Here is a 55054-nt window from a genome sequence, read left to right as displayed (position 1 = left end):
CGACCACCACGCGGTAGGTCCCCTTCCTTTCACGCAGCGTGACGACGGGCAGGAGGTTTGCCTCAGTCCTGAGGGCGAGCGCCGCCGCGCCCGGCGCGAAGTTGAATTTGCCGTTCAAAAACGGCACCCGAAGAGGCTTGGCCCGGTTCCGGTGCATCGATCTTGCCGCGGTTATCCAGACATTGCCGCCGTTTTTGAGGGCACGGGTCAAATGCAGCGCGGCGAGGCCCGCATTTTTCGGGTCGATCACTTCACGCCGCAGCGTGAACGCCTCTTCCGGCTTGCGCATTACCCGGTTGAGCACCGCTTCTCCAAAGGCCGTCTCGGACAGCCCATGCGTCGCGCGCATGAGATGCACGAATTCGACACCGCATCGCTTGAGCGCCACCTTGGCGATGATGTCCATGTGAACGAACGGGCTGATCCAGAAAATCGCGCCCCGCCCGTTATCCAGCGCCTGCGCGACGCGCTCGCGCCCTTCGATCTCGATGATCGGGTCCCACCTGCCCGGACGGTGGTAGCGCAGCATCTCCATAAGCATCACGAGTTGCTCGCCGGCAAGCTCGGTGAGGATTGCGTCCGCGGCACCCGGTCCGTCGATATCGGGCAGAATTTCGGCCATCCGGGTCGGAATGCGGTCGGTTCGGTTGTTGCTTACGAACCGCCGCGCGGAGCCTTCCAGGGCGTGGGCAAGTCTTGGCCACGCCCGCCTCGGCCACGTCCATGCGGCCGGCAACAGCAAAGGCAGGCCGATCATCAACGCCGCATCGCGCGCGGAGAATATTCGCTTCATGAAGGATCAGAAATCAGAGTCGGGTCGTCAGTGCAATGAGGTCGATTGTCGATGCCTCGAAGCGTATTGCAACCTGTTCGTGTTTCAAGTATTCCGCGCATCAAATCAATATTGTTTCTTGCGCAACTAAATAAGATTACTTCTTATCTCGAGCATAATTTGATTTACCCATTCCTTCTTTATGCTAGATTTAAGAAAAAAATTCTGGAAAATTCACTTCGCTCACGCAAAGGAGGATTGGTTATGACACCATGGGAATTTAAGGCGGAGTCAGTTTCCAATTGCAACTGCGATTATGGATGCCCATGCCAATTCAACTCATATCCTTCCAAAGGACATTGCGACGCTGTCGTTTGCATGAAAATTTCGGAAGGACACTACGGTGATACAGACCTCGCCGGCGTTCGTTTTGGTGCAGTGGTTTCCTGGCCGGGCGCGATCCACGAGGGCAACGGACAATGCCAGCCGTTCATTGACGAAAGCTCAACCCCCGCCCAGCGGGAGGCAATTCTCAAGATCATGTCCGGCGAGGACACGGATCCCATGGCAACTGTTTTCGCAGTCTTTGCCACCACTTTTGCGAAAGTCCATGACCCGATATTCGCGCCGATCGAGCTGGAGATATCGGTAGACGATTGCAGCGGCCGCTTTCGCATTCCAAACCTCGCGGAGGGCAGCGCAAGGCCGATCCGCAATCCCGTGACGGGCAAGCCGCATCGCGCGCGGATAAACTTGCCGACCGGTTTCGAATACGACGTCGCCGAAGTCGGCAGCGGCTCGGCAAGCGCGGAAGGTGCGATAAAACTGGACCTCAACGACAGTCACGCGCATTTGGCCCACATGCACCTGAACAACCACGGCGTGATCCGCCATCGCGCCGCCTGAGCGGGCCAATGCGATGACGAGCGAAGGTGCTTCGCCTTCGGGCATCACCGCCGCCGAACGGATGATCCGGCGAGAGCGCTGGATCATTCTGGCAGGGCTCGTCCTCATCACGCTGCTTTCATGGATTTATGTGCTGAGCGGTGCCGGAACGGGCATGGGCACTCGGGCCATGAGCACATTCACCTTTCCGCCTCCAGAGCGGATGGGCATGGTTTTGGACTGGTCGTTTTCCTACGCACTCATCATGCTCATGATGTGGTGGGTCATGATGATCGCCATGATGACGCCAAGTGCGGCCCCCCTTATCCTGCTTTACGGAACGGCCTACCGTCACGAGCAGAGGAAAGGACGATTGGGGGCGGCTGCGGCTCCCACCTTTTCGTTCCTCGCGGGATACCTGCTCGCCTGGCTCGGCTTCAGCGCCGTCGCGACATTCCTGCAATGGACGCTGGAACAGCTCGGCCTCTTGCATTCCATGATGATGTGGAGCACGAACCGGCAGTTGAGCGCGGCGTTGCTGATCGCAGCGGGCCTTTATCAGCTTTCGCCGTTGAAACATGCCTGCCTCGCCCATTGCCGTTCCCCGGCGGCTTTCCTGGCGGAGCATTACCGCCCGGGCGCGTCTGGCGCCTTGCGAATGGGTCTTCTTCATGGCGCCTATTGCCTCGGCTGCTGCTGGGTAATCATGGCGCTTCTTTTTGCAGGCGGCATCATGAATGTCGTCTGGATCGCCGGCCTTGCCGTATTCGTCCTGCTGGAAAAGGTCTTGCCCTGGAGCATCGCCTTTACGCGGGTTAGCGCTGCGATTTTCCTCGCGCTCGGCCTCTGGCTCCTTTTCACGTCCTGACGGATACCGGCCCTGCCACCCGGGCGGACCGCGCAAGATGCCGCTCGCGGAAGTAGGTGAAAAGCCCCGCGCCGACGATGATGGTGCTGCCCGTCAGCGTAAGTGCATCCGGCACCTCGTCCCACACCAGGAAACCGAGCAAGATCGCCCAGACGACGATCGTGTAGCGGAAGGGCGACACAGCCGCGATATCGCCAAGGCGCAGCGAGACGATGATCAGCAGGTTTGCGACGGTAAAAAAGGCGGCAGCCGCCCCAAGCAACAAGACCTCCCGCCCCGTCGGCACGAGCCAGTTTTCCCTCACCGACAGCGACAGCCCGATCAGAATGATCGCGATGAGGCTTGCCATGTTCAGCGCGATGCTGGGTATTTCGGCTGGCGTCCGCTTGGAGATGAGATCGCGAAGAGCGCTCAGAAGAACGCCGGCGAAGGCGACGGCCGCCCAATAATCGAAGCCCTCCGCCCCCGGCCGCGCGACGATCAGAACGCCCGCAAAACCTGCGAGAATGGCCGTCCAACGCTGCCATCCGACCGTCTCGGAAAGAAAGATCGCTGCCCCCGCCGTGATGACAAGCGGCAAGGCCTGGAGAATGGCGATCGAATTGGCAAGCGGTAGGTGAAAAAGCGCTGCAAGAAAGAGAACCGTGCCAAGGCCGTTCGCTGCCGTTCGCGCAAGCACCGTCGGGTGTCGGAACATGCGAACTGTAACCCTCGTACGCATTGCAATGCCAAGCGTCGTGACTATGGCAAGCGCCATCAGGCCGCGCAGGAACATGATTTCGCCAAGCGGCAGGTTTTCTGCGGCCAATTTGGCGAACACGTCGTTGCCGATACCGGCCAGCATCGCGATCGAAATGGCACCGATGGCGCGCCGGTTGTCCTGAAGCATGCTCGAAACCCCGAAAATATGCCCAACGGCCATCTGGGATATTTTGTATTACTTATTATAAGAGCTAGTCCAGCGCGTGAGCTTCACTTTTCGCTTGAAGCGGCTTGGCGGCGTGCGAGGCAAGGTTGCGTTCGCGGAAGAACGAATAGATGCCGGTCGCCACGATGATCGTCGTGCCGGCCAGCGTCATGAAATCCGGCACATCGCCCCATACGAGATAGCCCAACGCAATTGCCCAAAGGATGATGGAATAGCGGAATGGAGCGACAACGGTGATATCTCCAGTACGCATGGCGATAATGATGAAGCTGAAGCCCAGATTGATGAAAAGCGCCGCGCCGACGAGCAGGGCGAACTCACCTCCTGTCGGCATCATCCATGTTTCGCGGGTGGAAAGCGCAAGTCCGACCGTTGAAACGCCGGCCAGCGTTGCCGCCGTCACACCCAGTGTTGGAACGTTCTTCGGCATTCGCTGTGTGGCGAGATCGCGCACCGCCATGCAGCAAACGCCCCCAAGCGCGACAATCGCCCATGAATCGAACCCCTCAAGCCCCGGCCGCACGATAAGCAGGACACCGAAAAACCCCACCCCGATCGCCGACCACCTCCGCCAGCCGACGGGCGCGGAGAAGAAAATCGCCGCTGCCGCCGTGACCGCCAGCGGCAACACCTGCAGGATCGCCGTGACATTGGCGATCGGCATGCGAAACAGGGCGGTAAGATAGAGGATCGTCGCGCAAATCTCGGCGAGAGCGCGCAGCGGTACCGTCTTGTGGGTAAGATGGCGGAATTGCGAAAGCGCGCCCGTCGCGGCACTCAAGCCAAGCACGAAAACGATCGCAATCACCCCGCGAACGAACATGATCTCGCCGAGCGGCAGCCGCTCTGACACCACTTTCACAAGCGTGTCGTTGACGATGAAGCCGAGCATGGCGAGCATCATCGCGACGATCGCCTTGCTGTTCTCGCGAAAATCCATGCCCGGTCTGATCCAGATAATAACGGGAAAAGGCGCTACCCGGTCCGGATCGCGGCCCAATTGTCTGCGTGTCAGTTTTCCTTCAGGAAATCGTCGAGGGAAAGCCCCTTATTTTCTGCATCCACATAGTCCTGCGTTGTGGTGATCCGGTTGCGCTCACCCATCTTGAACGGCGTGTCTTCCATGTTCCATTGCGCGGACACCCTGCAATCGTCGCACATGCCGATCAACGCAATCTGATCCGGGCGCTGGAACATCCAGTGCTTGCCGGAAAGCCGCTCGGAGATCCTCTTGATCGCCGCTTTGGTGCCGAAGGGCTTGCCGCAGCTTGTGCAGGTGGCAGGCTCCTCCTCATGCAGCACGGCCGGGTGCACCGCGCCGTCACCGGCATGGTAGCGCGCCTCCAGCGTGATCACGCTTTCGGGGCAGGTCGCCGCGCACAGCCCGCATTGCACGCAGGCCGCTTCCGTGAAACTCACCTGAGGGCGGTCCGGATTGTCGGAAAGCGCATTCACCGGGCATGAGCCGACGCAGGCGAGGCAAAGCGTGCAGCCTTCCGTGTCTATATGGATACGCCCATACGGCGCGTCTTTCGGCAGGGGGATGATTTCCGGCACATTTTCGCCGCGTTCGATCAGGCCCGTAATCGCGCTTCTTGCAACATCGCGCTTGCCGCCGACGGCGTCGAAACCCAGCGGATCGGCGATGACTGGTGCATTTGCTTCTTTCGACAGCCCCTCACTCACCCGATCAGGATCGTTTTCGACAAGAACCTCGAACAAGCCCTCGGTTTCAAAGCCCAATCCTGAGAGCAGTGCTTCCGCGATCGCGATCTCGGCGCGAAGGGCCGCAAGTTCCTCTGCTTTTTGCGGAGGGCACAGCAGCACCATCCGACTGGCGCCGGCAAGGATGGCCGATAGCAGGGCGTCATGGCCGTATGCGGCGACCGAATGCACGGCAAGCGGGATCGCGTTTTGCGGCAGTCCCTCACCGAAGCGCGCGATCGCGGTAATGATCTCCGTGCCGTGCGGGTCTTCATGGACGAACAGAACGGGTTTCCTGCCGCCTGCATCGCGATATGCCGAAAGGAGCGTCTGGACCCGGCGGATCTGGTCGCGGCGGAAGGGATATTGATAGAAAACGGCGCCCGTCGGACAGTGCGCGGCACAGGAACCGCAGCCCCCGCAGATGCCGGGGTCGATCGATATCGTCTCCCCTTCATCACTGATCGCGCCCGCCGGGCAGGCGTCCAGGCAGTTGGTGCAGCCTGTCTTGCCCGAGCGTCCATGTGCGCAGATATCGGCGTCATAGCCGACATAAACCGGCTTTTCGAATGTGCCGACCATGTCTGCGAGATCGAACAGCGCGCGCGCGATCGCCGCCGGATCCTTCGGGTCGACGCGGCAGTATCCGTCCCGTTTTTCCGGTGCGCTCACCAGCGGCGTCCCGCCGGAAAGGTCGAGGATCAGGCTGCAGGTCGCCTTTGCTCCGTCGCGCGGGAGGGCGAACTGCGGCCCGCTCCGCGAGGAAGGGACAAGCTGCGCATAGCCGTCGACCGTCACCTCGAACCCGCCGAAGGACCCTGAAACCGTACGAAGCGTTCCCGAATAAATCGGAAAATCCAGAATGGATGGCAGCAGCACGTCTTCGCCGCCCTTGAGAAGCAGCGTTACCGATAGCCTGCCTTCCAGTATGCGGGCGGCATCCAGCGCCTCCTGCCCGCTCCCGTATACAAGGCAGAGCCCGTCGCTTTCGACAGAGCGCAGCGGAGCGGCCTGCGGCTCCAGCGCGGCTTCGGCCAGAAGCGCTGCGATCTTCGGGTGCGGGTCGGCGTCCTTCGCGCACCATCCGGCGCGCTCGCGTATATTGACGTAGGCAACATCCGCACCCGGCGCCTGTTCTTCGGCGATTTCGGAAAAAAGCGGCGCTTCCTGCGTGCAGCCGACAAGCAGCGGCTCCCCGCCTTCCAGCGCCTTTTCGAAGGCTTCCGCCTGTGCCCGGCAAAGGTGGCTGTAAAGCGGAGCACCCTCCTGCAGCGGCAGGCGGTCGGGATTCAGCGCCATCGTCTTCTCGCAGTTGCACAGAAGCACGCGGCGGCTCGATACGGGCATCTATTTTCCTCCGGCGGGCGCAAGCCCTCGTTATAATGCTTTATAGAAGTTCTAGCAGAGTCCGGAGCCTTGCCAAGGGGAAGGTTCCCAATTGAAGCCCATTGTCAAAACGCGCGCATAGGCCCAGAATCCCTTTAACGAATTCATGGAGGAGAGTTTCATTGCTCAAGGAGGATACGAGGTCGTTCGGCGTGGTGCTGGAGCGCGGGCCGTCTGCGTCGCGATGGGCCGACTGGGCGTGGAAAGTCGTGGCGATCATTCCCGATGCGCCGGCCACGGGCGGCTGGCGTGAACTGGAGCGCGATGGCGAGTGCGTGCGTTACATGGCGGCACCATTTTCCGCGACGCTCCACCACAAGATGGTTGAGACCTACGACGCCAATCTTGAATCCAGCGCACCTTCCATCTGGGCAGCGCTGGTGGAAGATCCGTCTCAAGATCCACCATGGAAGGTCCAGGGCGTCACACTTGACCCCTACCAGGCGCAAAGCTGGCAGGAAGCCGCCGAAGGTCTTGTCGAAAAGCTTCCGATGCCGGAAGAAACGCTTGCCTGGTTCGCGGGCTTTCTCAAGCAGGCGCCGGAGGCTCCCGCCTTCAAGAAACGCCGGCGTGACAGCGTCAAGGTCGAGGAGCAGAAATTCGGCAAGGAGCCGATCTTCTCGCCGCTTGGAAGGCGGATCGATGAAAACGACGGGCATTTGTGATGGCTGAAAGCGAAGGGTTCCTGCAGCGCTGGTCTCGGCTCAAGCAAACGGGTGAAGCGGATGAGCCGTCGCCCGAAAAGGAAGATGCGGCCCTTGAACCCGGTCAGGAAGAGGCGGAAAGCGAGATCGAGGCGCAAAACCGCGCCGCTGCCGAGGCGGTCGATCTCGAAAGCCTGACTTATGAATCCGACTATTCGGTCTTCTTCAGGAAAGGCGTTCCCACCGCCCTCAAGAATGCCGCCATGCGCAAGCTCTGGACCTCGAACCCGGTGCTTGCCTGCGTTGACGGCCTTAACGATTACGATGAGGATTTCCGCATTGCCAGCCACGTCGGCGATCAGGTGAAATCCGCCTGGGAGGTCGGGCGCGGCTACGCCCGCAAACTGGAGGCGGAAGCAGAGCGAGCGGCGGCAGCGGCGAAAGCCGCCAAAGCGGAGACGGAGGCCCCTGCCGAAAGCTTCAAAGAAGAAGCTCCCGCCGAAGTATCGACCGTTTCAGAACCCCCACCCCTTGAGGCCAAAACACCGGCATCCGAGCCGGCCAGCGCCATTGCTCATTCGGGCGAGGAACCTGCCGAAGACCTTCCGCCCGAAGACCGCCCGCGCGTATCGCTGCGCCGGCGCATGTCCTTCGGCGAGGGCTGACCAATCAAAGCGGGAGGTTTCCGTCGACATCCATTCGCTTGTGCAGGATGCGAACGACGTTAATGGCTTCGTCTGTGACGGTGTAGAAAATAAGATGTGATCCGCACTGGCGCCGGAAATAACCATGCCTGATATGATTAATACTCTTTCCGATTAGCGCATTTCCACTCAGCAAATTCAGTGCATCAAAAATCTGACCGATATAATACTCCGCCTGGTCTACCGACCAATTTCGATAGGTATATAACCAAATATCTTCGAGATCGAATTGCGCGGAAGCGGATAGGCGGTACGCCCTATCGTTACTTGACATGCTTGCGGCGCATTTCCTTCAAAAAGGAATCTTTGTCCAGCCGCTTGAATTCACTGCTTTCTTCACCGGCGATCAAAGCATTTCTCAGAGCCTCCAACTGCGCTTCGCGTTCCTCAAGCAAACGCAAACCTGCTCTCACCACCTCGCTGGCAGACCGGTATCGTCCTTGCGAAACGTGGTCGCTGATAAAACGCTCGAAATGGTCACCGAGAGCGACTGACGTGTTCTTGGCCATGGCAAAATCTCCTGAGGAAGATTTCTACCAAATTTTGGTAATTTTACATAGCGCCCTTTTCAGAAGTAGATCTCAATTTCTTCGCCGGACGGGCAGGTTCGTGAGCAGGTTCTGCGGTTTCATGCGGACGATACGATCCTGCCCCATGGCGAGCGCCATCCATACGGGCTTGCCGCGAAGGTCCTCGCGCATGTCGCCGGAGCGCTCGAAGTCGAGCCGGAAAAGCGCGACGATCGACGCCATATCCTCTTCGCTCACCTGATCGCCATCGTAGAGCGCATTTAGAATTCGCGTCGCCTCCGCATCCAGCCCGACATGCCAGGACCAGCGCTCGTCGCGCACCGATTGTTGCGGCTGGATACGCACCTCCACCTTCAGGAAGTGTCGGATCCAGGCCTCCAGATCGCGCGCGAAGGCGTCGAGCGCCGGTTGCGTGAAGCGGAAGTCGATCGCGGTGTCGAAGCGGTCGGATCGCTCCCAGTAGATCTCGCCGTTCTCCTCGCCCAGAACGTCGAGCGAGATTTCACGCATGGGCGTGCCGGCTTCGGCCAGCAGCGCGCCGAGACCGCCCATACCGCCGGTTTCGGCGTACATCTCCACGATCTCCGCATCCGCCAGCATCAGTTGTCCTTCGTCCACCGTCACCGATTGCTCGCGGAAGAATATCTCGCCAGCGCGCGCCCTCAGCGGGTCATGCACGTTCCTCAGGATATTGCGCATGATGAGGTGCACCATCTGGTCGATGAAGATCGGCGGCACGTTGATCGCCGCCCCTTCCTCGAAAAAGGCCGCATAGGCGCCTTCCAGCGTGCCGTGCTTGACAAGGTGATCGCGAAAGGCGAGCACGAGGCGGTAATTATCCGCCGCGTCCCCATCCGCGATTGCCGAAAGCTCAGCCTCACCGACGCTGGCGAACGGGTCGGCCATCAGCTTGTCGAAAAGCGCGTGTTCGGCGTCGCAAGACTCTTCGATCGGGTGGATTTCGGGGCGCGTGTAATAGGCGCGCAGATAATCCGGCGTCACCGTCAACCAGCCGTTCTTGTCGCGCTCGACCAGGTGATAGCCCGCCGATTTCCAAAAATTCCGCATGTCGCTCCCGTTCACTCGTCTTCGCTCACGTCCCACACACGGGCATGGATTTCGCCTGCCGGCGGTGTCACGACGTGGAACTGCTCGCGGATCGAGCCGTTTTCGTCAAACTCCCGCTTCACGGCAAGCAGCGTGTTGATCGCAAGCCCGCCGGCCAGCTCGATCATGTCGTCGATCTCGGCTCTTGCAACGGGCCGCGCGGCGTCCATGTCAGGCGCGCCGTAACGCTCGACGAAATGCTCCGCCAACCGCTCTCGAAGCGCATCGATCTCCGCTTCGCCTGTATCCGCCGGCGTGGCAAGCGTCGTCCAGCCGAAGGTCTCGAGCGACAGGAACCCCGAGACGAAGGCCTGCCGCAGTTTTCCCGAAAGATCGCCCCCGCCGTATGCTTGAAAAGCGAAGCTGCCCGGCAGCACGACTTCGCCCGGCGCGGCCGCTTTCGCGAATACATGGGTATCGGAGCGGTCCAGCCGGATTGCCTTCAAGACGCGTGGCATTTCATGCCTCTTGCCCACCATCGGCAAGGCCCAACTCGCCGGCCAGCGACAGCGCGCGCGTTGAACCTGCCTCTTCCTTGAGCAACAGGTTGCCAGCCTCGTCGATACCCAGGAACACGCCGGTCACCTCCCCCTCCCTCGTTTCCAGGCTCACTGTTTCCTTGTGGCCGTCGGCCCGGAACAGCCAGTTTTCGTGAACCGGAGCGAAACCGTCGCCGTCCCAGCGGTGGATCCATGTGGTCCAGTGGCGTGCGATGGAGGAGATGAGCTCATGCGCCTCGATTTCGCCCGTTCCCTCATCGAAAAGCGTCGTGCGCTCGGGTGTCTGGCCGGGCTCGACATCGCGCGGTTTGGCGTCGAACAATATGATCTCGATACCGACGACGATCCATTCCGGCGCACCGTCCTCTGCCTCCGATTCCGCTTCGGCGTAGCGCACCTGGCCCACCCGCGCGCCATTCGCCCGCAAGGTCGTCGGCCACAGCCAGGTGAAGCCGATTTCGGGAGGAATGTTGGCGCCGACGGCGTCCGCGCAGGCCACCATCGCGACGAAGATCATCTCGCGGGATCTCTGCCGGTCGACATCCGGCTCCATCACCAGCGCCATGGCGATGCGATCCAGCGCGCGCGACCAAACGAGGTCGCCAGCCCCGAATTCGGCCGCGCCCGCGCCTGCGCAGGCTCGTTCGAACGGGTCGTCGTCCGCATCCACGGCATGCCCCGTCAGGAGTGGCGGAAAGCTCGGCTCGTTCATATGCGTCTCGCTTGCTCCGCTTGCGGATGTTCAGGCCCGCCTCAATCGAGATTTATCTCGCCTTCGACCGCATGCTCGAAGTCATGTCCTTCGATCGTCAGCACCGCTCTGACCTTCAGCGAACCGGAAGTGAGCCCGCTCTCGCGCACCTGTTTTTCGATCGCCTGCTGCGAGGTCACGCCGACCTGCTTCAGAAATTTGCGCATGGACATGTTGAATGCGTCTTCGTTCATCGCTTTACTCCTTGTTTCTCTTTTTATTTCATCGGGTTAAGTCTGACTGGAAAAACTCCGGTTCACCCGCTTGCGAATCCGATCGAATGGGTTGGAAAGTTGAGTCATCCGATTTCGAGATTGAATCGGGAATTGCAGACAGTCCATTGTTTCTATTTCGTTTTGATTGTCAGAACTTCCGTTTTCCCGTTTCTGCGAACTGAAATTTCCGGTTGCGGCCCAGCCCTTGCCAGCCGCCCGCGCAACCCCGCAACGGAACTGACGGGAAAGTCGTCAACGCCAAGAATGACATCTCCTTCCAGAAGGCCCGCACGCGCCGCAGGCCCCTGCTCCTCAAGCCGCCGCACCAACAGCCCGGCGGGTTCCGGCCCGAGCTTGGTCAGCTCCAGCGCCACCCCCAACGTCACGTGCTCCATGCGGCCGGACGTCGCCACCGAGTTGAGCACCGCCTCCACCAGCGGTGCGGAAGCGGCGAAATTGACGCCAAGGTCTCCGTCGCTCGACTTCGTGAATATCGCCGAGAGCACGCCGACCAGCCTCCCCCGCTCGTCGACGAGCGCCCCGCCCGACGCGCCGGGGTTCACCGAAGCGTCTGTCTGGATGAAATCCTCAACCGGATTGAAGCCGACCCCGCCCCGGCCGACGGCGGACACCACCCCGCAGGAGACCGAAATCCCGAGGCCGAAGGCATTTCCGATCGCGCAAACCCTTTCGGCGACGTCCGGATCTTCAGCCGCGAATTCCAGCGCCGGCAGTGCCGCGCCCGTCTTGAGGATTGCCAGATCCGTCTGCCTGTCCCTTGAGACGATCTCGACCGGATGGACGCTTCCGTCAGCCCGGCGGATCATGGCCGCAGCCGCAGGACCCAGCACATGATCCGCGGTGACAAGCCACGTTCCGTCCCCAACGGCAACGGCGGAGCCTTCCGGCTCTTCCAGGTTTGCCTGCCCTTTCGGCCATGCGGGAAGCAGCGCGACGACCGCCTCGCGCGCCTTGGCGACCGCGCTTTCCTGCGCTTGCGCTCCTGCGGCGCATAGCAGGGTCGAAACAGCAATGCCCGCGAAGACGGTGCGATACGCAGTGAGTTGCATCAGCCGTTTGGTTCGTCTGCCGGCGAAAGCCGTACAGCCCCCGGATTATGCGATGTGTAGGTCGTGGCGGAGGAGTAATCGAGCCCCTTGTTCAGAACGGCCCAGGCCCCCACGCCGATGACACCCGCCGCAAGCACCGCGGCTACAAAGGCTTTCATTGTGCACCCTCTTTCTTGTTCGCTGCGCCATTTGCCGGATCCGTCGCCCTTTTCAGGAATGCCACCAGGGCGTCACGCGCCGTTTCATCCTTCAGCCGCTGGATCGGCATCTTCGAGCCTGGCGTCACGACATCCGGCCCGTGGTCGAAGAGGTCGGAAACGGTTTTTTCCGTCCAGATGAAATTGGCCTCTTTCAGCGCTTTCGAATAAGGATAACCCGCCAGCGATCCCGCCTTCCGGCCGAAAAGCCGGTAAAGCGTCGGCCCGGCGCGGTTGGCGTCGTCCGGCTTCAGCGTATGGCAGACGGAACATTTGCGGGCGAATTGCAGTTCGCCGGGATCGTCCGTTTCGGAAATCTGGAAGCGGCGCGGAAAGTCATTGTCGACCGGCTCGAAAGGCTTGCGCGGGCTGACCTGCCAGGCCTTCACATGGTCGTCGAGCCCGGCATAGAGAACCAACGTATTGTCAGGGGTTATCGCAATTCCCCATACGGGGCCGTAAGGGTTTTCGAATTCTTCCTCGAGCGCCCAGTCGAGCGTCGAAAAGAAACGGATTTTCCCGTCGCCTCCACCAGAGGCCGCCTTGGTGCCGTCTTTGGAAAGTGCCAATGAGAGCACCGGCCGCTCGTGCGGGGGGAGCACCTTCACTTCCTCCCCGGCGGCAATGGAGACAAGGCCGACAGCCCCGTCCGTCGCGCCGAACAGCACGGTCTTGCCGTTCGGCATGGCCTTGATCACGTTGATCCCCCAGCCGTGCGCATAGATTTCGCGCTCCAGTTCGCCGCTCGCTGCATTGAAGAGCCGGATTCCCCCGTCGTAGGAAGCGGTCAGCACGCCTTTTCCCTCTGGCAGAAATTCCACCGAATTGACGTTGCCCCTGTGCCCGCCGAGTTTGGCGATGCGCGAAAGCCGCCCTTCTTCGACCGCATAGAGATAGGCATTGTGGTCCCAAGACGCGGCAATAGCACGTGAACCATCCTCGTTGACCGCGACGGAGAGCATCTTGTCGCCGCCCTCGTCGATGCGCGAGGCCATTTCGCCGCTCTCAAGATTCCACAGCGCGATCGAACCGTCGTCCGAAACGCTCACCGCAAACGTTCCGTTCACGAAGCGGGCGTCATTGACGGCCGCCTCATGGCCGATAAGCCGGTGGACGATTTTCGCATCGCCATCCGCGATCGCCCAAAGAATCGCCGCATAGTCGAAAGAGGCGGAAAGTACGGATTTTCCGTCAGCCGAAATCACCACGGATTTCACCGGCCCGCCATGCCCTTCCAGACGCGTCGGCCATTCCTCGGCAAGGGCGCCTGTAGTTCCGCCCAGCAATGCGATATACGCTCCCGCCAGCGCCGCCCGGAAGGTTTTGGACATCTGCACGGATCCCGCCCTCCCGGTCCGTCATTCCGCCGGTTGCGCAGCGTCTCTCGAAGATGCGCCGCTTTCCTTGCGCTCCACTTCCTCGACCCACAGCGAATGATGCTCCCTCGCCCAGTTGAGGTCCACTTCGCCGGAACCCATGGCGTCGAAGGCGCCCTCCATGCCAACCGACCCGATGTAGATATGAGCCAGGATGATGCAGATCAGCAGCACGGTGAAGACCGAATGGCCGAGGCTGTTGAGCTGCTGCTCCTGTATGGGCGCCAGCGGTGTCGGCAGCGATGTTCCGAACACGCCGTTCACGGCCGCGAACGTGCTGGAGAAGAAATCGGTGGTGAACGGGAAAAGCAGAGCCCATCCGGTAAGGGATATGGCGATACCGCAGAAAATGACCGACCAGAATATGACCTTCTGGCCCGCGTTGAATTTCCTTGCCGGCGGGTGGACGTTCTTTACGAAGAGACCGCCTGCCACCAATACCCATTTGACGTCGGTGCGGTCCGGCACGTTATGGCGCACCCACATCACGAATATCATCACGAGCCCTGCCATGAAGGCGAAGGCCAGGTAATTGTGCAGGTACTTGCCCATCATGGTGATGAAGCCGAACGCCTCCGGCCCGACGAGCGGCAGCAGCAGGTAACGCCCGTACATGACATTGAGGCCGGTTAGCGCCAGGATGATGAAGGAGCTGGCGATAAGCCAGTGGCCGAAACGCTCGAAAGCGTTGAACCTCGTGATCGTCACGCCCGACATGCCGTGATCGATCCTGATCCGGCCGCGGATCGCGAAGAAGAGACTAAGCAGCACAATCATGCCGAGCATCGCCCAGCTGGCGTAAAGGGCAAGCGGCCCGTTCCTGAGGGAGCGCCAGAGTTCGCCTTCGGACTGGACTAGCAAACCGGCTTTCTTGTCGGGAATGGAGACGTTGCCGGTGATGCCGTGGCGAATATCGCGCCACAGATCCGTGTCCGATGCCCCGCCAAGCGTATTGCCCGGCACCTCTCCTTCAACCGGGTTTTCCTGCGGTACCGGATCGGCGGTCGGCTGCGCCTGGGAAGCGGGCGCGCAAAGCACGAATGCGATGGCAAACAGAATCGCGGCGAAGGCGGAAAGGAACCTCCCGAACTGAACTCCGCGGCCTGCCGTGACGGTCTGGAACATCTGCATCACTCTTCCTCCCGGCGGATCAGGGTCTGGATCCTGGAGCATATTCCGCCAGATCCGAATCGGACCCGGTGACGATTTGATGCTCCAACATATTGATATTGGAGCAAATTCCTGGTCCGGAAAAGCGCTCATGCGCGGCTTGCCCATTCGCCTGTCCGCCGCGCTCCGGCTTCCGCGTCAAGGAAAGCGCTGCGCGCGCGCGCGCGCGTCCAGTTCGCGGCGCTTTTCTTCCGAAAGTTCGGTGTCGGGCGCGCCGGCGTAGGTGCCTTTCTCGATGTGCAATACGCGGTTTTGCTCTTCCTCCCTGCAGCCGGGCAGCGTTATAAGCGCGGCTATCGCAAGGATACTCCAAAACCCTGATCGCCTCGGCATTCCAACCTCTTCTCAACTGCCGGCATGCGCCACGGAAATGATCGACTTGATGGCCAGTGGCCAGGATTGCAGAACGAAAACTGATCGAACGCGCGCCGTGGTTTTCAGGTTCCGGCAATTACGCAACGGTATTTGGATTGACTTATCAGGAACATCCGCCTCGTTGCAGGCTTTCCCGGGTTATCAAACAGGTTATCCGGCCTGTTGAGAAAGCGGAGGCGGCCCGATAGGCCGCCTCCCTGTCGTCTTGATCGCTAAGGGACGGCCGCCTCAGAAGCTGCCCGCTTTCCGCTGATACGCCGTACCCCAGCCCCAGGCACCGGAACCGAAGCCACGGGCGACCACGCGCTCGCGGTAGATTGCCGAGACCACGTCGCCGTCGCCCGCCAGAAGCGCCTTGGTGGAGCACATCTCGGCGCAGAGCGGCAGCTTGCCTTCAGCAAGGCGGTTGCGGCCGTACTTCTGGAATTCGGCCTTCGAGGTGTCTTCCTCCGGTCCGCCGGCGCAGAAGGTGCATTTGTCCATCTTGCCGCGTGAGCCGAAGTTGCCGGCTTGCGGATACTGCGGCGCGCCGAAGGGGCAGGCATAGAAGCAGTAGCCGCAGCCGATGCAAAGGTCCTTCGAGTGAAGCACCACACCGTCGTCGGTCTGGTAGAAGCAGTCGACCGGGCAGACCGCGCTGCACGGTGCGTCCGAGCAGTGCATGCAGGCGACCGAGATCGAACGCTCACCCGGCTTGCCGTCCTGGATCGTAACCACCCGGCGCCGGTTGATGCCCCAGGGCACCTCGTGCTCGTTCTTGCAGGCCGTCACGCAGGCATTGCATTCGATGCAGCGCTCCGCGTCACAAAGGAATTTCATCCGAGCCATGAGCTAAATCCTCCCTCACGCGCGCTCGATGCGGCACAGCGTGGCCTTGGTTTCTTGCATCTGGGTGACTGAGTCATATCCGTAGGTTTGCGCCGTATTCGACGATTCGCCCAATACATACGGATCGGCACCCTTCGGATATTTGTGTCTCAGGTCTTCGCCCTGGAACCAGCCGCCGAAGTGGAACGGCATGAAGGCGACGCCCTGGCCGACGCGTTCCGTCACCATGGCCATGACCTTGACGCGGGTTCCCGCCGGGCTGTGTAGCCAGACCATCTCCCCGTCCCGGATGCCCAGGTTGTTGGCGTCGATCGGGTTGATCTCGGCGAACATGTCCTGCTGCAACTCGGCCAACCACGGGTTGGAACGCGTCTCCTCGCCGCCGCCCTCGTATTCGACCAGTCGGCCCGAGGTCAGGATCATCGGGAAATCCTTCGAGAAATCCTGTTCCTGAATGGACTTGTATTTGGTCGGAACACGCCAGAAGACCTTGTCTTCATAGGTGGCGTATTTGTCGAGCAGGTCGCGCCGGTTGGTGTAAAGCGGCTCGCGGTGCAGCGGCACCGGATCCGGGAAGGTCCACACAACCGTTCGCGCCTTGGCATTGCCGTAGGGCGCGCAGCCGTGCTTGATGGCCACCCGCTGGATACCGCCCGAAAGATCGGTCTTCCAGTTGACAGCGCCCATGGCTTCCGGATCGCTCGATCCGGCGACCTTTTCAATCGCCGCAAGCTCCTCGGCCGTCAGGTCGCCGTCCCAGCCAAGCTTCTGCAGCATGGCGTAGGTGAACTCGGGATGACCGTCCTGGATTTCCGCGCCGACCGGCCACGACCCTTCGGCAAGCAGGTTGTCGCCGTCGCGTTCCACGCCGAAGCGGGCGCGGAAGCCCATGCCGCCCTCGGCCACCGGCAGCTCGGTATTATAGAGCACGGCTGAGCCCGGATGCCCCATTTCCGCCGTTCCCCAGCAGGGCCAGGGCAGGCCATAGAAGTCGCCGTCGGCCGGTCCGCCGCGCGCGCGCAGCGTTGTGCGGTCGAAGGTGTGCTGGTTGGCCATGTGCAGCTTCAGCCGCTCGGGCGATTGCCCGGTGTAGCCGATCGTCCACATGCCCCGGTTGAGCTCGCGCAGGATGTCTTCCACCAGCGGCTCCTCGCCGTTCACCTCGATGTTCTTGAACATCTCGTCGGCGAAGCCGAACTTCTTGGCGAACATGTACATGATCGTGTGATCGGGCAGCGATTCGAACAGCGGTTCGACGACCTTTTCGCGCCACTGCAGCGAGCGGTTCGATGCGGTCATGGAGCCGGATGTTTCGAATTGCGTGCAGGCCGGCAGCAGATAGACGCCGTCGGTACGGTCATGCAGGACGGCAGACACCGTCGGATAAGGATCGACCACGACAAGCATGTCGAGCTTTTCCATCGCCGTCTTCACTTCGCCCATTCGGGTCACGGAGTTGGAGTTGTGGCCCCAAAGCACCATGACGCGGGTGTTGTCCGGCTGAGCGAGATTTGCCTTGTCCTCCAGAACGCCGTCGATCCAGCGCGAGACGGGAATCCCCTTCTCGTTGATCATCGGGATATCGTTGCCGTCTGCGCCTTTCATCGTGGCGAAGCGGCCGCGGATGTAGTCGTTATCGACTTCCCAGACACGCGCCCAATGCGCCCAGGCGCCGTCGGACAGGCCGTAGTATCCCGGCAGCGTATCGGCAAGCACGCCGAGATCCGTGGCGCCCTGCACGTTGCAGTGGCCGCGGAAAATGTTGGCGCCGCCGCCCGGCTTGCCGATGTTGCCGAGGGCAAGCTGCAGGATCGAATAGGCGCGCGTGTTGTTGTTGCCGTTGGTGTGTTGCGTGCCGCCCATGCACCAGATCAAGGTCCCCGGCCGGCTGTTTGCAAGCGTGCGCGCCACGCGGCGCAGCTGCGATCCCGGCACGCCGGTAACGCGTTCCGTCTCCTCCGGCGTCCAGTTCGCGACTTCCGCCTTGATCTGGTCCATGCCCCAAACGCGCTGGCGGATGTATTCCTTGTCCTCCCAGCCGTTTTCGAAGATATGCCAGAGAATGCCCCAGATCAGGGCGACATCCGTGCCCGGGCGCATGCGGACGTATTCCGTCGCATGGGCGGCCGTGCGCGTGAAGCGCGGATCGCAGACGATCAGCGCTGCCGCGTTTTCCTCTTTCGCCTTCAGAAGGTGGAGAAGGGAAACCGGATGCGCCTCTGCCGGATTACCGCCGATCACCAGAATGCTGCGCGCATTGTGGATGTCGTTGTAGGAGTTCGTCATCGCGCCGTAGCCCCAGGTGTTTGCAACACCCGCGACCGTGGTCGAGTGACAGATACGCGCCTGGTGGTCGATGTTGTTCGTCCCCCAGAAGGCGGCAAACTTGCGGTAGAGATAGGAGCCTTCGTTGGAGAACTTGGCCGAGCCGAGCCAGTAGACGCTATCCGGGCCCGAGCTTTCGCGCACCTCCAGCATCTTGTCGCCGATCTCGTCGATCGCCTGCTCCCAGGAAATCCTCTCCCACTTGCCGCCCACGAGCTTCGTCGGATATTTCAGCCGACGCTCGCCATGGGCATGCTCGCGCACCGAAGCGCCCTTGGCACAATGCGAGCCGAGGTTGAACGGGCTGTCGAAGCCCGGCTCCTGGCCGACCCACACGCCGTCCTGCACTTCGGCCAGCACCGTACAGCCCACCGAGCAGTGCGTGCAGACTGATTTCTTGATATCCACCTTCGCGACCGTCGCCGCCTGGGCTTCCGCCCGGCGCACCATGCCGCCGGTAAATGCGCTTGCGGCGGCGATGCCGCCAGCCGTCAGCCCCGAGCGGCGCAGGAACGTCCGGCGGTCCATCGCGCTCGCACCAACCGCCTCGACGGCGGCAGACAACCGGGTCCGACGGGCAAGCGAGCTCGTCTTTTTCCTCAGCATGTCGTTTCTCCCTAATCGTGATCCCGCCGCCCTGGCGCGCCGTGGCGCTCTTGTCGGGCGAAGCGCGAAAACACCGTTGGCCGGCTTGTTTCGCCGGCGTTGTTGCGAACTCCGCCTCAGAAGCGCGCGGAATCGTAGAAGGTCTTGACGTGCTCGCTCTCGCGATAGCCCGCCGCCTTACCCGGCTTTGGCGCTTCCGCCGCCGAAGCCTGGCCCGATGCAAGCGTGACTCCTCCGGCCGCCGCGCCCAGCGCGGCAAGCTTCATGAAGCCTCGCCTGTCGGTATCGACCTTCTCCACTTTCTTCGTCATGGCGATCGTCCTCCAACGTTGAACCTGAAACCGGCGCCCGTCCGGCCTGTTTCCCTGAACCTGCTTCCAAAAACCCCACGGAGCCCGGCTCCGTGGCCGTCGTGCACATCCGCCGCCCCGGACCCTCCGGGAGAAGCGGTTGCAGGTCCGGTTCAAGGCCGGCCCGCGTCGATCGTTCTCGCCCCTGCCTGCCCGCACACGGCAAGCGGCAGGTGTCCTTTTCACTCAACCATTTCGAACCCGCGCGTTTCCACCTCCATGAACGTGCGGCCAAGCTTGCCGATGTGCCGGTAGAACCGCGAGGTCTTCGCGTTTTCCAGATCCTTGAAGAAATGCGGCGCCCAATTGCCGAGGTGCACCGAAAAGAATTGCCTTTGTCCCTTGAGGTCCCGAGGCGCGCCGAAGGCGCCGCCGATCAGTCCGGCCATCATCTGGCAAACGGAGGCGATATGGTCTTCCGGCTCTTTCACAGAAGGATCGCGCTCGATGCCGAGCTCCGCCATGTCGCGCCTGAGATCGGCAAGCGGCTTTTCGTGCAGGAAACCTGTCAGATAATAGGAACCGTAAGGCACGAGTTCGCCGCGCCCGACACCGATGAAAAGATCATGATACTCGCGGGAAACTTCGGCATGGTCGACTCCGCGCGCCGCGTCGGCGAGTTCCTTGAGGCACGCCCCTATCGTCCCCTCGCCGCCGCGCAGGGCACCTGCCTCCGAAAGCCATACCGGCGAAACCGGCTGCTGGAGCGAACTTCCGAGCAAATTATAAAGACCTGCTCTTTCCAGTTCTTCTTCGCTGACTCCTTGCAAGACAGCGTTTTCCAATGCCATACACCACCTCCCGATTGTGAGGAAGGTTACTAGCCAAGTCTATAAAACCGCAAATGAATTCGATTTTGCAACGCACCCAGGAATATACCGGGCCCGAGTGGAGAAATGGACGGAATTTGGATCAAATAACACGAAACCACACTTTACGCAGTCGCGCGGCATCAAAGTTGATTTCGCATTGCACAAATCCACATTGCTGATCACGCTCACGTTACGAAAAACTCCGCGTCGATTTTTTCCCCTGTCACAGATGGGACCGGATACCTGGCTTTGAGCCAGAGCGCTTTCCACGCAAGCGAAGCCGCTTTCGTGATTAGAAATCGCTCCGGCATGAATGTCCTGAGCGGGAACCGGGCGCGGATGATTCTGTCCCGAACGGCAAGCGTACGGGGCGGCGCGCGGCCGCCCCGCAATGACTGCGGATCGAATTGTTTCCGCAATATCAGTCTTCTATGACGATTTTGGGCGGTGCCCGATCCGCTTCGGCGTCCTGGCGCTCCAGTTCGCCCCACACGCGTGCGGCGATTTCCTTGTAGACCGCGCTATGGGTGCCGTCCGGGTCGGTGACCACGACCGGCGTGCCCGAATCGGATTTCTCGCGGATGACCATGTCGAGCGGCACCTCGCCGAGGAAGGGCACGCCCAGCTTTTCGGCCTCCGCCTTCGCCCCGCCGTGGCCGAAGATGTCGTGTCGTCCGCCGCAATCGGGGCACAGGAAGTAGCTCATGTTCTCGACGATTCCGAGCACCGGCACATCCACCCGGCGGAACATGTTGAGGCCCTTGCGCGCGTCGATCAGCGCCAGATCCTGCGGGGTGGAAACGATCACGGCGCCCGCCAGCGGCACGTTTTGCGCCATCGTCAGCTGCGCATCGCCCGTTCCCGGCGGCATGTCGACGACAAGCACGTCGAGATCGCCCCAGGCGACTTCGCGCAGCATCTGCGTGATCGCGGAAATCACCATGGGCCCTCGCCAGATCATCGGCGTTTCCTCGTCCACCAGGAAACCCATGGACATCACCTTGACGCCGTAGCCCTCAAGCGGCTTGAGAATGCGCCCCGACACCGGCTCCGGCTTTCCCGTCACGCGGAAAAGGCGCGGGATGGAGGGGCCGTAGATATCGGCGTCGAGCACGCCCACCTTCAGCCCGTTCGCCTGCAGGGCAAGCGCGAGGTTGCAGGTGGTGGTGGATTTGCCCACACCCCCCTTGCCGGATGCCACAGCGATGATCTTCTTCACCCCCGGCACGCCGGGCTTTTGCGTGTCGCCGGCCTTTGGCGCTTGGGCGCGGGCGCGCGCCTGCATCGGCGGCGGCACGCTTGTAGCCTGTGCCGCGGAAGGGGCGGGCCGAACGGGAGAGCCCGTCGGGGCACCGGAAGGCGGCTTGGCGCCGGGCGCGCGTTCGGCGGTCAGCGCCACCATTGCCTTTTCCACGCCCGGCATTTCGGTCACAACCTTTTCCGCGGCCTGGCGCAAGGGTTCCAGTTCCTGCGCGCGTTCGGCCGGCACGGTGATCGAAAACGCGACGCGCCCGTCGGAAATGAAGACGTCGGAGACCAGCCCCAGCGAGACGATATCGCCCTTGAGGTCCGGTCCCTTGACCTTGGAAAGCTCCTTCAGCACGGCATCCTTCGACGGCACGCCAGACCCTTTCTTCCAAAACATACGGCATTTCCATGTTCGAGCACATTCCGTCAATGCATCACTGTATTGGCGGCAAAATATGCTTCAACAAATTGAATCTGGAGCGTTATCCGGTCGCGAAAGCGGCTCTGCTTCGCTCGGCAGCGCTCAAGAGGTTGAGCGGTAACCTACCGTGCCGCGCGCACAAATCAATCGGGGAACGGGAAGCACCGGACTTGCCGCGCGCAGGAAACCGGCAGAGCAGCAAAAGACATCGGAAAACGCGACTTCCTGCAAATATGTTTCCGGTATATCGTCGGTTTACTTTGCCAACCCAAAGCGACTTGCCGCCCCTCGGCCCTTGTTAAAAGGAGCTTTGCAAATGAAAGAAGCTTCTGAACATGATTCGTGGAGCGTCGGCCAAAGCTACGACCACTACATGGGCAGATGGAGCCGGTTGATCGCCAAAGAGTTCTTGAATTGGCAAAACATACCGAAATACGCGCGTTGGGCGGATATCGGATGCGGAACGGGCGCTCTCACCCGAACCATTCTCGATCACGCGGACCCCGCCTCGGTGGTCGGGGTCGATCCATCGGAAGGTTTCATCGCTCATGCGCGTAAAGAGATTGCCGATGAAAGGGCGACTTTCGAGATCGGGGACGCTCAAGACATTCCAGTGCCCGACAATACGGTCGACGTCGCCGCTTCCGCCCTTGTCCTGAATTTCGTGCCTGACAAACCGAGAGCGATCGGGGAAATGCAACGCATTACCCGCCCGGGCGGCACCGTATCTTTCTACGTCTGGGACTATCCGGGTGGCGGGATGGGTTTCATCGATACGTTCTGGAAGGCCGCCGCCACGCTGGACCCTGCCGCGCGGAAACTTGACGAAGCGGACCGTTTTCCGTTTTGCACGCCCGAAGGCCTCGAACGCCTGTGCCGCGAGGCGAATATTCAGGGCGTGACTGTCAAGGCACTTGAAGTCGATACCGTCTTTCCGGACTTCGAAGCCTTCTGGCATCCGTTTACGTTGGGCGCCGGTCCAGCCCCCGGATATTGCATGAGCCTCTCGACGTCCAACCGGGAAAGGCTGCGAAAGCGGCTTGAGGAATTATTGGGCGGAGAGAATGAAATCCGCCTCACCGCGCGCGCCTGGGCCGTTTCAATGACGAACATATAGGCGCCATCCGAGCTCCAGCTCATCCCTCTTGCCGCTTTTGTTCACCATTGAGTAAGTATTTCCCGGCATTTTCCTAAACTTTTACGATTTGAGAACCTTCGCTAGGCAAGCTTTTCGTCAGGGCCGAACCTGAACAGGGCTAGACGATCATGGACCTTGCCGCCCGCGCCTTTAAGGCAACCATCAACCGGAGTGCGATCCGCCGTCCGGTCGAAGAGGAGATCGAGCGCACGCTTTCGCGCGCAAGACGCCTCAACCGGCTGAACAACGTGACCGGCGCAATCCTTCTCTTCCCCGAACATATCGTAAAGTGGATCGAGGGAGAGCCCGCCGGCATCGCCGACACCTTCGAATGCGCAAGCCGCGACGAACGGGTGAAGGAAATCCAGGTGCTCGGCGACGGCGCGATTTCCCGCCGCCTCTTCCAGGCAAGCTGGATGTTCTATCGCGATTGCCGGACGGATGTGCCGCCCGGCATTCCCGATTTCCTCCGCCGCGAGACGGATGAAGGCGTAAAGCCGGAGTTTTCGGTGTTGCTTGAGACGATGCAGCGGGTCGCCGCCGGTCTCGACGGCGCCTATATCACCCGCGCCGCCTTGATGATCTGAACAGGTTTCCCGGAACGGGAAGCGCTTCAGGGCCAATTGGCGCTACTCACGCACCGCGTTTTTGAAGGCTGCCGACAGGGCCTCGATCGCATCGCGCGCACGCCCGTCCCTGACCCTTGAATGAAGAAGGATCGGCAGGCGCGGCAGCTCGGGAAGATCGAGGCGGGGGCCCACATCCACCGCCCCCAGCGGCAACATGCGCCGCGCCAATGCGCCAACGCCGAGCCTTGCCATCACCGCGGCGGAGACTGCGGCAACGCCACCGCCAACGAACACTTCCGTCCAGGGTATATTGGCCTCGTCCAGAAGCTCGCAAGCCATGTTCCGCACCCCGCAGGGTTCCGGCATCGTGGCAAGCGGCAGCGGTTCGCCCGCGCGATGTTGCCAGTCGGGTGCTGCAAACCAGCCGAAGCTTTCTTGCGCCAGCACCTCCCCGTCATCGCGCCCCGCATGCATGCGAACCAGCACCGCGTCGAGTTCCCGCCGGTCGTAGCTTTGAAGCAGAACGCTCGACGTCGCGAGCCGGATTTCGATCACAAGCTGCGGCTCCTGCTCGTTCATTCGCGCGATCAGGGCGGGCAGTTCCGGGCCCGCCACATGGTCGCTGATGCCAATGGCAAGCCGCTGCCGGATTTGCGAAAAAGCGGAGAACGCCCGATCGTGCGCCTCCAAAAGTTCGCGGGCGTGATCGAGGAAAACCGCGCCTTGCGCCGAAAGATGCACGCGTCTGGGCGTACGCTCGACAAGCCTGCAGCCGAGCCTCTCCTCCAGCCGCTTCAGCTTCAGGCTGATCGCCGACTGTGTCGTGCGCGCGGCTTCAGCCGCCCGTGTGAAGCTGCCCAACTCGGCAACCCGCACGAATGCCTGCACGGCATCCAGATCGAGAGGTCGCTCTGTCATTTACAATTCCAATGCCTGAAATCTTCATCCATTGCATGCCAAAATAATTGAGCGCCATTTAATGTAAAGCGACGACAGAAATGAAAGCACCCGCGCCACCCACAATATCGTGTTGCGCGAGGCGGGCTTTCCAATTGAACACCATGAAACCGCAGGAGGGAACAATGCCCAGGCCAGTGATCATCACCTGCGCCGTCACCGGTTCAATTCATACGCCGTCCATGTCGCCGCACCTGCCCGTCACGCCGGCGGAAATTGCCGACGCTGCGATTGAAGCGGCAGAAGCCGGGGCGGCCATCGTGCATCTTCACGCCCGCGATCCGGAGGATGGCCAGCCCCTGCAGCATCCCGATGCTTTCCTGCCCTTTCTGCGGGTCATCAAGCAGCGGTCGGACTGTGTGGTCAACATCACCACCGGCGGTGCCGCGACCATGACGATAGCGGAGCGGCTGGAGCCTGCGGCGAGGTTCAAGCCGGAGGTTGCCTCGCTCAACATGGGATCGATGAACTTCGGGCTTTATCCAATGCTCGCCCGCTTCAAGGATCTCAAATACGAATGGGAGCGCGAATACCTTGAAGGGTCTCGCGACCGGGTCTTCAAAAACACCTTCGCCGACATCGAAATGATATTGACGAGATGCGCGGAAAACGGCACCCGCTTCGAGGTCGAATGCTACGATATCGGCCATCTTTACACGCTGGCCCATTTTGCGGATCGCGGGGTCATCAAGCCGCCATTCTTCGTGCAAAGCGTTTTCGGCATCCTGGGCGGCATAGGCCCTCATCCGGAAGACGTGATGATGATGAAGCGCACGGCCGACCGCCTTTTCGGTGAGGATTATCACTGGTCGGTTCTCGGCGCGGGACGCCACCAGTTGCCGATCGCGGCGCAGGCGGCGGCACTTGGCGGCAATGTGAGGGTCGGGCTCGAGGATTCGCTTTGGGCGGGGCCTGGCAGGCTCGCGACAAGCAGCGCGGAGCAGGTTCGTCAGGTGCGCCAGATCATCGAGGGGCTGGGTCTTTCCATCGCAACACCGGAAGACGCGCGAGCCACGCTGGAGTTGAAGGGTGCCGATTCCGTGGCGTTTTGATTGCCAATCGCCATTGCCGTCCGGCGATAGGGCGCAATCACGCTGCCCCGCCGGACGGGCACGCACATCTATTCACATTCTCAATTACTGATATATCCATCCATGAGATACCAAAATGATAGAGCGGCAACTAATCTTCCCGTACCGAAGAAACGAAAGGACAGAAGATGCCGCTCTTGCACATATCGATGCGTTCGGGAAAACCGGAAGCCTACAAGCAAGCGATTTTCAACGGCCTCTATCAGGCCATGCGCGAGACGTTCAACGTTCCTGAAGACGATCAGTTCATGACCATCACGGAACATGACGCCGCGAACTTCCGCGCCAACAAGACCTATTTGGATATCGCCCGCAGTGACGACGTGGTCTTCGTCCAGATCAGCGCGATGAATTCCCGCACCCCGGAGCAGAAGAAGGCGCTTTTCAAGCGGATCGTGGAGCTGCTCGCCGATAACCCCGGCATCCGCAAGGAAGATGTTTTCATCAACCTCATCGAGGGCGTGAGGGAGAATTGGTCGCTCGGCAACGGCATTGCCCAATACGCATAAACCGGCGCGGCTTTCTCAAGGCTTGGGCGCTTTCAGCGAATGCGCTCAAGCGTTTACCCCTCCCGCGTCTTCAGCCACGCCACCAGCCGCCGGCCCGCGTCCTCGATGTGGCTCGCAAGCAGCCGGCACGCGCGCCCCGCATCCCCTTTCCCGGCAGCGGTCAGGATCGCACGGTGGTCGTCCTGGGCCATCTTGTCACGTCCCAGTGCCGCAAGCTGAAAGCGAATATAGCGGTCGGACGCGATCAGGTGCTTTTCAATGAGCTGCAACATTCCCGGAAATTGCGCCCTTGCATAAAGCGTCATGTGAAACCGGCGGTTCAGGAGCCCGAGGCGCGAGAAATCCGTCTCGTCGTCCATCTCCGCAATCCCCTCCTCGCCACGCATGATATCCTGCTCCGTCAGGCCGGGGATTGAATATTCCAGAGCCGCACATTCCAGCGCCTTGCGGATCGCCCAGTTGTCGGCGGCATCCCGCGCCGAAATCGCGGCGACGACCGCGCCCTTGTGCGGTTGAAACTCGACAAGCCCTTGCGCTTCAAGCTGGCGGATCGCCTCGCGCACCGGCATCCGGCTGACGCCGAAAATTTCCGCCACCGCCTCCTGGCGCAGCGCCGTTCCGCCGGGGATATCTCCGGCAACGATCGCCGATCTCAGGCTTTCCTCAAGAAAGGCCGTCGCCGTTCTGGGCCGCCCGACCCGCTGTACCACCCTTCGCAGCGTGTGTTCGAGTTCTCCCCGATCCACCTCGCCGGGTTTATCCTCGCCCCCTGCCCCACTACCAGGCATTTTCGCCATCCACATGTACATTGGATCCAATATGTGATTGTATATCATGGTGACGATGCCGGGTCGAGCGGTTCGTGATCGAGGGTCGGTCCTCGCGCGAGGCGGAGCTTCCGGCCGGCGCCGAAATCACCTTATGGAATTCTGATCGGCAGCGAATTTACCTTTTTCGCCCCGTCTGGAATTTTCCTCGACGCAAATGCGAAACGGCTGTTCGGGAGCCTTCGATGCAGCAAGATATCCCCGACCTGGCGGCGGATAATCCACGGTCTCCGAGTTGGCCCACGTTTTCCGCCGGCCTGCTTGCCGCCGTCGTCGGCTTCGCCAGTTCCTTCGCCGTCGTCCTTCAGGGCCTGACGTCCGTCGGCGCTTCGCCGGAGCAGGCGGCTTCCGGCCTCATGGCGCTTTCCATTTCCATGGGCCTTGGCGGTATCGTCTTGAGTTTGTGGCATAAAATGCCGATCTCGGTTGCGTGGTCGACGCCGGGCGCGGCCCTTCTCGCCACTGCCGCCGCTCCTGCCGGCGGGTTTCCCGCCGCCGTCGGCGCCTTCATTGTCTGCGCCTGTCTCATCGTCGCATCCGGCCTTTTCAAGCCCTTCGGGCGGGCGGTTTCGGCAATCCCCGCCCCGCTTGCCAACGCCATGCTTGCCGGCGTGCTTCTGGGCCTTTGCCTTGCCCCGGTGGAAGCCCTTGCGAACGTTCCGCAATTGGCACTTCCCGTCATCCTCGTCTGGCTCGTCGTTTCCCGCATAAACCGGCTGATGGCCATTCCGATTGCGGTGGTTATCGCCGCCGTTCTGATCGTCATGACAACCGACGGCGCGAAGCTGGACAGCACGATACTCTCGCCCGAGGTCTTGTTGATCGCGCCCGTGTTTTCGCTGGATGCCGCCGTCGGCATCGCCTTGCCGCTCTTCGTCGTCACCATGGCCTCGCAGAATATCCCCGGCATGGCGGTTCTGAATGCCAATGGCTATCGCCCGGCGCCTCAGCGCCTCTTCTGGTCGACCGGGTTATTCTCTTTTTTATCCGCGCCCTTTGGCGGCCACGCGGTCAATCTCGCGGCGATCACAGCCGCCCTTTGCGCAAATCCCGATGCCGACCCCAATCCGAAACGCCGTTACTGGGCGGTGATATTCGCCGGCATTTTCTATTGTCTTTTCGGGCTTCTGGCGGGAATGGCCACAAGCCTTGCCACCGCCGCCCCGCCCGTCCTCATCGAGGCCGTGGCGGGCCTTGCCCTGCTCGGCTCCCTTGCCGCCGCGACGTCAGCCGCGCTTGCAGACGAGGACATGCGCGAAGCGGCAATCGTCACCTTTCTCGTCACCGCGTCGGGTACAAGTTTCTTCGGCGTGTCGGGCGCGTTCTGGGGATTGCTCGCCGGTCTCGGCCTTTTGGGCCTCTCCCGCCTTAAGCCCGCGCTGTCGGCCCTGCGTAAAACATAATCCCCGCACTTGCCTGCGGCCCCGCGAACGCCATACCTTCCGGGAAACAAAGAAACTTCGGAGGAATCGCGTGGGCGAGCGCCAGAAAGCGGCGAAGGACTTCGAACCGGCCGACGGTGAGTTTATCGTTCGGCCCGATCCGGATGACGAAAGGTTATCGACGGCCGTTCAGGGTATCGACCAGGACGGAAAGCCCGTCGATACGCGCGTCGTTACGGAGCGTCCGTTGACGCTTTACCTGAATTCGCAGGAAATCGTCACGATGATGACCATCGGCGACCATCCGGACCTTCTCGCCGTCGGCTATCTCGTCAATCAGAACATGCTCCGTCCGGACGATATCGTGACCGGGGTCGAATACGATGACGATCTCGAGATCGTCGTGGTGCGCACCGAGCGCGAAACCAACTACGAAGAAAAGATGAAAAAGAAGGTGCGCACTTCCGGCTGCGCGCAAGGTACCGTCTTCGGCGACGTCATGGACAGGTTCGACGAAATCAGTTTCGAATCTGGCGCGACGATCAGGACATCCTGGCTTTACGGTCTCACGAAGAAGATCAACACCGCACCCTCGCTTTATCTTTCCGCCGGCGCGATCCACGGCTGCGTGCTCTGCCAGGAGGATCGCCCGCTTGTCTATATGGAGGATGTCGGCCGCCATAATGCCGTGGACAAGATCGCTGGCTGGATGTGGCTGAACGGCGTTTCGCCGGCGGACAAGATTTTCTACACGACCGGGCGCCTCACCTCCGAAATGGTGATCAAGACGGCGATGATGGGCATTCCCATACTTGTCTCGCGCTCCGGTTTCACGGCGTGGGGCGTGGATCTCGCCCGCCAGATCGGCATGACGCTCATCGGCCGCGCCCGGGGAAAACGTTTCGTAGCCCTTTCGGGAACCGAGCGCATCGTCTTCGATCTCGACGCCTCCCAAGCAGACGATGAAGCCCCCGAACACCGCCGCAAGGGCGCGCGGGAGGATCAGGACGCATGACCTCGCCCGCCCCCAACGTTGTCGGATGCGTGCTTGCCGGCGGCCTTGCGCGCCGCATGGGCGGTGGTGACAAGACGCTGAAAAAGCTTGCCGGCAGACCGATGCTCGCGCATGTGATCGAGCGGCTTAGCCCCCAAGTCCGCCGCGTCATGCTGAATGCCAATGGCGATCCGGATCGCTTTTCGCATTTTGGATTGCCGGTCGAGGCCGACCCGGTCGAAGGCTTCGCCGGGCCTCTGGCGGGGGTTCTCGCCGGGCTCGAATGGGTGAAGGCAAACGAACCTGACGCAGAGTTCGTCGTTTCGGTCGCCGGCGACACGCCATTTTTTCCGGGCGATCTGGTCACCAGGCTTTTATCCTCAGGCCTGTCCCCGCGCGATATCGTGCTTGCACGGTCTGACGAGGGAATGCACCCCGTTTTCGGCCTCTGGCCGGTTTCCGTTACGGATGATCTGAGGGATTTCCTTGAAAACGGCGAAACCCGGAAGGTACTGGCCTTCGTCGATCGTCATCCGAATCGCAGCGCCCGTTTCGATGCGGTGAGCACGGAAACCGACACGTTCGACCCGTTTTTCAATATCAACACGCCGGAAGAGCTTGAAATCGCAGAGGCACTTTACCGAGGGAAGGCCGCATGACGAAACTGCCGCCGGTTTTCGGCGTGACGGGATGGAAGAATTCCGGCAAGACGACGATGGTTGAACGACTGGTGCGCGAAATAGCCGGCCGCGGCTTCAGGATATCCACGGTCAAGCACGCGCATCACGCCTTCGACATCGACCATGAGGGAACCGACAGTTTCCGCCATCGCGAGGCGGGCGCTACGGAAGTTGCCCTTGTCTCCGGCCGCCGCTGGGCACTGATGCATGAACTTCGCGGCGAAGAAGAACCTTCCTTCGAAGATATCCTCGCCCGGCTTGCCCCTTGCGACCTCATCCTGATCGAAGGCTACAAGCGCGAAAGCCACCCGAAAATCGAGGTGCGCCGCAAGGACGGGCGAAAAGGCCAGGCGCTTGCCGACGACGACCCGCAGATCAGGGCTATCGCCGCGGATTTCCCCGTTCCGGACACATCTCTTTCCACCTTCGACCTGAACGACGTTTCGGCAATCGCCGATTTCATCCTCGACCAATGCGGACTGGGCCGACGCCATGCAGCCGAGTAAACGGCTCCTCAACGATTGTTTTCTGCACGACAAGGATCGCCTGAAACACGCCGATGCCCTGGCGATCCTCAAGGAACGTGTCTCCCGAATCGTGACCGAGGAAACTGTTCCTTTGGAGGCCGCTCACGGGCGGATACTCGCGGAAGAAATCCACGCTCCCCGCAACATTCCCGCCCACGACAATGCCGCCGTCGACGGTTACGCCTTCGCAAGCCGCGATTTCGAGGCCGCTGGCGGTTTCTTCCCGGTCGTGGAGCGCGTTGCCGCAGGGCATCCCGCACCTGATCCCGTCCCGGCCGGCGGGGCGGTGCGCATCTTCACCGGCGCCGTTATGCCCGAAGGCGTCGACACGATCGCCATGCAGGAGGATTGCGAGCCGCATGAGCAGGACGGGCTGAGCTTCGTGGTGATTCCTCCGGGGCTGAAACTGGGCGCAAACCGGCGAAAAGCCGGCGAAGACGTTAAGGAAGGTTCGCTCATTCTCCAGGCGGGCACGAAACTGCGCCCGCAGGACATCGCGGCCATCGCCTCCACCGGCCAGGCGGAAGTCAAGGTCTGGGGCCGGGTGAAAGTCGCCCTCGTCTCCACCGGAGATGAAATCCGCCGGCCCGGGGAGCCTTTGCCGGAGGGCGGGGTCTACGACAGCAACCACTTCCTACTTCGCTCGCTTCTGGAAACCGTCGGTGCCACCGTCACCGATTGCGGCGTTCTGCCGGATAAGGCGGAAATCGTACACGAAACCCTGACGAAAACGGCGCAGTCGCATGACGCCATCATCACGACCGGCGGCGCTTCGCGCGGCGAGGAAGACCATCTCGTGACGGCGCTGGATACGCTTGGCAAGCGGCATGTCTGGCAGCTAGCCATCAAGCCTGGCCGGCCGATGAATTTCGGCCAGATCGGCGATTGCGTGATGCTGGGCCTGCCCGGAAATCCGGTCGCAGCGATGGTCTGCTTCCTGCTTTATGCCCGTCCCGTACTCACGGTTATGGGCGGTGGCGAATTCACCGAACCGCGCCGCTTCCAGATTCCGGCGGACTTCGAGATCGCGAAGAAAAAACCCGACCGGCGCGAATTCTACAGAGGAATCCTGGCAACCGACGCCAATGGCCTGACGGTCGCGCGCAAGTTCGAGCACGACGGGTCCGGCCTAATCACCGGGCTGCGCGAGGCGGACGGGCTGATCGAGATTCGCGAAGAAACGACGGGCATCCGGAAGGGCGAACTCGTGAACTTTATCCCCTTCACCGAAACGGGGCTGTTTGGGCGGTAAAGCCTTTTTTGTATTACATATTCCCTCATTTTTGCCGGTCCACGCAAACTTGAAGAATATGACGTAACGTTGAATTTCCGGTTTCTGGGAAAATCGCTGCAAGGCGGTTGAAAGATGCCGAATTTTGATGGGAGTATGCCGACTGCTTGAAAAGGCCATGGGAACGGCCTTTCAATAACAACACGAAGCAGGGGACATTCTCATGAAATTCATGCGTTGGGCGGCGGCTGCCGCGGTTATTATCGCTGCCGTCAATGGTGCGGAAGCCAAGGACTGGTCGAAAGTCCGCATCGGAACCGAAGGCGCCTATCCTCCGTTCAATAACCTGACATCGGACGGACAGCTCGTCGGCTTCGATATCGACATCGCCAAGGCGCTTTGCGATGAGATGGGCGTCGAATGTGAGTTCATCACGCAGGACTGGGACGGGATTATTCCGGCGCTTCAGGCAGGCAAGTTCGACGCGATCATCGCGTCCATGTCCATCACGGACGAGCGCAAGGAAAAGGTCGACTTCACCGAGAAGTATTACAACACTCCGCCTGCCATCGCTGTACCGAAGGATTCCGATCTCAAGGGCGTAACGGCGGAAGATCTCGGCGGTATCGCTCTTGGCGCGCAGTCTTCCACGACGCACTCCAACTATGCCGAGGCGAAATTCCCGGACACCGACCTCCGCCTCTACCCCACGCCGGACGAATACAAGCTCGACCTTGAATCTGGCCGTATCGACGCTGCAATCGACGACGTCGTCGTGCTGTCGGAGTGGATCAACTCTTCCGACGGCTCGTGCTGCCGCATCCTCGGCACGCTCACGCCGGATCCGGTTATCAACGGCGAAGGCGCAGGCATCGCGATCCGCAAAGGGGAAACGGAACTCAAGGAAATGTTGAACGCGGCGATCAAGGCGATCCGCGAGAACGGCACCTACAAGAAGATCAACGACAAGTACTTTGAGTTCGACGTTTACGGCGGCTGATTATTTCGGCCCGTTTTCACAGTTACAGCACGGCGGGTTCTCTGCCGTGCTGTCGCCGAGGTGCTTAGCCGATGGATGAAATTCTTACCCTTATATCTTTCGGCCCCAACGGCTGGGGCGATGAAATTGCCAGTGGCATCCTGATCACGATTACTCTCGCGATTGCCACGCTGCCCTTCGGGTTGATCCTCGGATTCCTGCTGGCTCTGGCAAAAAAATCCGATGAGCCAAGCCTTCGCGCTGCGGCGAACATTTATACGACGATCTTTCGCGGCCTGCCGGAGCTCCTGACGCTCTTTCTCGTCTATTACGGCGGGCAAATCATTTTGCAGCAGGTGTTTCGCCTTATTTTTCCCGATGCCCAGATCGAGGTGAATTCCTTCGTAGCGGGCATGGTCGCGCTCTCCTTCGTATTCGCTTCCTATGCCTCCGAAGCTTTCCTTTCCGCGTTTCGCGGTATCAGCCTTGGCCAGTACGAAGGCGGTTACGCGCTCGGGTTGAGCCGCATTCAGACAATGCGGCTCGTTATCCTTCCGCAACTCATCCGGCTTGCATTGCCGGCACTCGGCAACCTTTGGCTGATCCTTCTCAAGGACACAGCGCTCGTTTCGGTGATCGGCCTGTCCGATCTTATCCGCCAGGCGGGTATCGCCGCTCGCGTCGAGAAGGAGCCCTTCCTCTTCTTCGGCGTTGCCTGTCTGATCTACCTTGGCCTTGCCATGATCTCCTCCATCGGCATCACGCTGATCGATAACTGGAGCAACCGGGGCGAGGTGCGCCGATGACCGAGCAAGTCGAAACAGCAAGACCACGGGCCGTTCCTGGCGTCCCCTCCGCCCGGCGCTGGTCGAACGAAAAGATTTTGGGCCATGTGGTCATGGTCTTCTGGGCGTTGGCGGGAGCCGGGCTCCTTTCCTACATGATCCGCGACTTCAATCCGGAATTCATGGACCGATACGGCATCAAGTTCGTCTCGGGCTTCATCGTCACAATCGAACTCGTGGGGTTGTCACTGCTGATCGGCGCGATCCTTTCCCTGCCGATTGCGGCGATGCGTTTGTCCAAATCCCGGCTTTTTGGCGCAATCGCATATGGTTTCGTCTATTTCTTCCGTGGCACACCACTGATTGCCCAGGCCTTTCTCGTTTACTACGGCGCAGGCTCATTCCGCGATTTCTTCTCCGATATCGGAATATGGTGGTTCTTCCGCGACCCATGGTATTGCGCCGTATTCGCCTTTTCGCTGAATACATCCGCCTATCAGGCGGAGATCCTGCGCGGCTCCATTCAGAACGTCGCCCGCGGCCAATGGGAGGCCGCTTCCGCCCTCGGCCTTTCCAAGCCCGTCATATTCTGGAAGATCATCCTGCCGCAGGCGCTCATCGTCGCGCTCAGACCCTACGGCAACGAGGTCGTACTCATGATCAAGGGGTCGGCTATCGCCTCGATCATCACGATCTACGACCTGATGGGCGAAACGCGGCGCGCTTTTTCCCGCTCTTATGATTTCCAGGCTTACATCTGGGCCGCGATCCTTTATCTCGTGATGGTCGAAACGCTGCGCCGCGTGTGGGACCGGTTCGAAGCCCGCCTGACGCGCCATCTCAAGCGATAACATTCGCGGAGCCTCGAATGGCCGAGAAGCCTTTTCACGTCGATACGCTGCTTGCCCATGCGGGCGGTGGCGTAGACCCTGCCACCGGCGCCGTCGTCCCGCCGATATCTCCCGCGACCACCTTCGTCCGCGACAAGGACTATTCGCTTACGAGCGACAAACACCTCTACAGCCGGGACGACAACGATCTCTACCGGCAGATCGAAAGCTTGGCCACGACGCTTGAGAATGCCGCCGATACCCGTCTTTTTTCAAGCGGCATGGCCGCGATCGCGGCGGTCATTCGCGCGGTGAAACCGGGACGTTCGATCGTCATTCAGTCGCACATTTACTGGGGTACGACCGCCTGGCTCAGAAAACATTGCGCGCATGCAGGCATCGCGCTGATCGAGGCAGACGCAAGCGATCCCGAGAACTTTTGCGAAGTCGTGCGCGAGACCGGGCCGGATCTCGTTTTTATCGAGGTGCCGGCCAACCCTGCACTTCAAATCGCCGACATCGCGAAAACTGCAGAGACATGCCGGGAAACCGGCGCAACCCTTGCCGTGGATGCAACGGCGGCCACACCACTGCTTTTAAAGCCCCTGAACCTTGGCGCAGACCTTGCCATCCACTCCGCAACGAAGGCGCTGAACGGCCATTCCGATGCGCTTGGCGGGCTGGTTTCCACACGGGATGCGGATTCCGAAACATGGACGTTCATCCGTCAGGAACGCCACGACGCCGGTGCGGTGATGGGCCCGTTCGAGGCCTATCTGCTTTTGCGGGGAATGAGGACGCTGGCCTTGCGGCTGGAGCGAATGTGCGCGAATGCGATGACGATCGCAACACATCTGGAAAACCATCCGTCAGTTGAAAAAGTGCTTTACCCGGGCCTTCCCTCCCACGTCGGGCACGACCTTGCCATGAAGCAGATGACTGGGGGATTCGGGTATCTTGTTTCCGTTCTGGTGAAGGGGGGCGCGGAGGAAGCGCTGAAGGTCGCGGGAAATTTGGAACTTATCAAACGCGCCACTTCGCTTGGCGGCGTAGAAAGCCTTGTCGAGCACCGCTACACGATCGAGGGCGAGGCCACGGGCGTGGCGAAGAATCTGCTGCGATTTTCCATCGGCATCGAGCGGGCGGAAGACCTGCTCGCGGACCTCGATCGGGCCCTGACGCTGAAGCGCGGAGGCTGAGCGGCCACTCACCCGTGACAGGCCCGGGCTGATCGCTTAAAACGCCAGTCTATACAGGGCAGACGTCCTTGCGGCTGCCGCAATGCATCACCATCGGGGAGAGCGAGCATAATGGCCAAGGTAGCCTTCATCGGCCTGGGCGTCATGGGTTATCCCATGGCAGGACACCTGAAAACGCGCGGCGGTCACGATGTTACCGTCTATAACCGCACCGGCGCGAAAGCGGAAAAATGGGTTGCCGAATTCGGCGGCGCGCACGCCCCCACCCCGCGCGAGGCCGCAAAAGGGTGCGATCTCGTTTTCGCCTGTGTTGGCAATGACGACGACCTTCGCTCCGTCACCACCGGCCCCGACGGCGCCTTCAGCGGCATGAAGGAAGGCGCAATCTTCATTGACAACACGACGGCGAGCGCGGAAGTGGCCCGCGAACTCTATGAAGCGGCCAAAGCCAAGGGCTGCGGCTTCCTCGACGCTCCGGTTTCCGGCGGTCAGGCAGGGGCCGAAAACGGACAGCTTACCGTGATGGTCGGTGGCGACCAGGCCGACTTTGACAAGGCCAAACCGGCCATAGACTGCTATTCGAAGATGGTCGGCCTGATGGGCGGGGCCGGCGCGGGCCAAATGACCAAGATGGTCAACCAGATCTGCATAGCCGGGCTTGTGCAAGGCCTGTCCGAAGCGATCCATTTCGCCAAGAAGGCGGACCTCGATGTCGCCAAGGTGATCGAGGTGATCTCCAAGGGTGCCGCCCAGTCCTGGCAGATGGAAAACCGCTGGGAGACCATGCGCGACGGCAAATTCGACTTCGGTTTCGCGGTCGACTGGATGCGCAAGGACCTTGGCATCTGCCTGAAAACGGCGAACGAGACCGGCGCCCGGCTGCCCATTACCGCGCTTGTCGATCAGTTCTATGCCGAAGTGCAGGCCATGGGCGGAAAGCGATGGGATACCTCAAGCCTGATCGCCCGTCTTGAGAACGCTGAAAAATAGGTTTGCTTCTCAAACCCATGCGGCGCACTTCCGCCGCATGGGGCTCCGAGCGTCATTCCTTTACCGGATCGCGCGTTTTCTCCGTCACGACATAATTGAGCGGAAGCTGGCTCGTGTTCTTGATCTCCTCCATCGCGAACGTCGTCGACACGTCGGAAATATCGATCTTGGAGATGAGCCGCTTGTAGAAGGCGTCATAGGCCTCGATATCAGGCACGACGACCTTCAGCAGATAGTCCACTTTTCCGGCCATGCGGTAGAATTCGACCACTTCCGGAAATTCCTTGATCACATCGGCGAACTTGGCGAGCCAATCCGCATTGTGCTGGTTCGTCGTGATCGAGATGAAGGCCGCCACCTTTACGTTCACGCTGCGGGCGTCGAGAATGGCGACGCGGCGCTTGATGACGCCCTCCTCCTCCAGCTTCTGGATGCGTCGCCAGCATGGTGTTGTCGACAGGCCGACACGGCGGCCGATTTCCGCAACAGGAACGGTGCTGTCTTCCTGGAGGATGGAAAGAATGCGCCGGTCGATACGATCGATCATGAATGCCGTCCATTGAATGTGCATGGCAGGCCGGAGAGCCTTGCCATGGCTGGGACCGAGCCCCGAATGGGATTCAGCTTCTAAGATTTCCATGCGATTTGTTGCTGTTTTCCATTTTTCTGTCAATCAGGCCCGTGAATGAGAAAATTTTTGCAACAAGATTCTATACACCCGCCGACCGGGAAAGCAGCTCGCGGATAGTCGCCTGAAGACGGGGCACCACCTGCGTTTCGAACCAGGGGTTGTCGGATAGCCACCTGTTGTTGCGCCACGAGGGATGCGGCAGAGGCAGAACGGCCCCGCTCCCGCGCGCCTTCGACAGATCCATCATCTCCGACCAGGCCTCGACCGTGTCGCGCACGGTTTTGCGCTTCAGGCCTGCCAGGTGATAATCGATCGCATACTGCCCGATCACGAGTTTGAGCTCTATCTGCGGCATCGCCTCAAAAACCCTGTCATGCCATGTCGCCCGGCACTCGCGGCGCGGCGGCAGGTCGCCCCCCTTCGAATCGAGACCGGGAAAGCAAAACCCCATAGGGACGATCGCAATAAGGGCCGGGTTGTAGAAAACCCGAGCATCGACCCCCATCCAGGCCCGCAGCCTGTCGCCAGATGGATCCGTATACGGGCGCCCGCTCTCGTGTACACGCGTGCCGGGCGCCTGTCCGCAAATGGCAATGCGCGCAGTTTGGGACAAAACGCAGACAGGGCGCGGTTGATGCGGAAGCGGCCGCTTGCCGGACGGAGCATTCGCGCACAGCCTGCAACCGGCAATTTCGCCGGCAAGCTCCTCCAGCCTTTCACCGACGGAATGGACGCCCGCTCCACTCATGGTTCAGGCCTTCGCGCTCGGCCGGGAGGAAACCTGCGCGTGCCAGCGCTTCAGGTTCACATGCTCATCCGCAATGGCGATCTTCGGAACGCGGGCAAAATCAAGCGCGCACAAAAGCGTAATGTCGGCAATCGAGAATAGTTCTCCTGCCACGAACGGCCGGTCGGCCAAAACCCGGTCGAGAAACTTCATGGCCTCAAGCGCCTTCGGGCGATTGGCATCCGCCCACTCCTTCACCTGGGGAACCTCAAGACCGCTCATCGCCGGGTGCGCATGGCGAAAGGCGTTGGCAACCGCAGCGAACACGCCTAATTCCACTCGCCGGTTCCACATTTCGACCTGCGCCTTCTCAACCGCATTACGCCCCATCAACGGCGGTTCGGGCTGGATTTCCTCGAAATAACGGCAGATCGCGACGCTTTCTGTAATCACCGTGCCGTCGTCAAGCTCCAGCACCGGCACCCGCTGCAGCGGGTTGAGCGCGGTGAAGGCATCGCTCTTCGCCATCTTCCCCATGATATCGACCTGCTCTGTCGGGACCTGAATGCCTTTCTCGGCCAAAAAAATGCGAACACGCCTAGGGTTGGGGGCGCGGGCGGTGTCGTAAAGCTTCATGTCTGCCTCGTCGAAGTTTGATCGCTTCCCCTCATATCACGGCTCTCCGGATGTTGGGACCGGGCGTCGAACTCGCGGGAAAACGGGCGATCAACCTGGCGTTAACCACGTCTTTGAGCCGCTTATTAAGGGTTGGTGAGCATGCTGTAGGCAATGTCGTTTTCATCGGAAACCAACCGATAACCACAGCACGGTCAACGCGAATGCCCCTCAAGAAAACGAGGACAAACGAGGAGAAGATCTCGCTCAACCGAGAGCGCGCGATAAAACGCCGTGAAATGGCGCGCACCGTTCGCGATGCGCGCGAAAGGCTGAGTTCGATCGACGGGACGTCGCCCGCGTTCGACCACGAACTCATGCTGATCTACGCAAAGAACCGACTGAGCGCGGCAATCGCCCTTCCCCTTTTTGCGATTATTGTCGGGGCGATCACATTTCTCTGGATGGATGCCCTGGCCATCGGCGTATGGCTTGTTTCGATTCTCATCGTACATGCGCTTATACTGACCACCTGCCGCCGCTTCGAGCGCAGCGACGTTTCCGATGCGAACCTGAAACCCATCCGGCGCCAGATGATTATCGGCGACATGCTCTACGGTCTTTGCTGGGCGGGCTTCTTCCTCCTCCCCCCGGCCGAAAAGGCGCAAAACGGATTCGAAATCCTGCAATTCGCGACGATGCTCATCGTCGTAGCCATGGGCACGATGCTGTCATCGACGATCCCTCGCGCGCTGCTCGCCGGCACATTACCGATCACCCTGGCGATCCTCGCAACCTTTCTCGGCCATCAAACACCGCTCTATTATGCGATGATGGCCATGGCGATGGGGGCCCAGGGCTTTTTCCTGATGCTTGGCAAACAGCTTCACACCTCGACGCTGACGATGCTGGAATACAGGGCCCAGAAGGATCACCTGATCGCCGAACTGGAGCAGGCCAAGGCGATTTCGGACGAATCGCGCAGGCGCGCGGAAGAAGCGAACCTCGCCAAATCGCGATTCCTGGCCACGATGAGCCATGAGCTCAGGACGCCGCTCAACGCCATTCTCGGCTTTTCGGAAGTGATGAAGAACGAGTTGCTCGGGCCGATCGGCAATGACACCTACAAGGAATATGCGAGCGATATTCACAATTCCGGCGGGCACCTGCTCAACCTGATCAACGAAATTCTCGATCTTTCACGCATCGAGGCCGGCAAATACGAGCTTAACGAAGAAGCGATCGCGCTATCCGACGTCGTGGAAGAATGCCAGAGTATGATGGCGATCCGCGCGCGCAACAAGAACATTGCGATCATCGACAAGTTCGAGTCGTCCCTGCCGAAGCTCTGGGTTGACGAACGCGCGGTACGCCAGGTCGTGCTCAACCTGATCTCCAACGCCGTCAAGTTCACGCCGACGAATGGCGAGGTCGTGCTCAAATGCGGCTGGACGGCCGGCAGCGGACAGTATGTCTCCGTCAAGGACAACGGACCGGGAATCCCTGAAGACGAAATCCCCATCGTCATGCAAGCCTTCGGCCAGGGCTCGATCTCCATCAAGAGCGCGGAGGAAGGCACGGGCCTCGGGCTTTCGATCGTCCAAGCGCTCGTGAACATGCATGGCGGCAAGTTCGAGCTTAAGTCCAAGCTTCGCGAGGGCACGGAAGCGATCGTCACATTTCCCGCAAGCCGCGTCCTTCAGGCAATGCCCGCGGTGGAAGGCGCGGATCCCGCCGTTCAGCGCCCGTCACGGCCCGCGCATCGCAGGGTCGCGCGAATCCAAGCCTCCTGACGATGGCTTTTTGTTTCAGCCTCCCGATTTGCCGGAAACACCCGCCGCATCGAAGGTTGCCATGCCGGCATGAACCTGCGCGGCGGCTTTGACGATGCCAGCGGCAAGAGCAGCACCCGTCCCTTCCCCCAAACGCATGCCAAAATCGAAAAGCGCTTGCTTCCCCATCGCTTGCAACGCCCGGGAATGAGCAGGTTCCGCCGATACATGCGCAAAAATGCAATGGTCGAGAGCGTCCGGGTCCATTGACTGCAAAACGGCGACTGCGGCGGTGGTCACGAAACCGTCGACGATGACTGGAATACGCTGATGACGCGCAGCAAGCACAAGACCCGCCATGGCGGCGAATTCCCGTCCGCCGATGCGGCGCAGGATCTCAAGCGGATCCTTTTCTCCACCCAGCCTTGCAACGGCCGCTTCCACGGCCGCGCATTTGCGCTGCAAGCCGGTATCGTCGACGCCGGTCCCCGGTCCGACCCAGTCCGCGGCCGTTCCGCCGTAAAGAGCATTCAGAAGGGCGGATGCGACCGTGGTGTTGCCGATCCCCATCTCGCCGATGCAGATCAGGTCCGTTCCCCCTGCCAGCGCCTCCATGCCGAACGCCATTGTGGCTGCGCATCCCGCTTCGTCGAAGGCATCTTCTTCGGTGATATCGGGCGTCGGGTAATCAAGCGCGAGTTCGAAAACCTTGAGGCCAAGGTCATGAGCGATACAGATCTGGTTGATCGCCGCCCCGCCGGCGGAGAAATTTTCCACCATCTGGCGCGTGACGTCCGCCGGAAATGCGGAAACCCCCTTGGCGGTCACCCCATGGTTGGCTGCAAAAATCGCGACCAGGGGCCGCTTGACCTTCGGCCATTCGGGGCCGTTCCACGCAGCGAGCCATTCGGCGATTTCTTCAAGCTTGCCGAGCGATCCCGCCGGTTTCGTAAGTTGCGCGTCACGTCGGCGTGCGGCCTCCACCGCGCCATTGTCGGCCGTCGGCATGGTGCGGACGAGATTGCGAATATCTTCGAAGGGAAGTGCGCTTGACGATACGGACATTCTTTCCTCTTGGCGAGATTTTTATCGCGGCCCAGAAAGCGTTGGTATGCGGGCGGGTGCCGATCTATAACCGGGCCGGAGACCTTCCGAAACCCGGCTGAACGGTAAAATGCTCCGCGACGAGGACAGGAGAGCAAGCGACATGGGTTGGTCGACAGCCGACCTTCTCGCGGAAATCGCCGCGGCGACACGTTTTTTTTCACGCCTGCCTATTCCGAAGATCAATCGGCGGGACGACCCCTTGCGGCTTCCGGATTTTACGCTTGCCGGCCGCATTGTGCCGGTAGCGGGAGCATTGATCGCGATTCCCGGTGCCCTCTTCCTTCTTGCGTTAAGCTTCAGCGCCTTGCCGGCAATGGCCACGGCGCTGTTTGCGATTCTTCTCACTTGCGCCGTAACCGGAGCGCTGCATGAAGACGGGCTTGCGGATGTTGCCGATGGATTTTTCGGCGGAGCCACGAGGGAGCGGCGGCTGGAAATCATGAAAGACAGCAGGACCGGTGCGTTCGGAGCCCTCGCCCTTGCTTCAAGCCTTCTGCTTTCGACCGTTCTTCTCGCAACGCTTATTGACAGGTTCGGCGGTTTCGCTGCGTCACTTTCCTTTCTTGCCGCCCACGCCGCATCACGGGCCGCGATGATCCGTGTCTGGCAAAAGTTGCCGCCCGCCCGACCGGACGGGTTGGCACGCATTTGCGGCGCGCCATCCGGATATTCTGCGGGATGGGCAATAGCCATAGCGGCGGCGTTCTCACTGCCGGTTCTGTTCCTGCTTCCTTTCACCGCATTTCTTCTTGCCGCGCTTGGATTGATCGCCTCAGCCCTTGGCATGGAGCGGCTGGCACTGGGCAAGATCGGCGGACATACGGGCGATGTTCTGGGCGCAACCCAGCAAGTTGCCATGGTCCTGGCCTTGGCGGGCCTTGCGGCCGTTGCGTGAGAACAACAGCACGTAAAGAAACGGATGATACCTGCCCGGCCCCGCCACACGACATAATCCAGCCGCTTTCGGGCGTGTTAACGTTCCCCTGGGATAGCGGGTGACAACGAGAGAACCCAACCCGTTGGTGGTGATATTGAGGTTGGATCTGCGTTTGCGTATCTCCGCAATTTCTTTCATGGCGTCTTGCAGCCCGTCTTTGCGCGCACTGGCGATGTGCGTCGCATTGCTTGTTCTAGCAGGATGTGGCGGCCGGCCCGGACCCGGATCACTCGCAATCGCCACAACGAGTGCGCCGGGCTCAACCGAGCATGTTCTTCTTGTCGCGACCACCCGCGAAAAGGACGACCGACCCGGCACTTATTTCAGTGGAGAACGGGCGGAACAACTGAACTATGCCGAGACTGTGGTCTCAATACCTCCCAAGCATCAACAAGGCCAGATCGAGTGGCCTTCCGAGCCTCCCGGCGATCCTGAAAAGGATATGGTCCTCAAATCGGCATCCTATCTCGACGGTGAAGAGGGGTTCCGACAGGCACTCAGGGCGCAATTGGCCAAGCGCCCGCCAGCGAACCGCGAAGTTTTCCTGTTCATCCACGGATACAACACACGCTTCCCGGAGGCGCTTTACCGCTTTGCGCAAGTGGTGCACGATTCCGACACCCCCCACATTCCCGTGCTGTTCACCTGGGCTTCGCGAGGCGCAGTCACGGATTACGTCTATGACAACAACAGCGCCACCGCCGCCCGTGACGGGCTGGAGCGCACGATCCGCGACCTCCTTGCAAGCGGCGCGACGAAGATAAATGTGCTGGCCCACTCCATGGGCAGCTGGGTGCTTATGGAGACCATTCGCCAGATCCGCATCTCCGGCAAGCCTATACCCAAGGAAAAGGTCGGCCTTGTGGTTCTCGCCGCTCCCGATCTCGATATCGATGTGTTCAAGACGCAGCTTCGCCGTGTCGGCAAGCCCGAAAAACCGTTCATCATCCTCGTCTCCAGGGATGACCGGGCGTTGCAGGTTTCAAGCCTCATCGCCGGCGGCAAGGGGCGCGTCGGCGATTATGAGGACGAGGAGGAACTTGCCGAGCTTGGAGCGATCGTCGTGGATCTGACAAACCTTGAATCACCCGACGCGGCCAATCACAGCAAATTCGCCCAGATATCGCAGATCGCACCGCAATTGCGACAGGCCATCGCGAAAACAGGCTTCGGTACAAGGCCGGAGGACCTTTCGACGCAGGCCGGCGGTGTGGGGCGCGGGATTGGCCAAGTCGTGGGTACGACGGCGGAAATCGCCATAACGTTACCCGTCACCATATTGACGGCACCAGTACGGGTCTTGTCTGGTTCGCAGTAGATACCACTTCAATGATAGTATTTAAGTTGCGATCCGCATGACCGTGCTCGAAAGCCCCTGTATCAACGTTTGCCAGATAGACCGGAAATCCGGCCTTTGCCTTGGCTGCTACCGCACGCTCGACGAGATCGCCGTTTGGAGTACGCTCAAATACGAAGACCGACGGGCGATCATGGATGAACTCGGCGCCCGGCGTTCCTCGCTGCCGGAGGCAGGCTGACATGAACCCGAAAGCCTTCAGATCCTTTGTCATGGCGATCCTGCTGGTCGTGATGATGGGTGCCGCGGCCTATTATCTGCTGGGCGATACGAGCGACCCGGAAACCCTCAGTTTCGACCGGAGCGGACCGCGCATGGTGGCACTGAGCGCGCTGCTTGCCGTGCTTCTTGTTTCCCTGTTCCATTCCGGCCCGCGGATCGGCGAGGTTTTGCGCGCACTCATCATCTGGGGTGGTCTCGGCCTCATTCTCGTGACCGGATATACCTTCCGCACCGAGTTCGAAATTCTCGGCAGGCGGCTGATTGCGGCTCTCATACCGGGCACGGCGATCGAACAGACGGATGGGTCCGTCGTAGTCCTTCGCGACGGCGGCAGGCATTACCGCATTCGTGCGAAGGTAAACGGCGCCGATGCCGTTTTCCTCGTCGACACCGGCGCATCCGCCGTAACGCTGACGGCCGACGATGCGCGTGCGGCAGGTTTCGATCTGGACCGGCTGAGCTATACGATCCCAGTTTCCACCGCGAACGGCAGAACGTTCGTCGCGCCCGTCGAAATCGAAGGTCTCGACATCGGCACGATCCACCTCAGCGACACGCGCGCATATGTAAGCCGCGACGGCGCGCTGGAGGTGAGCCTCCTTGGCCTTTCCGCGCTCGACCGGCTTTCAAGCTGGCGGGTTGAGGGCAACAGGCTGATCCTGAACCCCTGACACCAACGCATAGGACTGGCCTTTCGGCTCAGCCCCATAAACTCCACGCAAACCGCCCTGCAACGGAAAGAAGAAACAATCCGAAGGCGAGCTCCATCGTGCGCCGCGAAAGGGCGTGCGCGATTTTCACCCCGAACGGTGCTGCAAATGTCGTGATCGGGATGATGAGAGCGACGCCGAGAAGATTGACGAAGCCGGCGGAAAACGCCGGCAAAAGCGGATCACCCCACCCGGCCCAGGCCATGCCGATGACACCGGGAACGGAGATGAGAACTCCCGTGCCCGAAGACGTCGCGACCGCCTGGTGTATGGGCCGACCATAGAGTGTCATGAACGTGTTGTTCATGACACCGCCACCGATCCCCATAAGGGTCGAGAAAAAGCCGATCAGCATTCCGCAAACGGCGCGGACGGGATTGCCGGGAATATCGTCACCGATCTTCCACGTGCTTCTGTTCAAGATCATTCTCAGCCCGACAACCGCCGCGATGACGGCGAATATGCCCTTGAGCTGGTCGCCGGATACATAAGCCGCGACAAGGCTTGCCAGCACCACGCCAAATGGCACCGGGACAATCCAGCTTCGCCACAGCGCCATATCGACGGCGCCGCGCTTATGGTGCGCCAGAAAAGAGCGGATCGAGGTCGGGACGATGATGCCGAGCGAGGTGGCAACCGAGATATGCATGCGCACGCTCTCGTCGATGCCGAGAACGGTGAGAAACTGATAGAGAACGGGCACAAGCACGGCACCGCCGCCGATGCCGAACATGCCCGCCAACAGGCCGGCGATCGCGCCTGAGGCGATCAGCGCGGCGACAAGGCCGGCAACCTCGCCGTTAAATGTCGAAAGATCCATGAAAGCCCCTCGGGCGGGCCGTCGGGCGGAGGGAAAACCGCATCAGGCTGCCGCGTTTTCCTCTTCCTGATGCAGCGGAGCAGGAATGTCCAGCGCATCCGCGCCGATTTCGCCAAGCGCGGCATAGACGACATCAAGACCCGCGCCGGATTTCACCGCATCGACGGTAAGACGGCGGCGCCAGGTACGCGCACCCGGCACGCCATGAAAAAGACCGAGGATATGCCTGGTCATATTGGTCAGCCTGACGCCGGCCTCAAGCTTGTCGGCCATGTAGGGTAGGAAAGCTTCGATCGCCTCGCGCCGGCGGGAAACCGGGGCCGGAAGGCCCTTCAGCAGCGGATCGACACCCGACAGAACCCATGGATCGTGATAGGCGACACGACCGAGCATTACCCCGTCCATGTGCTCAAGGTGAGACTTCGCCGATGAAATATCGGCAATTCCGCCGTTTATACCGACGAACACGTCCGGCAACCGCGCCTTCAGTCGGTAGACCCGATCATAATCCAGCGGCGGAATATCGCGGTTTTCCTTAGGCGAAAGGCCCTTCAGCCAGGCCTTGCGGGCATGCACCCAGATGGCGTCGCACCCAGCGGAAACAGCGGCATCGGCGACCCGGTCGAGCGCTTCTTCAGGGTCCTGATCGTCGACGCCAATACGGCATTTCAAGGTTATCGAAATATCCGAGGTGGCCTTCATCGACGCAATAAGTTCCCCGACAAGCTCCGGCTCGCGCATCAGGCAGGCGCCGAAGCGGCCCGACTGAACCCTGTCCGAAGGGCAGCCCACGTTGAGGTTGACCTCGTCGTAGCCGAAGTCGCGAACGATCTTCGCAGCTTCGCCAAGTTCCTTCGGGTCCGACCCTCCTAGCTGGCAGGCGAGCGGATGCTCCGCCGCCGAGTACCCCAGGAGCTTCTCCCGATCACCATGAATGACGGCGGCGGCGGCAACCATTTCCGTGTAGAGAAGCGTATGCCGGCTCAACTGCCGGTGAAAGACACGGCAATGCCTGTCCGTCCACTCCATCATCGGAGCGACGGCGAAAACCTTTTCGTTATTCTCCAGGACTTTACGGTACATGGCTTTCAGATTGATTCATCAAAGCGTTTGCGAAGCCGATCCAGAGGATATCCCGTGAAATCCGGCCCGGATTTCGCGACAAGCATATGCTCAAGATACTGATATCGGGCCGAATTCTTGTCACGAAAGCAATCCATGCCCGCCTTACAGCGTTTGCGGGAGCCTTACACGGATTTCAAGCGAATTTCAAAGCCAAGCATCGGATGATCTGCGGAAGAGCGGGAAATTTCCGTTTCCCGGTCAACTGTGCCGACGGGCGCAGCAAATCCTGTATAATCAAAAAAGATTCCGAATTGAACTTACCGTTCGCTTCAAAAACTGAAGCGGAATGCATAGCCTAATCCTGCTTTACGTTAATTTTAAAACTTGCTTCAAAAGAGCTATAAAACTGTTGTTTGCACAGTGTTTGATTGTAGTCTGCCAATTGGCGGCCGTTAGAAGCAGTTCACAAAGGTATGAGTAATGCGTAGGACTTTCTGCTTGCCCTCGCTGATGAACGCACTTCTAGTCATTTTTTCCATATGCATTTCTATTGCGGCTGCAGAAATATTCATCCGATATTTTATCGTCGGAGAGCCTCGTATTTTTGAAGTTTCCCGGCTTCTCGGTTGGGATCTGCAGAAGGAACTCTCTGTCACGAGGAAAAAAGCAACCCGCAATTGGGAAGTTTACACCGATGCTTCGGCCTACAGAGTCGACGCGAGCGGCAATCCGCCGGAAAACTGTACCGGCAGAGACATCGTTTTCCTGGGTGACTCTTTCACCTTCGGGGAAGGCGTGAATATCGAGGAACGCTTCGACTTTCTGAGCGAAAAATTGAGGACAAGGTCCCTGAACTTCGGCGTCATGGGATACTCGCCACTGCAATCCTTCCTCAAATTCCAGGAATTCCTGAAGAAAGGGAATTGCAAAAACCTTCAACACCAGATTTTGCTGAGTTCACCAAACGACGTTGTCGACAGTCAGAAGCATCTCAATCACTACCGATACAAACCTTATCTCAGCAACGGCGATGTCATCCTTCTGAACAACCTCGAGGTTTTTCATGGTCACCTTAGAGACCGTTCATATCTCTATTACCTTTTCGTAAGGGCCCTGGCGTTGTCGGACAACATGCCGGGCGACCCGCTTGATCTCGGCAAGTTCGAAGATGAACTGGTCTATATCGCTGAGCATTCCACCGAATGGCAGAATACATATGTGTTCCAGGGTTATACCGGTACATTGCGCGAAAAGGTGAAAAACTCTCAATTCTGTGCCGAACACGATTGCAAATTCTACGATAGAAACCCGCAACGAAATCCGGATTATTTTCTGAAAGGTGATAGCCACTGGAACGCCAAAGGACACAGGGCGTACTCGGCATTCATAGCTGAAACGATTGGCGGCAATTCAAACCTGGCGAAGCGTTGAATTCAGGGAAGCTTTGGTAACACTTGCGCTTTTCATCAAAGCGGAATCCTGTTTTCGCGCGACGCGCTCTCCCAGTACGACCGAAATGCCCAAACGCGACATGAATTCGTGAAAACACGCCGCCTTTCAATGCTTCCGCTTCATGAAATACTTCTGCTTGTAACCGTTCATGAGGTGCGGCGCTGCCTGCATCTCCTGACAATCAACGGAAAAGAGCTTGCAGGTGTCCACGCCGCAGTTTGAGGCAAACTTTCGAAATGAGTGCGTGGAGGCAAAGATAAAATTTGCAGAGCATACCGCCTCTCGTAGGCGGTCCTCATCGCCATAATCTATGTAGACCACGCCTGGAATTGTGGTGGGAAGCGATCCCACAACAGGGTCGAGTATCTGATCGACAGATTGGCGTTCAATATCGTGCAAGACCAAAGCGATCTGGCCGAACTGACTGGCCCGGTAAATAGCTCTTATCAAGCCGGCCGGCGCGTGCCCGCCGTTCGACGCAATCTCTATTACATCGTTTATCTTCATACCCACCTCCATTCTGGAGAGTGTCTTTATGTTTCACTTTGGCGCTTCGATGCCTGGCCTCCCGTTCGCTTCCACCTCAAACAAATCCCCCGAACTCATAACCAACCCGAACACCCACCGACTTGCGAGCAAATAAACAAGGCAGCCACCGGAGCATTTGCCCTGGCGAGCGGAGTTGCCCAATCGACAGGAAGCCGCTCCGAATTCGTAGTGTCGGCGCATATTAACGTCTTCGAAACCATCGGGTTTTGATGCGCTATGCCCTTACGTCAGTCGAGCTCGAACTCCTCCTTGTAGTCCTTCTTCAAATGCGCAGGCTGGTCTTCCTTGCGCATCACGCAATTGCCGACGACGAGGCGCTCGATCTCCGTACCCATGAAGCAGTGAAAGGCGTCTTCGGGCGTACATACGATCGGCTCGCCGCGAACGTTGAAGCTGGTATTCACCAGTACCGGGCAATCCGTGCGCGCCTTGAATGCCGTCAGCAGATCCCAGTAGCGCGGATTGGTTTCCTTATGAACCGTCTGGACACGCGCCGAATAGTCGACATGCGTGATGGCCGGAACCTCGGAACGCGGAACGTTCAGAAGATCGATGCCGAAAAGCTCCTTTTCGTCCTGGTTCGGCGTATATCGCCTGCTCTCCAGCACCTCCGCCACGAGCAGCATATACGGACTATCCGTGTCGAGGTCGAACCAATCGGAAACATCCTCCCTGCGTACCGAAGGCGCGAAGGGGCGGAAGCTCTCCCGGTATTTCACCTTGAGGTTCAGTGTCTTCTGCATCGTCGGCGAACGCGGATCTCCCAGAATCGACCGCCCACCCAGCGCGCGGGGGCCGAATTCCATCCGTCCCTGCATCCAGCCGACGGCCTTTTCTTCGGCCAGCGCATCCACCGTGGTGGAAATCACATCGTCGTCCGAGACGACATCGAAAATGGCGCCCGCATCGGACAGACGTTTCTCGACCTCGCTCTGTTCAAAAGCGGGCCCGAGATAGGAACCTTCCATGAAGTCCTTGCCGTTGGTCTGGCGCTCCTCTCCGAGATACTGATGCCAGACGGCAAGCGCGGCACCCAACGCCCCGCCGGCATCACCGGCGGCCGGCTGTATCCAGATATCGTCGTAGATACTTTCCTTCAAAAGCTTGCCGTTGGCCACACAGTTGAGCGCGACACCCCCGGCAAGGCAAAGATGCCGCTCGCCGGTCACCTCGCGAGCGTATCTTGCAAGCCTGGAAACGGCTTCTTCCGTCACGACCTGGACGGAAGCCGCCAGATCCATCTCGCGCTGGGTCAGTGGCGTTTCCGGCTTGCGCGGTTCGCCGTCGAACAACTCGTGAAAAGCCGGAGATGTCATCGTCAATCCGGTACAGTAGTTGAAATACTTCTGATCCAGACGGAACGAGCCGTCGTCCTTCAGGTCTATAATATTGTCCAAAATTTTCTGCGCATAGACGGGTTTTCCGTAAGGCGCCAGCCCCATTACCTTATACTCTCCGGAATTTACCTTAAATCCCGTGTAGTAGGTAAAGGCGGAATACAGGAGCCCCAGCGAATGCGGGAAGCGGATTTCCCTTAGAATATCCAATTTGTTTTCGCGGCCATGGCCCAGGGAGGTCGTGCACCATTCGCCAACGCCATCCATGGTCAATACAGCCGCGCTCTTGAAGGGCGAGGCAAAAAAGGCGCTCGCCGCATGCGATTGGTGATGCTCGGTAAACAGCAGGGAGCCTTCCCAGGATTTGACGCCCTCTATCTGGCCCAGCTTTTTCCTCAGCATTCCCTTTTGAAACAGCTTCTCCTTCACCCATACGGGAATTGCCGTTCGAAAGGAGCGGAAACCGCGTGGAACGGTCGCCAAATAGGTTTCGAGAAGGCGCTCGAACTTGAGAATCGGCTTGTCGTAGAAAACGACGTGGTCGATATCCGCCATCCGGCACCCTGCCTCTTCGAGGCAATAAGCGACGGCGTTCGTCGGGAAAGAAGGGTCGTGTTTCTTCCGCGTAAACCGCTCTTCCTGCGCCGCGGCGACAATCTGGCCGTCGCGCACGAGCGCGGCGGCACTGTCGTGGTAGAAAGCTGAAATGCCAAGGATCAGCATAGAGCCCCCGTCAAAACAGAGTGTAGATGAACGGGGCCACAGCAGTACCTTGCGTCAGAACGATCAGGGTACCAAAGATCCCGAGCATGATCAGGATGGGAAGCAGCCAGAATTTCTTCCGGGTGCTCATGTAGTCCCAAAGCTCACGCACCAATTCCATTTTCGCCTCCCAAGGCCAAAATTTTCGCGGTTCGCCGCGAGTTTGATTCCGTATTCGATGCAAGGTTTCTAGAATTGCTTGCGCATCGAAGACGTTTCCACCGGATCTTCCGAGCGGGAAATCCAGTAACTCTTGCTCGTTTTCTCGATAGAAGATGCCAACGGGTCATGCCCCTTGGCACGCATGATCAGCCCGATAGGAAGGAATGTCGTTATGTACACCAGCAACATTATTATGGGATTTACGATCATAAACAGCAGAAGACCCAACTTGGTCCAAAGCTTGTTCGGCACTTCCAGGATATCCGGATAAGCAAATGCTGCGACAACAAGAACAAGCCCGATTGCGCCGAGCACCGTCATCAACACACCCAACTCGCCTACCCACGCCCATCTGATGAGCGCCAGGGCGATGAGTATTCCACCCACCGTGTATCCGAACGCCCGATTGCTCGGACCTTCGGGTTTTTCATCAATTATGACTTCATGCGTCATTTTTGCTCCCCTCACGCCAGGCTCGAACGTCGTCCAGCCCGACCGCCTTCCGCCGAAGCAGGAAACGGCACGAGCCTAAGTCGAGAACCTGGTTGTTGATTGCAGTGCCAAAGCGGCGAAGCCCGGCCGGGAACAACTTCAGCGATCCACCGGCCTCTGGTTCTGGACCTTCAGGCAAGCAAGCGCGAACGCTCAGCCCTTGCAGGTGCCGGCAAGGAACTTCCAAAAGCTTTTTCGCGGACGATGGTTTCCCAGATGGAAGGTCTGTTCCAATCCTCTCGGGGAGCCGGATAAGATAATCGAACGTCTCTTTAGGCCCGCAAATCCAGATATGTTCAACCTCGATTTCCTGCGCAAACAAAGAGGCGCCCAAAACGCTGGCAGGTACCGATACGCAGCCGGCATTTCGGCTACTACGCATACGCCCACAGAACATACCCATCTCCGTCTGATACTAGTTACATATCAACACGGAGCGTTTCGCGCTCCGCGGCATGTATACTTACGAAAGATGCAAATTCGGGTTGCGAGACCGAAACTGACGCTCCTTCCAACTCCTTTTTTCCACAAAAAATGATAGCGACGTTTCGTCAATATGACAAGCTTTACGAAAAAATTACCAATTGTATTTTCATAACGTTAGCCTGCTGCGCTGGCGTTGCTTGGCTAACTTCTGCCAATTAACAATATTCTCTACGTAAGATTTGCCTTGATAATTCCACTTTTGCCTCCGCCTCACGATTTTGCCGAAGCGGCCAACCCGCAATAAAAAAGCACATGGCCTCAGGCCCGCATCAGCAATACGAGAAGAATTCCGAAATTCCGGCTGGATCTTGCATACAGTGAAGTTGGCGTGATCTTCCGCACCGTGATTTGCTTAAATTTTTGACGAATTAATGAAAAATCTATAACTCCCTTGCCTTACGCAGAGATACATTAGAGTATACAGAGAGATGCAAACGGGCGCCGCCAATAAAGGCTGCACTTGTTTTCCGGATGCGCTCTGCCGAAGACGCGGCAAAAGACGGGGCGCCGTTTCGTCGGAATGGGCGGACGGATTAAAAAATACGTAAAATCAAACGTCTGAGCCAATTTCGAATGCCAGGCATCTTGAGTACGGGACGCGATAGGCGGGCCGATTTTGTATGAAGGGCGGGCAGATGAGCAACAAATCCGCAGAAATATTCAAAATTTCTTTCTTTAATATTTTTCTATTGCTTGCATTGATTACACTTGGAAACGTCCTCGCCGTTATCGTTATCAATCAATACAATGCGAACAAAACAAAACAATACGCGGAATCCCATCTATTTCCCAACTATGAGGGTGTCGACTGGGCGCGGAAGCATTTCGAAGAATACGACAACCTGACAAAGGGTTACTTCGCATCATTCGTTGGCTGGCGTCGGCCCCCATATAGCGGCGAAACGATCAATATCGACGAAAACGGATTGCGACGTACCGTCGGCCTCGAAGATGCCGATCCGCAGAAGACGATCGCCCTTTATGGCGGTTCGACGATGTGGGGCACCGGCGCGAACGACGAAACCACGATCCCCTCTTACGTGGCGCAGAAAAGCCCGAACCTCAAAGCCTACAACTTCGGCGAAACAGGCTACATCTCCCATCAGAGCTTCAACCGTTTTTTCGAGAGCTATTCGGCAGGTTTCCGCCCGGACATTGTCGTGTTCTACGACGGGGTAAACGATGTTTGGAACCGCTGCAGAAGAGAGCACGGTTCATATTCTCATGCACGCGAGCAAGAGATCCGCACATTCCTTGCCAACCGCAGGGAGGCTTCGTTCATGGACGTCGTGGGACCGATGAACGATCTTGCCGGGCGGGTCAAACGCACGCTCGCTTCCAGAAAGCGGGTGGCGGAAGGCCCCTATGACTGCCAGGAAGACCCCGAGAAAGCGGAACGGATCGCACGCAACCTTCTCTACGACTGGAGATTGATGAAAGATCTGGTCGAGGGATATGGCGGACAGTTTGTCGCCATCCTCCAGCCGCACGCCTACATAAGCAAATCGCGTATCGACTATCTTTCGCTCGATCCCCGCCTTGGAGAAGAATATGCGGCGGTCTATCCGCGTGTGGTCGACCTGATAGCCACTGAATTCCAGGATCTGCAGAAAAATTTTCTTGATCTCAGAACCGCGCTTGATCGCGACGAGGCATTTTATATCGACTGGTGCCACCTCTCTCCGAACGGGAACGAGATTATCGCATCGCATATTGTCGAGCGCCTCGACCAGGAAGGGTCTTCCAAGTCCACGAAATTGTTGACACCGGCAGTGAATGGTAGCTCCGAATAACATGCTGAAACGAATGAAGAGGCTGGTTGCGGCCGCCTACATAAAAAGCCGCCCGGACCGTTACGAAGTGCCCTTTGCCGGCAGCGCGGCGGCGTTTTTGACCGACCGTCCATACCCGAAGACATGGTATTTCCGAAATCGCCTCAAGCGAGCGATCCACGGCTACCATGAACCGGCCATGACGTTTCTTCTTGAACGCCTCGCCGAAAGCAAGACCTCATTGCTCGATATCGGCTCCCACCTTGGGTATTTTTCCGTGCTTTTCGCATCCGTTCCGGATCATCATGCGGCGGCCATAGAACTCGATCCCTCCAACTTCCGCGAGTTGGATCGTTGTTTCAAATGGCAGCCGGAGCCGGTCAGAGGGCAGCTTCACGCATACAACCTGGGAATTTCGGACGCACCTGGAACACTCGACCTGCCGAAAGAGCGGCCGCACAATGCATCGCATCACATCAATTCGGTTTCGGAAGACGGGGCGGACCTTGTCACGGTGGAACTGACGACCGTCGACGATTTCGTGACGAGAATGTCACCGCCGCCGGACGTCGTGAAGATTGACGTGGAAGGCTTCGAGGTGCACGCCCTGCGCGGCGCTTCGACACTTCTTTCGAGGCAAAAACCCGTGTTGCTCATCGAGGTGCATCCGCCGCAGATCAGGGGTCTGGGCGAAGACGTCCACGACGTGATTTCAATCACGAAAGCCGCCGGTTACACGCATTTCCAGTTTCACGAACATCGTGGGCTGCAAGGCTCTTCGTTGACGCGAACGGTCGAGATCGAAGGCGATGCCAATCGCGACCTGATCTGCATTCACCAGGATGACGAAGCAGGCTTGAAGGCAGTGGGCCACTTACTCGACTGACAAGCGGGAAGAAACGGTGATCCCGTCAAGCGCCGCGGGTTCCGCCGGACGGCACCCTCATGTTCCCGCCGTCGATCGCCGTCTGTACCGCCTCCCGCCAAAGCTCGTTTATACGGTCGAGAGCAAATCTTGCCGCCGACCGCGCAGCCTCACGGGCAAGCCTTTCTCGAAGCTCGGCGTCACCCATCAGTTTTTCAAGCGCTTCGGCCAGCGCATCGACATCGAGCGCCGGAACCAGCAAGCCGTCCACACCGTCCGTGATCATGTCGCCCGGGCCCCACTCGCAATTGAAGGAGACGACCGGCAGACCGGCGGCCATTGCCTCAAGCAGCACAATGCCCCAACCTTCGTAGCGCGAGGAAAGCACGAAAATATCGGCGGTTTCTATCCATATCCCCGGCCTCTCGGTAACGCCCGGCATTCTAACGCGTTCGGCAAGGCCAAGCTCGTCGCGTAGAGCCTCCAATTCTCCTCGCAGCGGCCCCTCCCCCCGGATCGTCAGCGTCCAGTCGGGAAAGGAAGGTGCGACCCTGGAAAATGCCTCAAGCAACAGGTCGAACCCCTTCTGATCGACCAGCCGCCCGACGGCCACGAGGTTGTTTCCACCGCGCTGCGGTGTCCACTTCTCCGGAAGACGAACCGGATTGGGGATCACCCATAAGCGCTTGCGCATATAGGCGGGAAAAAAGCACCCGGCTCCCTCCGTCATCGTGATAAGCCCGAATGCATGAGG

General features: G+C 59.7%; 59 protein-coding genes (2 of these 59 only partly in view). 26 read left to right on the top strand and 33 right to left on the bottom strand.

All coding sequences use genetic code 11. The annotated features are described in order from the left end of the window. A protein-coding gene (locus HPQ64_RS11815; RefSeq protein WP_172888715.1) for a lysophospholipid acyltransferase family protein crosses the window boundary here: on the bottom strand, positions 1-793 show its 5' portion. Its footprint begins 137 nt before the window's first position; only the first 793 of its 930 coding nucleotides appear in the window; its start codon is at positions 791-793; its stop codon lies beyond the left edge, outside the window. A 237-nt stretch (positions 794-1030) separates the two neighbouring features. Between HPQ64_RS11815 and HPQ64_RS11810 the strand changes: the two genes are divergently transcribed. Further along, complete coding sequence (locus tag HPQ64_RS11810) at positions 1031-1678, top strand: DUF1326 domain-containing protein (protein ID WP_425483826.1); 648 nt, start codon at positions 1031-1033, stop codon at positions 1676-1678. A gap of 13 nt (positions 1679-1691) precedes the next feature. Then, the gene (locus tag HPQ64_RS11805; protein WP_172888714.1) at positions 1692-2525 is read left to right on the top strand and encodes a DUF2182 domain-containing protein; all 834 of its coding nucleotides are present in this window, start codon (positions 1692-1694) and stop codon (positions 2523-2525) included. On the opposite strand, the gene HPQ64_RS11800 is transcribed toward HPQ64_RS11805, so the two are convergent. From HPQ64_RS11800 to HPQ64_RS11790, 3 genes are all read right to left on the bottom strand, one after another. After that, positions 2515-3414 (bottom strand): DMT family transporter, encoded by a 900-nt coding sequence (locus HPQ64_RS11800; RefSeq protein WP_172888713.1) that lies wholly within the window; start codon positions 3412-3414, stop codon positions 2515-2517. The genes HPQ64_RS11805 and HPQ64_RS11800 overlap by 11 nt on opposite strands. 64 nt (positions 3415-3478) lie before the next feature. Beyond that, positions 3479-4393 carry a DMT family transporter gene (locus HPQ64_RS11795; RefSeq protein ID WP_172888712.1) on the bottom strand — a complete coding sequence of 305 codons (915 nt, stop codon included), beginning with the start codon at positions 4391-4393 and terminating at the stop codon, positions 3479-3481. A gap of 71 nt (positions 4394-4464) precedes the next feature. After that, on the bottom strand, positions 4465-6504 hold the full coding sequence (locus tag HPQ64_RS11790) for a 4Fe-4S dicluster domain-containing protein (RefSeq protein WP_172888711.1): 2040 nt from the start codon (positions 6502-6504) through the stop codon (positions 4465-4467). Between the two features lie 161 nt (positions 6505-6665). On the opposite strand from HPQ64_RS11790, the gene HPQ64_RS11785 reads away from it, so the two are divergent. After that, positions 6666-7208, top strand: a complete 543-nt coding sequence (locus tag HPQ64_RS11785; RefSeq protein WP_172888710.1) for a DUF3305 domain-containing protein — start codon at positions 6666-6668, stop codon at positions 7206-7208. Beyond that, entirely contained in the window at positions 7208-7852 is a 645-nt protein-coding gene (locus tag HPQ64_RS11780; RefSeq protein ID WP_172888709.1) for a DUF3306 domain-containing protein, read from the top strand. The genes HPQ64_RS11785 and HPQ64_RS11780 overlap by 1 nt, the downstream gene beginning before the upstream one ends. A 4-nt stretch (positions 7853-7856) precedes the next feature. On the opposite strand, the gene HPQ64_RS20800 is transcribed toward HPQ64_RS11780, so the two are convergent. From HPQ64_RS20800 to HPQ64_RS11700, 16 genes are all read right to left on the bottom strand, one after another. Beyond that, a complete protein-coding gene (locus tag HPQ64_RS20800) occupies positions 7857-8165 on the bottom strand; it encodes a type II toxin-antitoxin system RelE/ParE family toxin (RefSeq protein WP_172888708.1) in 309 nt (102 codons plus the stop codon). Next, on the bottom strand, positions 8155-8400 hold the full coding sequence (locus HPQ64_RS11770) for a type II toxin-antitoxin system ParD family antitoxin (RefSeq protein WP_172888707.1): 246 nt from the start codon (positions 8398-8400) through the stop codon (positions 8155-8157). Before HPQ64_RS11770 ends, HPQ64_RS20800 begins: the two co-directional genes overlap by 11 nt. Before the next feature lie 72 nt (positions 8401-8472). Beyond that, the gene (locus HPQ64_RS11765) at positions 8473-9489 is read right to left on the bottom strand and encodes a DUF6352 family protein (RefSeq protein WP_172888706.1); all 1017 of its coding nucleotides are present in this window, start codon (positions 9487-9489) and stop codon (positions 8473-8475) included. A gap of 11 nt (positions 9490-9500) precedes the next feature. Next, positions 9501-9986, bottom strand: a complete 486-nt coding sequence (locus HPQ64_RS11760; protein ID WP_172888705.1) for a DUF6505 family protein — start codon at positions 9984-9986, stop codon at positions 9501-9503. 1 nt (position 9987) lies between these two features. Further along, positions 9988-10740 carry a biotin/lipoate--protein ligase family protein gene (locus tag HPQ64_RS11755; protein WP_172888704.1) on the bottom strand — a complete coding sequence of 251 codons (753 nt, stop codon included), beginning with the start codon at positions 10738-10740 and terminating at the stop codon, positions 9988-9990. A gap of 41 nt (positions 10741-10781) precedes the next feature. Next, positions 10782-10973 (bottom strand): DUF6494 family protein, encoded by a 192-nt coding sequence (locus HPQ64_RS11750; protein ID WP_172888703.1) that lies wholly within the window; start codon positions 10971-10973, stop codon positions 10782-10784. Between the two features lie 152 nt (positions 10974-11125). After that, a complete protein-coding gene (locus tag HPQ64_RS11745) occupies positions 11126-12064 on the bottom strand; it encodes a S1C family serine protease (RefSeq protein ID WP_172888702.1) in 939 nt (312 codons plus the stop codon). After that, on the bottom strand, positions 12064-12222 hold the full coding sequence (locus tag HPQ64_RS11740; RefSeq protein WP_172888701.1) for a hypothetical protein: 159 nt from the start codon (positions 12220-12222) through the stop codon (positions 12064-12066). The genes HPQ64_RS11745 and HPQ64_RS11740 overlap by 1 nt, the downstream gene beginning before the upstream one ends. Next, complete coding sequence (locus HPQ64_RS11735) at positions 12219-13592, bottom strand: c-type cytochrome (protein ID WP_172888700.1); 1374 nt, start codon at positions 13590-13592, stop codon at positions 12219-12221. Before HPQ64_RS11735 ends, HPQ64_RS11740 begins: the two co-directional genes overlap by 4 nt. Positions 13593-13619: 27 nt before the next feature. Further along, complete coding sequence (locus tag HPQ64_RS11730; protein WP_246270689.1) at positions 13620-14768, bottom strand: formate dehydrogenase subunit gamma; 1149 nt, start codon at positions 14766-14768, stop codon at positions 13620-13622. Positions 14769-14945: 177 nt separating this feature from the next. Further along, positions 14946-15140, bottom strand: coding sequence for a hypothetical protein (locus HPQ64_RS11725; RefSeq protein WP_172888699.1), 195 nt, complete (start codon positions 15138-15140; stop codon positions 14946-14948). A gap of 270 nt (positions 15141-15410) precedes the next feature. Further along, a complete protein-coding gene (fdh3B, locus tag HPQ64_RS11720; protein WP_172888698.1) occupies positions 15411-16010 on the bottom strand; it encodes a formate dehydrogenase FDH3 subunit beta in 600 nt (199 codons plus the stop codon). 15 nt (positions 16011-16025) lie between these two features. Beyond that, entirely contained in the window at positions 16026-18941 is a 2916-nt protein-coding gene (locus HPQ64_RS11715; RefSeq protein WP_172888697.1) for a formate dehydrogenase subunit alpha, read from the bottom strand. 116 nt (positions 18942-19057) lie between these two features. After that, positions 19058-19252, bottom strand: a complete 195-nt coding sequence (locus tag HPQ64_RS11710) for a twin-arginine translocation signal domain-containing protein (RefSeq protein WP_172888696.1) — start codon at positions 19250-19252, stop codon at positions 19058-19060. A 221-nt stretch (positions 19253-19473) separates the two neighbouring features. After that, complete coding sequence (locus tag HPQ64_RS11705; RefSeq protein ID WP_172888695.1) at positions 19474-20082, bottom strand: TorD/DmsD family molecular chaperone; 609 nt, start codon at positions 20080-20082, stop codon at positions 19474-19476. Between the two features lie 442 nt (positions 20083-20524). Further along, on the bottom strand, positions 20525-21748 hold the full coding sequence (locus HPQ64_RS11700; RefSeq protein ID WP_172888694.1) for an Mrp/NBP35 family ATP-binding protein: 1224 nt from the start codon (positions 21746-21748) through the stop codon (positions 20525-20527). 340 nt (positions 21749-22088) lie between these two features. Here HPQ64_RS11700 and HPQ64_RS11695 point away from each other — a divergent pair, with 340 nt between their 5' ends. Both HPQ64_RS11695 and HPQ64_RS11690 read left to right on the top strand, forming a co-directional pair. After that, a complete protein-coding gene (locus HPQ64_RS11695) occupies positions 22089-22889 on the top strand; it encodes a class I SAM-dependent methyltransferase (RefSeq protein WP_172888693.1) in 801 nt (266 codons plus the stop codon). 149 nt (positions 22890-23038) lie between these two features. Next, positions 23039-23497 (top strand): BLUF domain-containing protein, encoded by a 459-nt coding sequence (locus HPQ64_RS11690; RefSeq protein WP_172888692.1) that lies wholly within the window; start codon positions 23039-23041, stop codon positions 23495-23497. Between the two features lie 42 nt (positions 23498-23539). Here HPQ64_RS11690 and HPQ64_RS11685 read toward each other — a convergent pair whose 3' ends face one another. Further along, positions 23540-24397 (bottom strand): LysR family transcriptional regulator, encoded by an 858-nt coding sequence (locus HPQ64_RS11685; protein WP_172888691.1) that lies wholly within the window; start codon positions 24395-24397, stop codon positions 23540-23542. A 164-nt stretch (positions 24398-24561) separates the two neighbouring features. Here HPQ64_RS11685 and kce point away from each other — a divergent pair, with 164 nt between their 5' ends. Both kce and HPQ64_RS11675 read left to right on the top strand, forming a co-directional pair. After that, positions 24562-25488, top strand: coding sequence for a 3,5-dioxohexanoate:acetyl-CoA acetone transferase (gene kce, locus HPQ64_RS11680; protein ID WP_172888690.1), 927 nt, complete (start codon positions 24562-24564; stop codon positions 25486-25488). A gap of 167 nt (positions 25489-25655) precedes the next feature. Beyond that, the gene (locus tag HPQ64_RS11675) at positions 25656-26036 is read left to right on the top strand and encodes a tautomerase family protein (RefSeq protein ID WP_172888689.1); all 381 of its coding nucleotides are present in this window, start codon (positions 25656-25658) and stop codon (positions 26034-26036) included. Positions 26037-26089: 53 nt separating this feature from the next. Here the strand turns inward: HPQ64_RS11675 and HPQ64_RS11670 are convergent, their stop codons facing one another. Continuing rightward, complete coding sequence (locus HPQ64_RS11670; protein ID WP_172888688.1) at positions 26090-26824, bottom strand: GntR family transcriptional regulator; 735 nt, start codon at positions 26822-26824, stop codon at positions 26090-26092. Positions 26825-27048: 224 nt separating this feature from the next. Between HPQ64_RS11670 and HPQ64_RS11665 the strand changes: the two genes are divergently transcribed. From HPQ64_RS11665 to HPQ64_RS11620, 10 genes are all read left to right on the top strand, one after another. After that, a complete protein-coding gene (locus HPQ64_RS11665) occupies positions 27049-28266 on the top strand; it encodes a benzoate/H(+) symporter BenE family transporter (RefSeq protein WP_172888687.1) in 1218 nt (405 codons plus the stop codon). 70 nt (positions 28267-28336) lie between these two features. Further along, positions 28337-29260, top strand: coding sequence for a formate dehydrogenase accessory sulfurtransferase FdhD (fdhD, locus tag HPQ64_RS11660; RefSeq protein ID WP_343035988.1), 924 nt, complete (start codon positions 28337-28339; stop codon positions 29258-29260). Beyond that, complete coding sequence (gene mobA / locus HPQ64_RS11655) at positions 29257-29898, top strand: molybdenum cofactor guanylyltransferase MobA (RefSeq protein WP_172888686.1); 642 nt, start codon at positions 29257-29259, stop codon at positions 29896-29898. Before fdhD ends, mobA begins: the two co-directional genes overlap by 4 nt. Beyond that, complete coding sequence (gene mobB, locus HPQ64_RS11650; RefSeq protein ID WP_172888685.1) at positions 29895-30425, top strand: molybdopterin-guanine dinucleotide biosynthesis protein B; 531 nt, start codon at positions 29895-29897, stop codon at positions 30423-30425. Before mobA ends, mobB begins: the two co-directional genes overlap by 4 nt. Beyond that, entirely contained in the window at positions 30412-31698 is a 1287-nt protein-coding gene (locus HPQ64_RS11645) for a molybdopterin molybdotransferase MoeA (protein WP_172888684.1), read from the top strand. The genes mobB and HPQ64_RS11645 overlap by 14 nt, the downstream gene beginning before the upstream one ends. Positions 31699-31900: 202 nt before the next feature. Further along, positions 31901-32677, top strand: a complete 777-nt coding sequence (locus HPQ64_RS11640) for an ABC transporter substrate-binding protein (RefSeq protein WP_172888683.1) — start codon at positions 31901-31903, stop codon at positions 32675-32677. 71 nt (positions 32678-32748) lie between these two features. Continuing rightward, positions 32749-33462 (top strand): ABC transporter permease, encoded by a 714-nt coding sequence (locus HPQ64_RS11635; protein ID WP_172888682.1) that lies wholly within the window; start codon positions 32749-32751, stop codon positions 33460-33462. Continuing rightward, the gene (locus HPQ64_RS11630; protein ID WP_172888681.1) at positions 33459-34292 is read left to right on the top strand and encodes an ABC transporter permease; all 834 of its coding nucleotides are present in this window, start codon (positions 33459-33461) and stop codon (positions 34290-34292) included. The genes HPQ64_RS11635 and HPQ64_RS11630 overlap by 4 nt, the downstream gene beginning before the upstream one ends. Positions 34293-34309: 17 nt before the next feature. Continuing rightward, entirely contained in the window at positions 34310-35470 is a 1161-nt protein-coding gene (locus HPQ64_RS11625) for a trans-sulfuration enzyme family protein (protein ID WP_172888680.1), read from the top strand. A gap of 111 nt (positions 35471-35581) precedes the next feature. Beyond that, positions 35582-36460, top strand: coding sequence for an NAD(P)-dependent oxidoreductase (locus tag HPQ64_RS11620; protein WP_172888679.1), 879 nt, complete (start codon positions 35582-35584; stop codon positions 36458-36460). A gap of 52 nt (positions 36461-36512) precedes the next feature. Here HPQ64_RS11620 and HPQ64_RS11615 read toward each other — a convergent pair whose 3' ends face one another. The 3 genes from HPQ64_RS11615 to HPQ64_RS11605 form a co-directional block, all read right to left on the bottom strand. Continuing rightward, positions 36513-37004, bottom strand: coding sequence for an Lrp/AsnC family transcriptional regulator (locus tag HPQ64_RS11615; protein ID WP_484496824.1), 492 nt, complete (start codon positions 37002-37004; stop codon positions 36513-36515). A gap of 166 nt (positions 37005-37170) precedes the next feature. Next, entirely contained in the window at positions 37171-37839 is a 669-nt protein-coding gene (locus HPQ64_RS11610) for a uracil-DNA glycosylase family protein (protein WP_172888677.1), read from the bottom strand. A 3-nt stretch (positions 37840-37842) separates the two neighbouring features. After that, entirely contained in the window at positions 37843-38454 is a 612-nt protein-coding gene (locus HPQ64_RS11605; protein ID WP_172888676.1) for a glutathione S-transferase family protein, read from the bottom strand. Positions 38455-38657: 203 nt separating this feature from the next. On the opposite strand from HPQ64_RS11605, the gene HPQ64_RS11600 reads away from it, so the two are divergent. Beyond that, a complete protein-coding gene (locus tag HPQ64_RS11600; RefSeq protein ID WP_172888675.1) occupies positions 38658-40226 on the top strand; it encodes a sensor histidine kinase in 1569 nt (522 codons plus the stop codon). A 15-nt stretch (positions 40227-40241) separates the two neighbouring features. Here the strand turns inward: HPQ64_RS11600 and cobT are convergent, their stop codons facing one another. Continuing rightward, positions 40242-41270 carry a nicotinate-nucleotide--dimethylbenzimidazole phosphoribosyltransferase gene (gene cobT, locus HPQ64_RS11595; protein WP_172888674.1) on the bottom strand — a complete coding sequence of 343 codons (1029 nt, stop codon included), beginning with the start codon at positions 41268-41270 and terminating at the stop codon, positions 40242-40244. Between the two features lie 142 nt (positions 41271-41412). Between cobT and HPQ64_RS11590 the strand changes: the two genes are divergently transcribed. From HPQ64_RS11590 to HPQ64_RS11575, 4 genes are all read left to right on the top strand, one after another. After that, positions 41413-42207, top strand: a complete 795-nt coding sequence (locus tag HPQ64_RS11590; RefSeq protein WP_172888673.1) for an adenosylcobinamide-GDP ribazoletransferase — start codon at positions 41413-41415, stop codon at positions 42205-42207. A gap of 484 nt (positions 42208-42691) precedes the next feature. Beyond that, a complete protein-coding gene (locus HPQ64_RS11585; RefSeq protein WP_210260254.1) occupies positions 42692-43567 on the top strand; it encodes an alpha/beta hydrolase in 876 nt (291 codons plus the stop codon). A 37-nt stretch (positions 43568-43604) separates the two neighbouring features. Then, the gene (locus HPQ64_RS11580; protein WP_172888671.1) at positions 43605-43787 is read left to right on the top strand and encodes a DUF1289 domain-containing protein; all 183 of its coding nucleotides are present in this window, start codon (positions 43605-43607) and stop codon (positions 43785-43787) included. Between the two features lies 1 nt (position 43788). Then, positions 43789-44499: a retropepsin-like aspartic protease family protein gene (locus tag HPQ64_RS11575; protein WP_172888670.1), complete on the top strand. Its 711-nt coding sequence runs from the start codon at positions 43789-43791 to the stop codon at positions 44497-44499. Positions 44500-44527: 28 nt separating this feature from the next. Here the strand turns inward: HPQ64_RS11575 and HPQ64_RS11570 are convergent, their stop codons facing one another. Both HPQ64_RS11570 and dusA read right to left on the bottom strand, forming a co-directional pair. Further along, on the bottom strand, positions 44528-45358 hold the full coding sequence (locus tag HPQ64_RS11570) for a sulfite exporter TauE/SafE family protein (RefSeq protein ID WP_172888669.1): 831 nt from the start codon (positions 45356-45358) through the stop codon (positions 44528-44530). Between the two features lie 42 nt (positions 45359-45400). Beyond that, a complete protein-coding gene (gene dusA, locus HPQ64_RS11565) occupies positions 45401-46441 on the bottom strand; it encodes a tRNA dihydrouridine(20/20a) synthase DusA (protein WP_172888668.1) in 1041 nt (346 codons plus the stop codon). Between the two features lie 480 nt (positions 46442-46921). On the opposite strand from dusA, the gene HPQ64_RS11560 reads away from it, so the two are divergent. Next, the gene (locus tag HPQ64_RS11560; protein WP_172888667.1) at positions 46922-47854 is read left to right on the top strand and encodes an SGNH/GDSL hydrolase family protein; all 933 of its coding nucleotides are present in this window, start codon (positions 46922-46924) and stop codon (positions 47852-47854) included. 126 nt (positions 47855-47980) lie between these two features. On the opposite strand, the gene HPQ64_RS11555 is transcribed toward HPQ64_RS11560, so the two are convergent. The 4 genes from HPQ64_RS11555 to HPQ64_RS11540 form a co-directional block, all read right to left on the bottom strand. Next, a complete protein-coding gene (locus HPQ64_RS11555; RefSeq protein ID WP_172888666.1) occupies positions 47981-48382 on the bottom strand; it encodes a hypothetical protein in 402 nt (133 codons plus the stop codon). Between the two features lie 269 nt (positions 48383-48651). Then, entirely contained in the window at positions 48652-50484 is a 1833-nt protein-coding gene (locus HPQ64_RS11550; RefSeq protein WP_172888665.1) for a carbamoyltransferase family protein, read from the bottom strand. Between the two features lie 10 nt (positions 50485-50494). After that, on the bottom strand, positions 50495-50644 hold the full coding sequence (locus HPQ64_RS11545; protein ID WP_172888664.1) for a DUF5989 family protein: 150 nt from the start codon (positions 50642-50644) through the stop codon (positions 50495-50497). A 68-nt stretch (positions 50645-50712) separates the two neighbouring features. Continuing rightward, positions 50713-51138 carry an SxtJ family membrane protein gene (locus HPQ64_RS11540; protein WP_172888663.1) on the bottom strand — a complete coding sequence of 142 codons (426 nt, stop codon included), beginning with the start codon at positions 51136-51138 and terminating at the stop codon, positions 50713-50715. Between the two features lie 1160 nt (positions 51139-52298). Here HPQ64_RS11540 and HPQ64_RS11535 point away from each other — a divergent pair. Together HPQ64_RS11535 and HPQ64_RS11530 are read left to right on the top strand one after the other, a co-directional pair. Continuing rightward, a complete protein-coding gene (locus HPQ64_RS11535) occupies positions 52299-53456 on the top strand; it encodes an SGNH/GDSL hydrolase family protein (protein WP_172888662.1) in 1158 nt (385 codons plus the stop codon). Positions 53457-53469: 13 nt separating this feature from the next. Beyond that, positions 53470-54321 (top strand): FkbM family methyltransferase, encoded by an 852-nt coding sequence (locus HPQ64_RS11530; RefSeq protein WP_172888661.1) that lies wholly within the window; start codon positions 53470-53472, stop codon positions 54319-54321. Positions 54322-54346: 25 nt separating this feature from the next. Here the strand turns inward: HPQ64_RS11530 and HPQ64_RS11525 are convergent, their stop codons facing one another. Next, positions 54347-55054 carry the 3' portion of a glycosyltransferase family 4 protein gene (locus HPQ64_RS11525; protein WP_172888660.1) on the bottom strand. 501 nt of this gene lie beyond the right edge of the window, so 708 of the gene's 1209 nt are visible here — the last part of the coding sequence; its start codon lies beyond the right edge, outside the window — the gene reads right to left on this strand; it ends in the stop codon at positions 54347-54349.

This window comes from Hongsoonwoonella zoysiae, assembly GCF_013266695.1.
In the GTDB taxonomy this organism is placed as follows: Bacteria; Pseudomonadota; Alphaproteobacteria; order Rhizobiales; family Stappiaceae; genus Hongsoonwoonella; species Hongsoonwoonella zoysiae.
The sequence above is the reverse complement of the archived record's forward strand: the minus strand, read 5'-3'. Positions and strand labels throughout refer to the sequence as shown.

Coding starts and splice junctions, on each gene's coding strand:
- HPQ64_RS11795 (WP_172888712.1), bottom strand. CDS start 4,393: ATGGATTTTCGCGAGAACAGCAAGGCGATCGTCGCGATGATGCTCGCC.
- HPQ64_RS11745 (WP_172888702.1), bottom strand. CDS start 12,064: ATGCAACTCACTGCGTATCGCACCGTCTTCGCGGGCATTGCTGTTTCG.
- HPQ64_RS11645 (WP_172888684.1), top strand. CDS start 30,412: ATGCAGCCGAGTAAACGGCTCCTCAACGATTGTTTTCTGCACGACAAG.
- HPQ64_RS11755 (WP_172888704.1), bottom strand. CDS start 10,740: ATGAACGAGCCGAGCTTTCCGCCACTCCTGACGGGGCATGCCGTGGAT.
- HPQ64_RS11675 (WP_172888689.1), top strand. CDS start 25,656: ATGCCGCTCTTGCACATATCGATGCGTTCGGGAAAACCGGAAGCCTAC.
- HPQ64_RS11590 (WP_172888673.1), top strand. CDS start 41,413: ATGGGTTGGTCGACAGCCGACCTTCTCGCGGAAATCGCCGCGGCGACA.
- HPQ64_RS11600 (WP_172888675.1), top strand. CDS start 38,658: ATGCCCCTCAAGAAAACGAGGACAAACGAGGAGAAGATCTCGCTCAAC.
- HPQ64_RS11715 (WP_172888697.1), bottom strand. CDS start 18,941: ATGCTGAGGAAAAAGACGAGCTCGCTTGCCCGTCGGACCCGGTTGTCT.
- mobA (WP_172888686.1), top strand. CDS start 29,257: ATGACCTCGCCCGCCCCCAACGTTGTCGGATGCGTGCTTGCCGGCGGC.
- HPQ64_RS11805 (WP_172888714.1), top strand. CDS start 1,692: ATGACGAGCGAAGGTGCTTCGCCTTCGGGCATCACCGCCGCCGAACGG.
- cobT (WP_172888674.1), bottom strand. CDS start 41,270: ATGTCCGTATCGTCAAGCGCACTTCCCTTCGAAGATATTCGCAATCTC.
- HPQ64_RS11610 (WP_172888677.1), bottom strand. CDS start 37,839: ATGAGTGGAGCGGGCGTCCATTCCGTCGGTGAAAGGCTGGAGGAGCTT.
- HPQ64_RS11790 (WP_172888711.1), bottom strand. CDS start 6,504: ATGCCCGTATCGAGCCGCCGCGTGCTTCTGTGCAACTGCGAGAAGACG.
- HPQ64_RS11555 (WP_172888666.1), bottom strand. CDS start 48,382: ATGAAGATAAACGATGTAATAGAGATTGCGTCGAACGGCGGGCACGCG.
- HPQ64_RS11710 (WP_172888696.1), bottom strand. CDS start 19,252: ATGACGAAGAAAGTGGAGAAGGTCGATACCGACAGGCGAGGCTTCATG.
- HPQ64_RS11750 (WP_172888703.1), bottom strand. CDS start 10,973: ATGAACGAAGACGCATTCAACATGTCCATGCGCAAATTTCTGAAGCAG.
- HPQ64_RS11665 (WP_172888687.1), top strand. CDS start 27,049: ATGCAGCAAGATATCCCCGACCTGGCGGCGGATAATCCACGGTCTCCG.
- HPQ64_RS11800 (WP_172888713.1), bottom strand. CDS start 3,414: ATGCTTCAGGACAACCGGCGCGCCATCGGTGCCATTTCGATCGCGATG.
- HPQ64_RS11620 (WP_172888679.1), top strand. CDS start 35,582: ATGGCCAAGGTAGCCTTCATCGGCCTGGGCGTCATGGGTTATCCCATG.
- HPQ64_RS11640 (WP_172888683.1), top strand. CDS start 31,901: ATGAAATTCATGCGTTGGGCGGCGGCTGCCGCGGTTATTATCGCTGCC.
- HPQ64_RS11575 (WP_172888670.1), top strand. CDS start 43,789: ATGAACCCGAAAGCCTTCAGATCCTTTGTCATGGCGATCCTGCTGGTC.
- HPQ64_RS11580 (WP_172888671.1), top strand. CDS start 43,605: ATGACCGTGCTCGAAAGCCCCTGTATCAACGTTTGCCAGATAGACCGG.
- HPQ64_RS11735 (WP_172888700.1), bottom strand. CDS start 13,592: ATGTCCAAAACCTTCCGGGCGGCGCTGGCGGGAGCGTATATCGCATTG.
- HPQ64_RS11780 (WP_172888709.1), top strand. CDS start 7,208: ATGGCTGAAAGCGAAGGGTTCCTGCAGCGCTGGTCTCGGCTCAAGCAA.
- dusA (WP_172888668.1), bottom strand. CDS start 46,441: ATGTACCGTAAAGTCCTGGAGAATAACGAAAAGGTTTTCGCCGTCGCT.
- HPQ64_RS20800 (WP_172888708.1), bottom strand. CDS start 8,165: ATGTCAAGTAACGATAGGGCGTACCGCCTATCCGCTTCCGCGCAATTC.
- mobB (WP_172888685.1), top strand. CDS start 29,895: ATGACGAAACTGCCGCCGGTTTTCGGCGTGACGGGATGGAAGAATTCC.
- HPQ64_RS11700 (WP_172888694.1), bottom strand. CDS start 21,748: ATGTTTTGGAAGAAAGGGTCTGGCGTGCCGTCGAAGGATGCCGTGCTG.
- kce (WP_172888690.1), top strand. CDS start 24,562: ATGCCCAGGCCAGTGATCATCACCTGCGCCGTCACCGGTTCAATTCAT.
- HPQ64_RS11540 (WP_172888663.1), bottom strand. CDS start 51,138: ATGACGCATGAAGTCATAATTGATGAAAAACCCGAAGGTCCGAGCAAT.
- HPQ64_RS11570 (WP_172888669.1), bottom strand. CDS start 45,358: ATGGATCTTTCGACATTTAACGGCGAGGTTGCCGGCCTTGTCGCCGCG.
- HPQ64_RS11725 (WP_172888699.1), bottom strand. CDS start 15,140: ATGCCGAGGCGATCAGGGTTTTGGAGTATCCTTGCGATAGCCGCGCTT.
- HPQ64_RS11635 (WP_172888682.1), top strand. CDS start 32,749: ATGGATGAAATTCTTACCCTTATATCTTTCGGCCCCAACGGCTGGGGC.
- HPQ64_RS11770 (WP_172888707.1), bottom strand. CDS start 8,400: ATGGCCAAGAACACGTCAGTCGCTCTCGGTGACCATTTCGAGCGTTTT.
- HPQ64_RS11605 (WP_172888676.1), bottom strand. CDS start 38,454: ATGAAGCTTTACGACACCGCCCGCGCCCCCAACCCTAGGCGTGTTCGC.
- HPQ64_RS11630 (WP_172888681.1), top strand. CDS start 33,459: ATGACCGAGCAAGTCGAAACAGCAAGACCACGGGCCGTTCCTGGCGTC.
- HPQ64_RS11685 (WP_172888691.1), bottom strand. CDS start 24,397: ATGACAGAGCGACCTCTCGATCTGGATGCCGTGCAGGCATTCGTGCGG.
- HPQ64_RS11695 (WP_172888693.1), top strand. CDS start 22,089: ATGAAAGAAGCTTCTGAACATGATTCGTGGAGCGTCGGCCAAAGCTAC.
- HPQ64_RS11670 (WP_172888688.1), bottom strand. CDS start 26,824: ATGCCTGGTAGTGGGGCAGGGGGCGAGGATAAACCCGGCGAGGTGGAT.
- HPQ64_RS11625 (WP_172888680.1), top strand. CDS start 34,310: ATGGCCGAGAAGCCTTTTCACGTCGATACGCTGCTTGCCCATGCGGGC.
- HPQ64_RS11535 (WP_172888662.1), top strand. CDS start 52,299: ATGAGCAACAAATCCGCAGAAATATTCAAAATTTCTTTCTTTAATATT.
- HPQ64_RS11740 (WP_172888701.1), bottom strand. CDS start 12,222: ATGAAAGCCTTTGTAGCCGCGGTGCTTGCGGCGGGTGTCATCGGCGTG.
- HPQ64_RS11530 (WP_172888661.1), top strand. CDS start 53,470: ATGAAGAGGCTGGTTGCGGCCGCCTACATAAAAAGCCGCCCGGACCGT.
- HPQ64_RS11765 (WP_172888706.1), bottom strand. CDS start 9,489: ATGCGGAATTTTTGGAAATCGGCGGGCTATCACCTGGTCGAGCGCGAC.
- HPQ64_RS11545 (WP_172888664.1), bottom strand. CDS start 50,644: ATGGAATTGGTGCGTGAGCTTTGGGACTACATGAGCACCCGGAAGAAA.
- HPQ64_RS11760 (WP_172888705.1), bottom strand. CDS start 9,986: ATGCCACGCGTCTTGAAGGCAATCCGGCTGGACCGCTCCGATACCCAT.
- HPQ64_RS11690 (WP_172888692.1), top strand. CDS start 23,039: ATGGACCTTGCCGCCCGCGCCTTTAAGGCAACCATCAACCGGAGTGCG.
- fdh3B (WP_172888698.1), bottom strand. CDS start 16,010: ATGGCTCGGATGAAATTCCTTTGTGACGCGGAGCGCTGCATCGAATGC.
- HPQ64_RS11585 (WP_210260254.1), top strand. CDS start 42,692: ATGGTCCTCAAATCGGCATCCTATCTCGACGGTGAAGAGGGGTTCCGA.
- HPQ64_RS11730 (WP_246270689.1), bottom strand. CDS start 14,768: ATGCAGATGTTCCAGACCGTCACGGCAGGCCGCGGAGTTCAGTTCGGG.
- HPQ64_RS11705 (WP_172888695.1), bottom strand. CDS start 20,082: ATGGCATTGGAAAACGCTGTCTTGCAAGGAGTCAGCGAAGAAGAACTG.
- HPQ64_RS11550 (WP_172888665.1), bottom strand. CDS start 50,484: ATGCTGATCCTTGGCATTTCAGCTTTCTACCACGACAGTGCCGCCGCG.